We start from the raw sequence: 57671 nt of genomic DNA, 5'->3' as shown, positions 1-57671 counted from the left end.
CAGGCTGCGAAGGGGCCCGAAATAAGGCCATCAGGGAATCTCGCCTCTGCCGCCAGACGCCAAGGTCACCGGCCCCGCGCGGCTCCAGATCCGCGAGTTCCGGCACAACTGCCTGGGGCTGAAAAAACTCCTCCTCGGACTCTTTTTTGACATCACTCTTGTAATCCCGGGACTCAAGTGACTCACCCGCAAGGTGATCTTCCTCACCCTTCTTTCCGCCCTGAACATACACAGTCTCAGCGGGCGGCTGCACGCTGACCGGCGCCGGTTCCTCTTTTCTGCCACGCGTGCCCGAACTTGCCGCCGGCTTCTCCCGGCGATCTGCCGCGTCCGGCAACTCGGTCGGCTTTGCCGGCGTCGGTATGAATTCCTCCTGAATGGCACCAGAGGGCTCCTCAACCTCCGCTTCCTTCACTTCCGGGACCGATTCCTCCCCGGCCGCCGGTTGTTGCGGCGCCCGGACAGCCGGCACCATCGTTTCGTCCCTCACAATGTCCGACTGGCGCAGACCGATGGCCGCCAGAATGGCCACCGACGCCACCGCTGTCGCCCATTTCCAGCCTGGCCCCCGGCCGCGCCCGGCCGGCTGCACATCTGTCACCTCGGTAGCGGCAATGCCGATACGCTCCTCGATCTTGCGAGCCGACTGCTCCCAGTATCCGTTCCCGCCCAGCTGGCTGTGCCGGTCGACCAGCCCGTCCAACTCTTTCAATCTGGCCAGCAATTGCTGGCACTTCTGACATGCCTTGAGATGTTCTTCTACTGCTGCCTGCTCCATCGGCGGCAGGCCGTGGTCCAGGTAGGCTGAAATCCGATCCTCAAAATACTCGTGATTCATAGGTTCTCCGTTCGTGCCGGTATCCCCGACCTGAACGATTCTACAGCCAATCCCGCAGCGCGGCCATCAGGTACCTCCGCGCCCGGTACAGTCGAGAATCCACTGTCCCGGGCGGAATCTTCAGGAAGCTGGCAATCTCGTTGTAATCCATACCCTCGAAGTGCCGCAAAACGAACACCGAGCGGTATTCCACCGGCATCAACTTCAGCGCCCGATAAAACCGCTTCTGTCCCTCCTTGTCCAGCAGCTTCTCCAGCGGGCCCAACTCCGCCGAGCGCGGATCAAACCCTTTGCCGGTCAGCTTGTCCAGCGACTCCTTCTTCTGCTCCCGGTGGATTTGATTGATCGCAAGATTGCGCGCGATAGTGGCCAGCCACGGGTAGAAATCGTGCTCCGTACGAAAGGTCCCGATGGCACCCCAGGCTTTCACAAACGCCTCCTGAACAAGGTCCTCAGTCTGGTCGAATGACCCGGTCAGTCCGTACACGAACCGAAACAGCCGCTTCTGGTAGCGCCGGATGAGGGGGCCAAACGCCTTGTTGTCACCGTTCTGGACGGCCTCGATCAGCTTGCGATCGCTGACCGCGTTATCTACCTCAGCTACTCCCAAAGCGGCCATTTCTTCCCGTCGAGCTTGCCCTTTTTGCCGGCTATCCGGCCGACTCCATCAGCTTCAGAACCAGCGCCTCCAGCGCCATTCGCGGTTTCATGCTCTGGCGGCGCATCATGGCGTCACAGGCCGCAATCTCCGTCAGGAAGTATTCCAGTTGACGGTTGTCGAACCTTGACGCCTGCTGCCGGAACTTCCCCGCCAGGAAGCGGACATTCGGCGGCAGCGGTTTGTCGTTCCTGACAAGATACAGGGACAAAAAATGCTGACCGACGAAAAAAAGAATCCCCGTGGGCGAACTGCCGTCCGCGATCAGAGTCTGCACCTGTCTGAGCACACGCCGTCTGTCCCCGTTGATAATCTCGTCGGCCAGCGTGAAAATCGAATACACTTGAAACCCGGCCGAAACCGCTCGAATATCCTCAGCCGTCACCGTCCGGCCCTGTCCCACGTAGTCGACGAGCTTGCCGGTCTCGGTCTCAACCGCACCGCGATTGCCACCCACGAGTTCGGTCAGCAAGGTCAGAGCATCAGGCTCAATCTCCAGGCCGTGCCCGGCCAGCTTTCGGCTGATCATGCCCGCCGTCTCCCGCGCCGTCATCTTGGTGAATTCCACCGTCACCGCCGCCGAGGCGAGCCTGTTCTTGGCCGCTGAATTCTTCCTTGGCGTCCTGGCTGACGGCGAACTGAACACGACAATCCGGTTCGGGTCGGGCGGATCGAGAATCTTCAGGATACGATCTATTTCGGAGGCGTTGTAACTCTGGATATCGGAGACCGCTATCACCTGACGCTCGCCGAGCATGGGATACGCCGACAGCTCCGCGAGAATATCGACGCACTTTGTTCGCCGTCCGTCCATTCTCCGGTAGTTCGTCGGTATCTGGCGCTCCGGCAGAAACTGATGGGCCACAAACTTCTCCGCCTCCACAATCCGGTAGTCTTCCGTACCATAGAAGTAGTACAGGGGCTCGAATTTTCCCGAGGAAACAGCGTCCGATAGAGCTTTAGGGGTTAAAGATCGCCTTTCGCGAGTCATGGCAGTAGTATACCACGACATTGGAAAACAGGTCAATCGAAAAGCGGATCGACGGCGGGATTCTCGGAACGAGGCACCCAGTCAAGTGAAAACCGATACTTCTCACGGTATCTGAAGGCTCGTTCAATCAGAGGGGCAAACTGATCGGGAGAATGTTTGCGCCCGTTCACCTGGTCGATAACCGACTGATTGTTGCCGAAAATCTGAAAAGTCTGATTGGAGAAGTACTTCTGGTTGGAGTCTATGAACTCCAGCAGGGCCAGCAGGGAGGCCAGACCAGAATGGTTCTTGTCCACCGCCGCAAAGGGGGCTTTGAATCTGATCCCCATGTCCGGTATGTGGAAGGTCACCACCGCGGACTTGCCGTCGGCAGCCGTTTCAGGCAGATCGAAGGTCCCGAAGAAGCACTGCATACCGGTACTCGGAGCAACCCCTGTGCCCCCCGGATCTGCCCGCGTCAGGAAACCTCAGCCCTTGTCTTTCAACAGGTTAACAGAAGGCCACCGCTCCCGGCGACCGGCACCCTGCACTATCATTCACATTTCACTGGTATGGATATGCCTAACGGACCGCCCTCAGGCCGGCAGGAACCGCCTAAGCTGAGGACGCCGGACCTCGTTTTCAGTTGACGTCGCCATACAACCGCTCAGCGTAGCGGTCGGTCATGCCCGCGATATAATCAGCGATAACCGTCTCGGCCTGTTCCGTGAGCAGCATCTCCTGGAACCGGGCCGGCATCAGCGTCGGGTCCGCCTTGAAACTGTTGAACAGCGTTACCACCACCTGCCTGGCGCGCTCGGACTTCGCCATGAGCTGAGGATGACAGTACAGGCGGGACCGTAGAAAGGCCTTGAGTCCGTCCACCGACGCCGCCATGGCCTCGGAATAGGCGCATACTCTGCTCGGAGCCGATCGCAAGGTCTTCATGTCGACGACACCGAGAGCGTCAATCCGCCGTTGCGTCTCGTCAAGCACGTCTCTGGCCTTGCGATCAACCAGCCAGCGCACGAGCCGGTAGCGTGTCTGGTCGTTTTCACCGCCGGACGTGCCTTCCTCGTGACCGAACAACTCGTCCCGTTGCTCTCCCCAGATGGCCAGATCACGGATATCATCCAGCCGTATCAGACCCGACCTCAGCCCATCATCAATGTCGTGGGCGTTGTAGGCAACCTCGTCGGCGATATCGACCAGCGAGGCTTCCAGGGTCGGCCACTCGCCGGAGTCAAAGTCCGGATGGGTGATCGCCCGGGTGGTCTCGTGCTTGACTATTCCCTCCCGCACCTCGTAGGAGAGGTTCAGCCCCGGGTGTTCGGGATAGCGCTGTTCCAGGATATCCACGACCCGAAGCGACTGCCGATTATGGTTGAACCCGTCACGGTCCGTCAGCAACTCGTCAAGCACATCTTCTCCGGAATGCCCGAAAGGGGTGTGCCCGACGTCGTGCACGAGAGCCACCGCTTCGGTGAGGTCTTCGTTGAGGCGCAGGTTTCTGGCCAGCGTTCGGCTGATCTGCGCCACTTCAATCGTATGGGTCAGGCGCGTCCGAAAATGATCGCCTTCGTGGGCGAGAAAAACCTGCGTCTTGTATTCCATGCGCCGGAAAGCGGTCGAATGCACGATGCGGTCGCGATCTCGCTGGTACACCGTCCTGAGCGGATGATCGTGCTGCGGAAAGCCACGCCCCCTCGTCTCGGCCGAAAAGGCCGCGAAGGGCGCCAGCGTCTGCCGCTCACGCTGTTCGATGTCAACGCGGCTGATCAAACCCGTCTCCCCGCAAGCGCGACTGCTTCGAACCGAACGTGAGCGCAACGGTGTGGGAGAACCCCAGCACCGGATGCACCGAAGTTGCGTAAGATATCCATATCCTTTTCACGAACAATTCCAGACCCGCACCGTACGTCAGCGGCGCCGTCGACACCCCCCAGAATATCGTCGACCCGCCCGATAAACGAAGTCGCTGGGCAAGCGCAAACTGCGGTTTCTCTGTATCCTGGAAGGCGGCTCGCCCCGTCACGGAAAACGACGCTTTGCCGACAAACTCGCCATAGAGCGAATAGTTCGGTCTCCGGGCGACCGACCCCTCGTAGAGCTTCGGGCTGGTGAGATTGTCACCGACCGCACAGACAAACCATCTCCCGCCACGGTAGGACGCACCGGCACCGATCGTGGCAGCCCGTAACTGGCCGTATCCCCCGCTGATGTCAACCATCATACCCGAAACCGACAACCCCACCGAGACGGAATCCCTCCGTACCGCCAGCGACCACTTTAACGTACGTTCGGCGTACAGGTCTCTCTGGCCGAACTGCATCAATCCCAGGCTCGTGGTGAGCGCTCGCCACCGGTACGCCGCCGCGATGAAGGCACGGTCAAGATCGCTCAGGTCGAACTTCCGGCTCGCCCCCATCTGAACCTGCCACTCGCCCGGCACCATGCTGCCCGTCGGGACGCTCACCAGTACCGAGGCCGAGGATTCGGAAAGCATAATCGAACTCCCCATCCCCGGGCCGTCGGAGGTCATGAATTCAAACGCCCCGGCCGGCGACAAAAGGCAGAGTGCCGAGAAGAACGTCAGCCCGATGATGCCTGCGGTCTTCATCGCGCTATCACCACCGTCTTCTTACTCGACTCCACGCCGCCGGCGTCAAAATACAGAATGTAGATCCCGATCGGCAGGCGGTTGCCCGAGTCGGCGCGCCCGTCCCACGTGTACTCCACCCGCACCTCCCAGGGACCGGCCTTGTCCATGAACGTTTTTACCACGCGGCCGTCGCTGTCATATACCTTCATCGTATAGTCAGCGGCGGGGGGAGCGATGATCGTGATTACCGTGACGTCCTGCCATCCGTCGCCGTCGGGAGAGAAAATCCGGGGATACACGTCCACCTGCAACCCGGTCGCGCTGGGCGGAACAAAGACGTCGTTACGCTCCCCCGGGCTGCCGCCCGTCACCGATGAACGACCCCACTGGCTTTCGACGACACCGCCTTCACTTAGGCTCCACGTATAGTTGCTGTCAAACGTGGCGACGTACGCAAATCGGTCCGCTTCTATGCCGAACGGGTCGACCAGCCGCACGACATCGCCCTGCTGATCGTTCAACTTCGCCCAGCCCAGCGGCTCACAAAGCAACCCGTCGAGCGGCCCGTAGAACCGTTCGAACGCCGCCGCGTCTTCGGCCAGGACCACGTAATCGCCCGGGCCTGCAACCAGCGGCGGGCCGCACATGGCGTGCAACCCCAGCTCATCACCAAGCATCCATTCGGATATATCCAGAGTGCTGTCACTGCGATTGTACACCTCTACCCATTCGGACGTCAACGGATCCTTCGGGTCGGCCAGAAACTCGTTGAGAACGACCGGCGGATAAGCCGTGCCCGGGGCGAAGAAATCCCGGTGGTTGTTTGCAGGCCGATCGTCGTCGTCCACCGACGCACCCAGGTGCACGTAGTACCCGGGCACCGCCACGCCCGTCTGCAGGATCGTGGTGAACCCCGTATCCACCGGCGGTACCGGCAGCACCACCACGACGCTGTCGCGGTTCTCCGAATCGGCGGGATCAACATAATACACGGTCACGTTGCTGCCGGTCACGGTGTTGAGCCCGACGTTGCTCACGATAAAAGTCAGCAACGCACCATCGTCGGAGGCCTCGACCGCGACACTCCCCAGCGAAAGGTCCAGCGGCAGCGGCGTGACCGAATTCACCTGCCCCGGCGTGGCTCCGCGTGGATCCGTCGATTGCGCCAAGTCGCCGGATTCCGGAAGTATCCGTTCCCAGGACACGCCATCGGCCCCGCTCTCAGTCCAGAGCAGCTCGGATTCCGGGTTGCTCAGACGAAAAAGCCGGATCAGGCCGCCGTCATTGGTCAACCCGAAGGTGCGCTGGATGATCGTGTACGGGACGTCCGCCGGGTTGTCCACCCATTCCTGGACAAAAGCGAGCGAGTCCCGGCAGATCACGGCGTAGGTTTTCGGAAGCATGGCGCCGCCGCCGGCAAAGTTCAGCGTGTCGGCACCGATCTGCGCCTGAAAGAAGTCAAGGTTGACCAGACCGTCCGAGTCGTTAAACAACTCAAACCATTCCAGATTCACGTTGCCGCCCGGCTCGTTGACCATCGCCTCGTTTACTACTACCGACGATTCGACCGTCAGGCCGCTCGCAATCAGCAACAGCAGACTTCCCAGGGCTATGGCGTTTCCCGTCTTCAAAACAGCGCTACCAACTCCACCGAGATGACCGGGCGGTGCGTCTGCGCAGCCGTTCGACTGTAAGTATGGCCGAACTTGGCGGTCAGCCGAACGCGTTCGTGCAACTCCTGCTCATTCTGCAAAAACACGTACCAGTACTGAATTCCGTCCCCGTTCAACCGGGCCAGGTCCGACCAGAGCACAACGCGGCCGCCGGCCTGAGTCTCCAGCCTGACATAGACAAAGAGTGACACGTTACTCGCGCGCCTGTCACTCGCGTTAAGAGCAATATAACTTCTCACCGATACCTGACCAGAAGTAAATCGAGCCTGCGCCCGCAGGCGCTGATCGACCCGCTCTTGCCGATTTATCCCGACCCCCGTCTCCTTTCTGAGAGTAAGGTAAGTAAGCTCAGCAGAGAGAGCGGACGACAGGTGTCTGACCAGTGCCGCCGAGACCTGAGTCGTGGATGCCGCTCCCCGGCTCATCCCGTGCAGCAGAGAACTAGTGAACTGGACGTCTTCGCCCAGCAGGGCCGACGTCCGAATGAGGGCGCCCCGCTGCCCCGACCGCCTCGTCGAGTAAGCAAACGCCAGCTCGTCCATCTCCACCGCTCGACGCACGTTGGCTGCTTTGCTCCCTCCCGTGAGATCAGCGTAGTCACGCCCGTAGACCCAGCCGGCGTAGCGCAACTCGGCCCGGGCAAACCGGTGCCGTCCCTCCATGACAACGGCGGCGGCTTCGCCAAAATCGCCGGACTGCCCCACCACTTCCAGAATGCCGTAACCCTGCGTGTAACGGTACTCCGAATTGACCGCGAGTTTCCGATCCGTCCCGGCGGCGCCGTCCGTCCGACGTTCCAGCCGGCTGATGCCGAAGACGGCACCGGGTCTGAAACGTCCCCGCTGCCGCGCTACCATGCCGCCCCCGGTCGTCAGGCTGTGGGTCGCACCCCGGTTGCTCGAACCGAGGGCGCAGAATTGCACTTCGTTCGTGCCGCCACGGACAATCAGACCGTTGAATCCACCGTAATCCGGAAAAAGAAACGACTCGGTGCCGAGCCGGGGTGAATTGGAAAGCAGTTTGCCGCGGTAACCGTACACTGTTCCCAGGCCGAGACGCTGCGTAAAACTGCCCAGCGTCACGTTGCGAATGAACCCGCGACGAGCCCGGTAGCTGATTGCCCGCCCGACAAACCGCTCTCGCCCGGAGAACTCCCGATGTACCTTGAAACTCACGCTCAGGCGCTCGCCGAATCGCAGCCGACCTGACAGCCGATAGCAATTCGCATCGTCGTTCTGCAGTTGTTGCAGGAAGCGGTAGCGGAGCTCTCCCGCGACCGCCGCCGGCTCCGGGCCGGCCCGAAACGGAGCCTGCTGCTCAGCTTCAAGAGGCGTCACCAGCGATCCCCGTGTCGGGGCGAAGTAAGACAGGTTCGGAACCTGATCGTAGAGGAACCGGGTAGTGGAATCAATGCCCTGCAATGCAATTTCCTGCAGGCGCCCGAACTCCTCGTAATCTATTTCGCCCAGAAAGAGCGCCTCGCGCAATTCGTCCTCAGACGGAAAGACCGTCGTGGACAAACCCTGCGACAGGGACACCTCCGCGCAAAGCACGACACCTATCATGCAGACGGATAAGAATGTGACTCTGATAGCCCCCCAGCCCCCTTCCTTGCTCAGTGCAGGTTATACTTGTTGAGCTTGCGATACAGCGTTCGCTCTCCGATGCCCAGCTTACGGGCCGTCTCCTTGCGATTACCACCGGTTTCCGCGAGGACCTGCTCGATCATCGCCTTTTCCATGTCTTCCATCGTCGAGGAAGGTTGCGCCGCCCGCCCGACTTCCTGCCCGGCCGCCGACGATTCACTCGGAATGTTCGCGGTAATAAGGTCGCGCAGCAGCCTGATTTCGCTGCCCAGCGACAGGATGGCCCGGTAAATCAGCTCCTGACCGGCTTCCTGGACTGTCCGCCCGGTTGACACCGGCAGGTGCGTGGCGGTGGCGTGCTGTTCTGAGATGAAGCGCTCTACGTCTGCTTCCTCAACCAGACCGCCCGGTTTGAGCGCCGTCATCCGGTCGGTGAAGTTGCGCAACTGGCGGACATTGCCCGGCCAGTCGTAGCGCGTCAGGAGATCCAGGGCCGAGTCCGAGTAGTCCGGCCGACCGCTGTCCCGCAGAAAATGCTGCAGCAGCGGCTGAATGTCCTCCTTGCGCTCCAGGAGCGACGGCACCACGATCTTCACGGCCCCGACCCGGAAATACAGATCCTCTCGAAATTGTCTCTCGGCGATGGCCTCGCTCAGGTCGCGGTTCGTCGCCGCCACCACACGAACGTCGGCCCGCTGCGGGGTCGACGAGCCTACCGGGTAGTAGGTGCCGTCCTCGAGCACCCGCAGCAGCTTGACCTGCGTGTCCGGTTTTGTCTCGCCGATTTCATCCAGGAAGATCGTCCCGCCCTCGGCCTTGTGAAACAACCCTTCACGCTTGGCCACCGAACCGGTGAAAGCCCCCCGCTCGTGTCCGAACAGTTCCGACTCGAGCACGCCCTCGGCCAGCGCGCCGCAATTGAAAGTCACAAACGGATGGCCCGTCCGGGATGAATCCTCGTGCAACGCGCGCGCCACCAACTCCTTGCCCGATCCGGACGGCCCCACGATCAGCACCGAGACGTCGGTAGGCGCAATCCTCTCGATGATCTCACCGATCGCCTTCATGGATGCCGATCGCCCGATAATTCCGTACCGGCTGAGCCGCTCCTTGTCGGCAAGGATCTGGCGGATCTTTTTCTCGATTCCGTCCTGCCCGAGTTGAACGGACAGCTCGCCGTCGATGCGGCTGCCCGCCTCCCAGCTCACCGATTCAGCATGCATGACCTCCCATATTTCGGTCAGGCCGTTCTGCCGTCGAATCCGCGTGGCTACCGGCTGCGTAACGGTGATCTCAGACGTGTCAACGAGAATCAGGTCGACGCGGCTCTCTTTTACGACGCGATAAAGCTCCGCCAGCCCCCCGACGACTTGCCCCATCTCCTTCCACGCAACGCCGTGTTCTCCCGCCCGCTTTGAATCCGTCAGAATGACTACCCGCTTGATCATAGCGTCTCTTCTCTTCCGGGCCCCGTGCAACTGCGAAGTCCGGACCCCGCTCACCGCACGCGGCGGCGCTTTCGGACCTTCGCTTTTCTCGTCGCCGTCGCCGGAGGCTTGCTTTCCGGCCGGGCGACCTCCAGGTCGATTTCGCTGCGTTCCGTATCGACTTTGACGACGCGGACACGGACGGCGTCACCGAGGCGAAAACTGCGCCCGGTGCGTCGGCCGATTATGCGGTACTGTTTCTCGTCATACTGGTAATAGTCATCGTCGATCAGCGACATCCGCACCATTCCTTCAGCGCCCATGTCGTCCAGACGAACGAAGAACCCGTACGGCGTGGTGCCCGAAATGACGCCGGCGTACTCTTCTCCGAGGTGCCGCGCCATGTATGCCACCTGCTTCACTCTCACCGCCTGCCGCTCGGCGGCCTCGGCGTTACGCTCCGTCTCGGAACACTGCCGCCCGACGTGATCGATTACCGTGCCCACCCGACGGCCGAAGGCCACCGGATAGCGATCCCGTTTCAGCTTACGAAGGAGGCGGTGCACGAGCAGGTCCGGGTAACGGCGGATCGGGGAAGTGAAATGCGTGTAGTGCGAAAAGGCCAGCCCGAAATGCCCGATATTCTTGCGCTGGTAAACGGCCTTCTTCATGGACCGAAGCATCAACTCGTTAATGAAATCCCCCTCCGGAGCATCCTTGACCTTCTCCAGGAACCTCGCGAACTGGACCGGCCTGATCGTCTTGGACACCGGAAACTGGTGCCCGAGCCGGCGCATCATGTCCGAAAAGGCCTGGACCTTCTCCAGGTCCGGCCGGTCGTGAACACGGTAGAGAAACGGCTGGGCCTTCCGGAACACTTCCAGGGCTACAACCCGGTTGGCGGCCAGCATGAATTCTTCAACAAGTCGATGTGACTCCAGGCGCACGCGATTGCCCAACTCGATGACCTGCCCTTTTTCGTTCAGAATGATCTTCGCCTCCGGAAGGTCGAAATCCAGCGAACCTTCAGCCGACCGATTCCCGGCCAGCAAACGGGCCAGCTTACGCGCCGTTCTGAGGCTGTCAGCCACGCGCTTGATGCGTTTCGTGGCAACGTCGCTGTCGAAAAACTCCTGAACCTCGTCGTACGACAACCTGGCCCTGGACCGGATGACCGTGTCCGCGAGCCGCCACTCGCGCACCTTTCCCTTGTGGTCGAAGTCGATGAAAACCGAATACGCCAGCCTCCGCCGGTTCGGTTTTAACGAACATACGTCGTTGGACAGTACCTCCGGCAGCATCGGAACGACCATCCCCGGCAGGTAAACCGAATTGCCCCGCTCAAAGCCTTCGGTATCCAGCGTTGTGCCTTCTTTCACGTAGAACGACACGTCCGCTATGTGCACGCCCAGCCGATAGCCGGTCGCCGTCCGTTCCACCGATACGGCGTCGTCATGATCCCGGGCGTCGGCCGGGTCGATCGTATAGACACATTCCGCGGTCAAATCAAGCCTTCGCGCTTCTTCCTCGCTCGTGTCGACGGCCGCGGCGCGCTCGGCCTGCCTGAGCACCTCAGGCGAGAATTTCTCCGGCAGGTTGTAACTCCTGATGACCGCAAGCATGTCCACACCGGGTTGGTCCGGGTAACCCAGCCGCTCGGTTACTTTACCTTGTGGGTTCAGGTACGAATCTTCCCACTCCGTCAGGACCGCCACCACCTTCTCCCCGTCCCTGGCGCCCAGGCTGTCGTCCGGGTGAATATAGATGTCGCGATGAATCCGCGGGTTGTCCGGCTTGAGGTAGAGATACCCGCGCCCGTGGTGAAACAGACCCACGATATTGCGCTGCACCCGCTCCATCACTTTGATCACCGTACCGGCCTGGCGGCCGACCGGCCGGCCGGTAAGACGCACCATCACGCTGTCCCCATCCAGGGCCGTCTGCAGTTCCGTCTTCGGGATCAGGATATCTTGTTCGTCCCCTTCTCTTTCGACGAAGCCCGTCCCGGATCGGTTGACCGAGATTCTTCCGACCACGATGTTCATCTGGTCCGCCAACCCGATGCGGCCCCGTTTCAATCTGACCAGATCTCCCGAATCAACGAGCTTTCCCACCGCCTGCCGGAACCGACCATAATCGGACTGCTCGATGGACAGTGCCCGCGCAAGCTCTTTGACCTTCATGGGATGATCAGACTTGGACTGAATGAACCGCAGTATGCTGTCAGGGTCCTGGCGCATGGATTAATGATAGCCAGATCAAGTGCGCACGTCAAGCGAGTCTGCCAGAATCCAGCCACAATGGCAGAGGAATCTGTCTAACTTGCTTTCAAACAAGACATTATCGTGATCACATACTCCCGTGGCACAGTAAAGCTAAGGACCACCGTCCGCCAGCCCATCAGGCAGCGCCCCGCTCCCGGTATCTGGAGCAGGCTTACAAACCGGCCGGCCGCACCGGCAAAAAAAAGCCCGCCTTTCGGCGGGCTCCGGTATTTACGGTACGGCAGAGGCTAACGGCCGCCATGGGGCATTCGGCGCTCCTGGTCCGTTTTCTTGCGCATCTTCTCGCGTCCTTCCATGTGCCGCTTCTGTCGCAGTTCCTTGAGCTTCGCGACCTGCTCTGCGGTGAGCGTGCTTTCCACCTGTTTTCGGTGCGTGTAGCGCATCTTCTGCATATCGGCGCGCAGACGAGCGAGCTCGTCTATGGCGCGCATCACCTGGGACTCGGCGGCGTCACTCTCACGCATCAAGGCGTGCAGCCCAACCTGTGCTTTCTCTACTAGTGCCTTCTTATCGATGCGTTCAAGCTGAAAACGCGTCTGTAATTCCTTCAACCCTGCCCGCTGCTCATCGGTAATACCTATTTCGTCACCAAGCGCGAGCAGGTGACCGATCCCCGCACCCATGCTTCGGGCACCCGGCCCGGCCTTCTGCAGGCAATGCATCGGTCCGTGCCCGCGTCCGGCTGCTTCGGGAGTCGTCCCGCCGGGCTGTGCCAGGGCAAGCGCCGGCACGGCCAGGGCCAGCACAATCACCAACATTCTCTTCATTGTTCACCAACTCCTTTACTTTGTGTTAGTTGTATATCATTGCCTGTGTCTTCTTCGGCTGCTCTCACGGAGTCCCGGTCGTATCCCCCTGCTTGCGTCGTCTCTGAGTGCGCTCCTCGAACTGTTTGACCTTCTCGAGCAACTCGTACTCAAATCTTTCCTGGAAGATCACGAACTTGGCCGCCTGCACGGCCGTCAGATACCCGCGGCTCTCCCTGAGGAATTCCTGACCCAGTTTCTGCTTCTCCTCGTTTATCTGAATCACCTCGCCGATCAGTCTGTCCAGCTCACGTTGATCAGGGCTTTCTTCCCCCAAGGTGCGCGCCAGACGACCGACTACCTCCTGTCGACGATAGTCGACCTCGCTTATCTCGCGCCGGATTCGGGAAAACGCGCGGATGAATTTTTCCTCCTGGTTTTCCTCGAGATCGAGAAGCTCCAGCAGCTTCAGCAGGCGAAACTGCTCGAGGTGCTGGCGACGCTTACCCATCTCACGTTGGCGTCGCGCCAGCTTTTCCTGGAGGCCGGCCTGCACCTCGCGATCACGTTGGGCCTCGACCTCCTGCGCGAACTGCCACAGCCACTCGGCGGGCGGAGGTGACGGCTCTCCTGGCAGCAGCGTATCCGGAGTCTCCAGTTTACCATCACCCGGCGACGACGGATCGCCGGTCCCGAGTGCTGATGTCCCGCCCACCAGCAGCAGGCCTAACACGACTACAAGCACGCGCACCATCACAGCAATTCTCCCACGTCGAAGTTCTCTTCGAGATATCTCAATTCTTCTTCGCTCAGATCATCAAGAAGCAGTCCGCCTGCCTCGAAATGGCGCTCAGCCACGAAGTCAGAGAGAATCAACTCGAAGACGGAGTTATCAAACCGGTCTACTTCATCCTCGAAAAGGGCCGAAAGCGAGGCCTGCGTCGTTGCACCGGTCGCCTCAAAACCTGCCGCCGTCCCCACGCGCCCTGAACGAGCCATCCATAACCCGATTAGCGACGCGCCGACCACGAGCACGACCGCCGCAGCAGCAGCCACGTAGCGCCGCCGCCCGATCCACGTCTGCGAACGCGACGCCGCCTGTTCAAGTCTTCTTTCAACCTCGCTCACGAACTTGTCTTCATCAAGATCGTCCGGCAGCAACGGCCCGGCATCGACCAGGCGAGTTGCGGCCGAGGCGACGTCCTGGCGGAACCTGAGGCACTCCGGGCATGAACCGAGGTGCTGCAGGACTTCAGCCGGCAAAATCCCCCCGCCCGCATGCAACAGGATCTCGTCCTGGCATTCCCGACAGGTCATCATCGCCAGCCTTTTCTCAGCGCGAAGTCGCGCAGCTTTCGGACCGCTTCCCTGTAATTGGTCTTCACCGTGCCGACTGCCGCACCGGTAACCCTGGCTATCTCGTCGAACGGCATCTGTTGATAAAACCGCAGGTTGAACGCCAGCCGCTGCCGGGGCGGCAACAGCTTCACGAAAGCCAGCACTTCCTCGCGAAGGGACTTCGTCTCCAGTTCCGTCTCCGGATTGCCCTCGGCCGTCAATTCGATCTCGTCCTCGTAAAGGTCTTCAGATCGTCGAACGGCCTTCTGTTTAAGGAAATTCAGGGTCTTTTTCGAGGCGATAGCGAACAACCAGCTTTCGAACTTTCCCTCACCCCGGAACGACCTGAGGTTCTCCCAGGCGGCCACAAATGCATCCTGGGCAAGATCGATGGCGCTTTCTCTATCCTGAGTCATTCTGTATGTCAGTGCCACTACCGGTTTCATCATAGACCTCACGATGCGGGAGAAAGCAGCCTTATCGCCCCCGACCGCCCGCTCTACGAGTTCATTCAGTGCCGCATCACGTAACATCGCCATGATTTAAACTTCTACAAGTATGACAGCCCGGACGGCAAGAGGATTAATGGGATTTGTCGTCTTTTGGTGACGCCCGGACACCGGTACGTCAGCCGGGCCGGGACGCGCCGGCAGCTTGGCGGCCTGTACTGCTGCCCGCAGCGTTTGAATCAGCGCGCCGGTCGCAAGGTCAGTTGCGACGGCTCGTTTCCAGAACCTTGGGATACTGGCTGAAGTTTTCCAGGACCTTGCCGGTGCCCCTGGCCACGCAGGTAAGCGGATCCTCGGCCACGTTGACGGGGAGATTTGTCTCCTGCCGTAACCGCTTGTCGAACCCGCGAAGAAGCGCCCCGCCGCCGGTCAGAACAATCCCGCGATCGAGAATATCGGAAGCCAGTTCGGGAGGCGTCATCTCGAGAGTCTGACGAACCGCCTCTACCACGATGTCGAGCGTTTCGGAAAGCGCCTCGCGTACCTGCACTGACGAGATGTTCAGGTTTTTCGGCACCCCGGCCACGAGGTCGCGACCCTTGACCTCCATGGAAAGCTCTTTATCCAGCGGGTAAGCCGAACCGATCTTGATCTTGATATCCTCCGCCGTCAGCTCACCTATAAGCAGGTTATAGTTCTTCTTGAGATAGTTGATGATTGCGTCGTTGAACTCGTCGCCGCCCACCCGAATCGACGTATCGTGGACTATCCCGTTAAGGGCGATGACCGCGACTTCCGAGGTTCCGCCGCCGATGTCAACGATCATGATGCCGGTGGGCTGGTCCACCGCCAGGCCGACGCCGATCGCCGCCGCCATAGGCTCCTGCAGCAGGTACACCTCGCGCGCCCCGGCGTTTTCTGCGGAATCGCGCACGGCCCGCTTCTCTACTTCCGTGATCCCGGACGGTACCGATATCACGACACGCGGCTTCATCAGGTATTTGTGCTTGACCACGCGACGAATGAAGTCTGCGATCAGACGTTCGGACATCTCGAAATCGGCAATCACGCCGTCCCTGAGGGGCCGGATCGCCTCGATCCCGCCCGGCGTGCGACCCGTCATCTCCTTTGCGGCCGAACCGATGGCCAGGATTTTGCCGGAGCTTTTTTCAATAGCCACAACGGATGGCTCATTGAGCACGATTCCCTGTTTCCGGACGTATACAAGTGTGTTGGCAGTACCAAGATCGATGCCAATGTCGTTCGAGAGCATATCAAAGAAGCCCAAGGTAAATCCCTTTACTGTACTGTCCTATTCCTTATCAGGCCGCGTGCGAGGCGCGACCCGTGTCCAATATTCTCTATATCGAATGAAGGACCGTATAAGTTTAGCGGTTACGCGCCTCCGGGGCAACAAAAAAGGTAACACCGCGCTCTCTGGGCGGTCAACCCGGGGTCACGATGGCCGCCCCGGCGGTATTCGGCGGCCCGTGGCGCCAAGCGGCACGTCTATTCCCCCATACGCAGCACGGCAGGACCGGTCGGGTTCTGCCGTGCTGCCATCTCAACGATTCCGCTGCAGCTTCACGCCGCGCGTCGTCACTTCTTCTGCTGGGCGGCCACCACTGCGATTGCCGCCATGTCGACGATCTCGTTGACGTCCAGGGTGCGGTGCAACACGTGCACCGGCTTGGAAAGGCCCATCAGGATCGGGCCGATTGCCTGAAGCCCACCCATGCGAAGCGCCAGCTTGTACGCTATGTTGCCCGAGTTGAGGTCCGGGAAGATAAGGACATTGGCCGCTTCTGTCAGCTTGGAGAACGGGTAGTGCCGCTGCATATACTCCGGCATCAGGGCCGTATCGGCCTGCATCTCACCCTCGACGACCAGGTCCGGCTGCCTCTTTTTCACGATCTCGGTCGCCTTCGCCACCTTGATCGACTCGGGGTACTTGGCCGAACCGAAATTGCTGAACGAGAGCATGGCTATGCGCGGCTCCATGTTGAACCCGCGGGCCACCCGCGCCGAGCAGATCGCGATTTCGGCCAGTTCCTCGGGAGTCGGGTCGATATTCACGGTGGTGTCGGCGAACAGGTAGAGCTTGTCCCTCTGCACCATCGCGAACAGCCCGGAAACCCGGGTCACGCCCTCCTGCAGGTCGATAATCTCCAGCGCCGGGCGAACCGTGGCCGCGTAATCCGAAGTCACGCCCGAAAGCACGGCGTCGCAGTCCCCCATCTCCAGCATCATTATGCCGAAATAGGTGCGGTCGCGCATCTTCCAGGTCGCCTGGTCAAGCGTGACCCCCCTGCGGCAACGCTTCTCGTAGTACTTCTGCGCGTACTCCTGCCGCTTGGGTGACGTGACCGGATCGACAACCTTGATGCCGTCCAGTTCGATCTCGTGCTCCTTCGCCGCCCGCTGCACCTCTTCCAGGTTGCCGAGCACTATCGGCTGGCCGATCCCATGCTCCAGGACGACGTGCGCGGCTCGCAGGATGCGGCTCGAGTTGCCCTCCGGGAAGACGATCGTTCGCGGTTCCTTCTTTGCCTTGTCGGCGATGACGTTCATGAAAACCCGGCCCTTGCCGATCCGTGTCTCCAGCTGCTGCCGGTACTCTTCGATGTCGACAGGACGCTGCGCCACGCCCGTCTCCATGGCTGCCTGCGCCACCGCCGAGGCCTCCCAGATAAGGACACGGTGGTCAAACGGCTTGGGAATGATGTAATCCCGGCCGAACCTGAAGTGCTCTCCGCCGTAAGCCTTGGCGACCTCTTCGGGCACGTCCTGCTTGGCCAGGCTTGACAGAGCCCTGGCCGCAGCAATCTTCATCTCCTCGTTGATCGCGGTGGCGTGCACGTCCAGCGCCCCGCGGAAAATAAACGGGAACCCCAGCACGTTGTTGACCTGATTGGGATAATCCGAACGGCCGGTAGCCATAATAACGTCGGATCGCGCCTCCACGGCGTCGGGATACGTTATCTCCGGGTCGGGATTGGCCATGGCGAAGATAACCGGATCCTTGGCCATGGTCTTGACCATCTGTTTCGAAACCACGTCCTTGGTCGAAACACCGACAAACACGTCGGCGTCCACCAGGGCGTCCGCCAGCGTGCGCAGATCCGTCTTGCGAACGAACTCCGTCTTGTACTTGTTGTACTCATCGCCGCGCCCTTCGTACATCACGCCCTTGGAATCAACCATGACGAGATTCTCATGCTTGACCCCGAGAGCGCAGTACAGCTTGGCGCACGCGATCCCGGCCGCCCCAGCACCCGAGAACACCACCCGCACCTTGCTCATTTCCTTCCCGACCAGCTCCATGGCGTTCATGAGAGCCGCACCCGAAATGATCGCCGTGCCGTGCTGGTCATCATGGAAGACCGGAATCTTCATTGTCCGCTTCAGCGTTTCTTCGATATAGAAACACTCCGGCGCCTTGATGTCCTCCAGGTTGATCCCGCCGAACGTGGGCTCCAAAAGCTGGGAGCACCTGATAACCTCGTCGGGATCCAGGGTGTCCAACTCGATGTCGAACACGTCGATATCGGCAAAGCGCTTGAACAACACCCCCTTGCCCTCCATCACCGGCTTGCCCGCAGCGGCTCCGATATTGCCCAGTCCGAGCACCGCCGTCCCGTTGCTGATCACCGCCACAAGGTTGCCCTTGGCCGTGTACTTGTAGATCTCAGCCGGGTTCTTCTGTATCTCCAGGCAGGGCACGGCTACGCCGGGGGTGTACGCCAGGGAAAGGTCAAGCTGGGTAACACAAGGCTTGGTGGGACATACTTCCACCTTGCCCGGCTTCCCCACCGAGTGATAATCGAGGGCTTGTTGCTTGGTATACATAGCTTCACGCTCCTAATAAACGCGCTCCCAATTGGTTATTTTTTTCACAAAGTCAATATATGCTCTGGCTCCCGCTCGTCAAGCGGTTCGCGCAATACGGCACAGAATATACCTACTTATCTACCGTTTACCTAACCGGGCTCGGCTGCCCCGCCCCCGGCCGGGCCCACCGGGAGCTAACCCGCCAGTACGTTTGTACTTGACAATCTCCCGGAAAGTAGTTTACTGGTATACAGGCCCCGTGCCGGGGCAGCAGTGTTTGATGATGTTTTCCGTAGAGAGGTTAGAATCGTTACCCTGCTTCTACCTCTGACAGAAGCATTGTTGGACGTGGATTAACAGTTTTCGGAGGTAGAAGTGGCAGGTAACAGACTGTACGTAGGTAACCTCAGCTATTCCGTCACCAGTGAGCAGTTGACCGAACTGTTCGCCAATTACGGTCAGGTCCGCGACGTCAACATTATCGAGGGCAAAGGCTTCGGCTTTGTCGAAATGTCCGACGCCGGCGAGGCCACCAAGGCGAAAGAGGAACTCAACGGGTCCGTGTTCACCGGGCGCACCATCAAGGTCGACGAGGCGCGGCCGCCGAAGGACAAGGCGGATCGGGGTTATCAAAGGTACTAGTACCGAGAAGCTTCGATATGAGCTTGCCGGAGGCGGGACCCCCCTGGGGTTCCGCCTCCTCTGTTTTATCTGCCGACCGTTGACATAACCGACCTGGACGTTACAGCCGGAGAAGAGCGTTCACACAAGCTGCACGTGCAGCATCAGCGCACCCGCCGCACGACACAACGAATGTACTAACACATCCCCACACACGGCAGTTGAACGTTCACTGACAGTTTCTGACAGTCGCAAGAAAAATGTGATTCCATATCGATTTCCCGTTTGACGGACAAGTGTCGTCCTGCGTCTTTCTGGGTGGGCACCACGTATTCTCACCGGGGCTGTTTTCGTTATGAGACTGAAGACTTCCAAATTCGTCGCGGTAATCGTGCCGGCCCTGGTGGGTGGCTGGGCCGGCTGTGGCGACGACAGGCCTGCAGCTCCGACCACGCCGCCTAAAGACTACATCGTGTACATGTGGGATCGGGCCTCACACTACTTGGCTTACCACGCGGCCACAGGAAGACTGGACACGTTGCCACCTGAGGCACTACATCCGTCGGACCTCGATGTCGCGGCTGACGGCAAGCGGCTGTACATAAGACGGAGCGATACGGTGACCATTCTGGATGCCTCCGACTACTCCGTCCTTGGCGAACTGCCGTACCCAGGCAGGGGGCCCGTGACGGTTTCACCCGACAATCAGCACCTGGTCATTTCCACAGGCGACCTTTACCTCCTGCGAACCAGCGACTACGCGGTCGTTTATCACGATACCGATGCGGTCACCACGGGATGCTTCAGCGCCGACGGGGGACGCTTTTATGCAACGGGTGCGTACCAGGGCTGTCAGTATGTATACCGGTTGGATCTGACCACGCACGCAGTCACCCGGACATGCCTCCCTGATGGGTATCAGACATTCCAGATACTGGCCTCATTAGATGAGAAGTTTCTCTTTCTTTACCGGCGGATCATGCATGATATGTTCTGGTTTGATGTCTACGATGTCGCCGCTGACTCATTTGTCTTCCGCAAGATTCTCATACCGGGCTTTGGCAAGATGACGCTTGGACTGCAGGGCAGCTATGTCTACTTCTCGAGTCCCGGTCAACTCAATAGTGACAATGCCTGTTTTATGGCATTCTTTACATACGATATCACCAACCGGACCGTAGATTCGACCTATGCCGAGGGACGGTGTTTGGGTTACCGTATCGGTTTTGTCTGCCAGGAGTTGGTCATAACCCCAGACGGACGCTACCTGATTGGATTCAAGCACTTTTCCCCATTCGGTATGCTTTATGATCTCCAGGCCGATGCCGTCACGGCTTCCATTTGCCTGGACCTTGGAACCTGTGGCACGTATCTGACCTGCCAGACGTTTCCATAGTCATTTGCGTGGTCTCCGGGCACCGGTTCACGTGCACCGCCGACGCCGTACATAAAAAAAACGGCGGCCTTGCGGGCCGCCGTTTTAGCAGGCGTTTCTGCTGCTACTCTCTAACGTCTCACCTTCACGCGCCGTTGCTTTCGCCACGTCGGGCCCACTCCGCGCTTCTCCAGACACTCCAGCGCGGCGTCCCGCACAAACTTGTCGCCATCGTCCAGCAGCCGCTCCATGGTCTCGGTCGAACAGCTCCTGTGGTAACATACCAGCCGTCTCAGTTCCGGCATCTCGTGCTGCGATATCCTGTCCAGCGTCACGGCGCTGGAATGCCGGTTAAAGCAGAGCGCCACTTTCGGCGCCCAGTCATCAAGCCGCGCGCACCAGTCGAGAACGATCGGATCGGTGAATTCCGCGACGTCGTCGCAGTCGAAGTACCCGTCGTTGTACTTCGCCTCCAGGTCTTCGAAACTCAGAAAGTGCCACCGTTTGTTATTCGCCATCACGGCCTCCTTACGTCTTGCCGGGGATTTACGCCATTTCTGGTTTTATCGGTCTGTCGGCGCGGTTTCTTAACGCCGACAGCCGTCTCTCACGCCCAGACCCAGCCGGTTGCCGGCCAAGGGGATACGGACAGTCGTGTGGGCCGGGACCCATACCCGGAACGTGGTTCAGGAGTGCAATTGTACGCAGTTGAAGGCGGACAGCCCGGAAGGACCGTATCGGTCCCGGTTTACCACCATTGTACGCGCTGGATGCGCTGTCTCGGACCGCCGCGAATCTTGAAGATGGTCTTTAGAACCAGATAACCGAAAATAAAGCCGCCGACATGCGCCATCCACGCCACGCCGCCCCCGGTGGAGCTGTCCGCCAGCCACATGAGGATCTGGTAGAAAAACCACAGCCCCAGGACTACCCTGGCCGGAAACTGCCGGATAAAGATGAACACAAACAGAATAAGCACCGTAATCCGCGCCCTCGGGTGCAGCACCATGTAGGCACCCATGACCCCGGCGATCGCCCCCGAGGCCCCCACCAGCGGCACCGGTGAATTGGGGTTGAACAGCGTGTACAGCGCCACCGCCGCCAGCCCGGATATAACGTAGAAGAAGACGAATTTTACCGGGCCGAGATAATCCTCGATGTTGTTGCCAAAAATCCACAGGAAGAGCATGTTGCCGATCAGGTGTATCCAGCCCCCGTGAAGAAACATCGACGTCAGCGGCGTCACGTAGTACCACGTGGGCCCGATGTACTCCGTGCCGAAATTCAGGTAGTACAGCGGCGTGAAACCGAAATACGTCACGAAAACGGAATGCCCCTGCGCGCCCAGGGTCTGCGAGTAGAGAAAAATCGCCGTGTTGATGAATATCAGCCCGATGGTGAGATGCGGCGTCCGAGAGGTCGGCTGATCATCCCTGATCGGTATAAACACTGGTCTCCCCTATTCGGACGACTGCGAGCGGTTCTTCGGCACTCTGACGCGAAACATCAGACCTGCTTCCGACCTGTGGCCGGCCCGGTCGACCACGGAGATCGCGAGTCGATGTTCCCCTTCCGCCAGCGGCTTTACGGGCTGCGTTCTGCACAACTCCGCCTCGGGGTCATATTCGGGTATCATCCAGTCGCCGTCGATACGGATGTCGATACTCCGGTCGTCGGCGATGCCCGAGAGGCTGTCAACCAGCAGAAACTCGATCGTCGGATACTGCGATTCCACCGTTCTTCCTTCGATCAGGTTGAGAATTTCGATGCTGGGCGGTTTGACGTCGTACAGGACCGCAAACGTCCCGCCACCGAGTGAGGATGCCAGGACGGCGCTGTCCTCGATCCTGCTGTCTTCCAGCCATACCCAGCGGTTCTCCTCCTCATCCAGCCAGCACAGCCCGCTGAAATCGCCTTCCGGCCCCGTCCGTGAGAGATTGCACCGGACCTCGAAATCTTCCCGCGTGGGGAACGCAGGGGGAAAAACGGCGTAGAGATCGGAATTCGTTCGGTAACGGCTTTTCAACCAGATCGCTTGACTGGTCAGCCCGATGTACTGGGGAGTGAAAACGTTTTTCCGGCCAATATACACGCTGAGCACGGAATCGAACGTCACCGTCTGCTGTTCGTCGAAACCGACCGCGGCCAGCCACACGTCGACCGACAGCACAGGTCGCCACGTCGTGTCGTTTGACCAGACAAGGTCGATCCGGTCTACCATTCGGTACTCCGGCCTCGGGGGCACGAAGAAGCAGTGCTTTCTCATCGTGAAGAACCGTGTCGGGAACTCACGGCCCAGCAGGCTGTCCCGGTAGTAGAAAGCCAGGTGCGCCTCGCTTGACCGGCCGGAATTCGACGTCACCGTAACGATCAGGCCGTCCTCGACAATGGAGTAATCCATCTCAGCCTCCTTGCCCACTTTCTTGATGATGCCGTTGAACGGTTCGTCGGCAATGACGCAGCCGTAACGCGAGACGGCGTTCAGGCGGAGAGTCGCCGGGACAATAAACATGGCCGTCGCCTCCAGAAGCAAGCGGTCGTCCTCAAGCGGCACGATCCTGACGCTCGGCGTGGACGTCCAGCTGTCACCGGCATTCAATAGAACAAAAAGGGAATCGATCTGAAGATCCTTATAACCGTCCACGGGGGTGAAGTAGAAGTCCCACCGGTGCGTGCTGTCCGATCTCATCGTATCGAGCGTGAACAGGTCGGAAGCCGGCCCCCAGACAAACTCGAACGACAATTCGCTCGTGTTGCCGCAACAATCCTCGGCCGTGATTCGTCCGCGATGTCGACCGAACCGGAACGCCGGGTCCAGCCCCACCACCCCGTCATACCCGTTCAGTCCCCGGCTGCGCACAAATTCGTTCCCCGGCCGACGGTATAGCCGCCGTACCGATGCTTCATCCTGAATCGCCAGCGCGTAGTCATACTCGAGACCGACGGAAGTGCCCGTTTCGAAGTCGAGCGTGTCGAACACGGCCTCGAAAACAGGGTTATCGTCGACGTAGGCCGTCAGCCGATAGATCGCCTGGCGCATGCCGCCGTCACGCATCAGGTCAAAACCGTCGACCAGCAGTCCGAAAGGCCGATTGAAGTACAGGACCGAGTCGAGGCGGTACTCTCCCGGGTTGTCAGCCGGCCGCACGTCGACTATGACCCTCCGACTGCCGTCGGAAAACAGCGACTCCTGATCAGCCATGGCAAAGCCGATTCGCGACAGCACCGGGCGCAGCTTGTCCTGAACGTCGTGCCCGTGAACCAGCGGGTTGAGCGGGTAATTGTCGCCGGTCCGCTTCTCGAAATGCAGGTGCGGCGCTCCAACCCCGGTCTGTCCGGTCAAGCCCAGCTCCTGACCTTTCGCCACGCGAATGGAATCCTCCGGGAAATACAGGTCCACGTAGTACCGTTCAGCAGCGACCTGGGCCAGCTTTACCGGGCGGTCGATCGCTTTGGCGAACGTGCTCAGATGGCCGAAGACATAGATATGGCCGTCGTCCCCCATGATGTACAGGCCCTTGCCGTAACCGGTATACGACGTTTTGACGCGCCAGACGTAACCGTCAAGCGGTGAAAAGAATCGTCGCCCGATACGGCCGCTCGTGCGGATGTCAACACCGGCATGGAAACGGCCCTCCCGAAAATCGCCGAAACCCGACGACAGATCGGCCTTCTGCCTGAGCGGCCACGCCGATTGCTGGGCATAACCGGTTGCCATGCAGTACATTACAAACACTAACAATGAGGCGGAAAAGGTCGATATCTTTCTCATAGAAACACCGCCGGTGTCGGCACAAACATTGTACCGAAGTTATGCTGGTTTATGTCCGAAAAACAGGCTTTTTTGCGCAAATTCGGTAGCAACGGGTATTGCCTGGCACGGGCTTTTTGTTATATTTGACAGCTATCTGAAGACCGAAACAACAGTTGAGTCATGATGACACACAGCCTCGAAAGCACATGTCAGGAGCGATGACGAATGTTTGATGCCCTTCGCAAGATGATCCTGCCTATTATCATTATCGTACTCGTGTTCTTTGTCGCCATGATCGTTCTCCAGTGGGGGCTCGACATCACCGGCCAGCGGCAATTCCAGACCGCCAGGTACGCCGGTCTTATCAACGGCGAGAAAGTAACCTGGGACGCCTTCCAGTCCGTCTACAGCAACCTGTACCAGGAAGCCAGCCGGGAAACCGAGGACGAACTGTCCGAAGAAAAGATCATTGAGCTCGAGAAATCAGCCTGGCAGCAGGTACTGCAGGATCGCCTGCTGCTACAGGAAGCAGCTAAATACAACATTGCCGTCACCGAGGACGACGTGTACCTGTTTCTGCGCCTTTCTCCGCCGCCGTATCTGCGTCAGTATCCGCGCTTTCTCACCGAGGACCAGTTCGACTACCAGAAATACGTCAACGCCATGGCCGATCCGCAGTGGGCGCCGTTCTGGTCGTCCATGGAACCGCAGGTGCGCCTTGATCTGAGAAAACTGAAGATGCAGCAACGCATTATCGAGGCTGCCAACATCACCGAAAACGAAATCAGGCAGGCTTTCCTGGACACCGAGGAAAAGATCAAAATCAGGATGATCAACGTCAGCTACGTCCGATTTACACAACCCGCACCCACCCTGACCGACGAAGCCCTGCTGGCCTACTACGAGGAACACAAGCAGGACTATGTCCTGGACGAACGCGCCGTGCTGGACATCGTCATGGCGGAGAAACGGCCGACTGCGGCCGACTGGGAGATCTCACACGGCCGGGCTCAGGAGTTCTACGACTCCGTCATGGCCGGCGCTGACTTCGCCGAGCTGGCGAGAAGGTACTCGGAGGATGCCGGTTCCGCCCCCAACGGCGGCGACCTCGGCTGGTTTGAACCGGGCCGGATGGTAGGCGCCTTCGATTCCGTCGCCTTCAGCCTGCAGGACGGTGACCTGTCCGAACCGTTCGCCACGCGGTTTGGATGGCACGTCGTCCTGCACCACGGGTATCGACAGGACAATAAGATTCTTCCCGGCAAGACTGAGCCGGAGAAGGTCACGTCGGCCCACGTCTCGCATATCCTGATCGAGACCAAACCGTCCCAGTCAACCCTGGATGCCGCTTACCGGCAGGTAGCCGATTTCCAAAGCGTGGCCACGGCCTCCGGATTTGACGAAGCCGCCCGCGATACCAGCGTGAAGGTGCTCACGACCAGCCCCTTCTACCGAAACCGCTCGATTCAGCACATCGGCATGTCCCCCGAGGCAAACGGGTTCGCGTTCGAGAGTGAGGCAGGCGCCGTCTCAGACATCTTTGAGAACGAAGCGGCGTATTTCGTCTTACGAGCCGCGCGCAGGATTCCCAAGGGCCCCGGCGAGTACGATGAAGTCAAGATCCGAGTGCGCCAGGATCTGAGCCGCATGACCATCGCCGGGCTCAGCCACGATTCAGCCGCAGTAATCTACGCCGACCTCCAGCAGGGAACCGATTTTGAACAGGCGGCAAGAAGACACGATGAGGAGGTAGACACACCGGAGCCGTTCGCGCGGAACGACTTCGTCACTGGCCTGGGACGTGATCCCAAGGCCATCGGGGCCGCCTTCTCCCTGACCGCTCCCGGGCAGATTTCCCCTCCCGTTGACCATGGCAGCGGCACGGTGGTTTTCTCTCTGATCGAACGAACCCCGGCCGACCTGAGCGTCTTTAACGAAATACGGGACTCCATTTTCACGGAGCTCCTTCAGTCGAAACAGCAGGCGCTTTACGGCCGCTGGTTTAACGACCTCGTTAACAACGCTGAAATCGAGAACAACGTGGAACGCCAGCGCCAACTGGCCGGGACCGCTGCCCAGTAGCCTCCGAACGTACGAACGCGCTCAGACTCCCGCTCCGGCGGGAGTTTTTCGTAGCGCCGCGCCGGCCCGTGCCGCCCTTCCAACCCCGCGTCCGGCCTGGCCCTCAGCCGTCCGGACCGCTCGGCGGAACCCTCGATGATATGGCCTTTCGCTCCTGCCGCGCCCGGAGCTTGGTACGAAACTCACGCAGCTCGGCGAGATCGAGCGTCACGCTCAGGATACGTCTTTCCGTCTCGGCCGCGAAGTCAGTGCCGGTGATTATTCCCCACGGCGCGGCGATCAGCGAGCGCCCCTGCAACGGCGTCTCGAAGATGGCCCCGACACCGCACACCTTGACAACATAAGCCCCGGCCGACACGGCGCCACAGACAAAGTACTTCCAATCCCGGAACACTTTCCTGGACCGAGAATCGGCCGGACGAAAGGGCGACGTCGTGGGAACAAAAACAAGGTCGACGTTTTCCCGGCCCAGTTCCGAATACAGCGCGGGGTTAAAAACGTCGCCGCAGATCAGCACGCCGATTCTCACCCCCTCGACATCCACCACCAGCTTCTCGGATCCGGCGGCGATTCCCTTCCTTACCTCTCCCGGCACCGGGAACCGCTTGCGGTAACGGCCGATCACCAGACCGCGGTTGAAAACGAAACAACTGTTGTACAGTCGATCATCTTCTGCTTCGACCACCGTACCGCCGACCAGGCAGGTCGACAATTGGTCGGACAGCGTTTCCATATCCTGCAGGAACTCGGTTTTGCGCAGGGCCGCCCGGTGGTAGTCCCTCACGCTCTCGTCAAGCAGATAGTATTCGGGCAGGCACACGAAGTCCGGGCGCTGCTTGAAAATGTAGATCTTCTCTTCAAGTGTGAGAGATTGACCCATACGGGCCTGTGCCGCCACGATCTTTACCAGCATACACCGTCATCCTGATGGATAGAGAGTCCTGTCACTTGATACGTAGCCGGCGCGAAACTGTTCGGAAAAACGGGGCGCCGTCCCGAAGCGCATTCCGGGACCGCCCCCCGGGGCCCGGGCCGGTGACGCCATAGCCGCAGCCACGGCAGAACACTCGGAACCGGATCAGCAGTTGGTGTAGTTGGGTCCCTCGCCTCCCTGCGGCGTAACCCATCGAATAACCTGATACGGATCGGCGATATCGCACGTCTTGCAGTGCACGCAGTTGGAGGGAGTCAGTTGCAGCTTCAGCCTGCCCTCCCGAGCCTCGTCGTCCACCATCTCGTAGACCTGTGAGGGGCAGAAGTGCTGGCACGGGTTGCCGTACTCCTCGCTGCAACGGTCACTGCATATATCCGGATCGGAAATGACCAGGTGCGAGGGCTGGTGCTCCTCGTGCTTGGTGCCCGACTTGTACACGTCGGTTACTTTATCGAACAGGTAGGCGTTGTCAAACTTCACTTGCGTTTTCTGCGGCTCCCGCCCGAACCGTCTCCCGTACATGCCGATTTTGAGCATGTGCTCGTAGTCGTGCCGGTTGACGCGTCGATTGAACAGCCCACGGCCGCCGCTGAACATCTGCATCCCGGTGTGGAACATGCCGGCCCACAGGCCGCCCTTGAACCCGGCATGGAAATTCCTGCTGCGGAACAGTTCCTTCCTTGCCCAGCTCCCTTCGAACCGTTCGGCATACGTCTTGAGAGTCGCCGACGAAAAGTCCTTTGCCCTGACGGCGTCAAGGAGCGTCTCGGCCGCCATGATGCCGGCCTTGATGGCGATATGCACGCCCTTGAGCTTACTTGCGTCGAGCATCCCCGCCGAATCACCGCACAGCAGAAGACCATCGTGGTAAACCCTGGGGATTGAATAGTACCCGGCAACAGGTACCGTCTTGGCCCCGTAGTGCAGCATCCGGCCGCCACCGAGAATTCCGCGCAATAACGGGTGCGTTTTGTAACGCTGGAACTTCATATGCGGATCGTTGGTCGAATCGGGAGAATCCAGGGCCACGGCATATCCGACGGACACCATAGTGTCCGACATCCCGTACACCCATCCGCCGCCGTACTCATGGCCGGGCTGCGGCCAGCCGATGGTGTGGATTACCCGGCCCGCCTTGATACGTCCGGGCGGCACCTCCCAGACTTCCTTGACCCCGGTCAGATACGATTGCGGCAGCGAATCTGCCGTCAACTCCGGGATCTTCTCGCACGCATACCTGGCCAGAGACCCGCGCACTCCCTCACAGAGCACGGTCACTTTCGCCTTGATCAGCGAGCCGGGTTCGAAGTTCGACTTCGGCGTACCGTCCTTGTCAAGGCCCAGGTCCGCCGTCTGCACGCCGGTAACGCGGCCGTCCTCCACCAGGAGATCATAGGCCGAGAGACCGGTGAAAATGTCGATGCCCAGTTCTTCAACCTGCTGGGCCATCCAACCGGTCAGCTTGTTCAAGGATATAACGTACTTGCCCGTGTTCTTCAGGGCTGGAGGCAGGAAGGGTGATTTGAAACCGCGTTTTTCCGTCAGGAGATAGAAGGCATCGCCGCTTACTTCCGCCTCAAGGGGAGCGCCTCTCTCTTTGAAGTCGGGTATGAGCTCCGCCAGCCCGCGGGGATCCATCACGGCCCCGGACAGCGAATGCGCTCCAACGTAGGAGCCTTTCTCCACCACCATGATTTCCGGCGTTTCAATGCTGTCGTCAGCGGCTACCAACTGGGCCAGCCTGTAGGCCGTCGACAGTCCCGCCGGTCCGGCTCCGACGATAAGGATATCGGTCTCGAGAACTTCGCGTTCCACATCCATGCCAGTTACCTCCCGGTTGCTTTAACCGCAAATATAGGTAACCCCGGCGGAATTGCAAAGTCCTCAGGGACGTGTAAGGTGGTTATTTAGCGGTACTGAACTGTTCAACGCGCGCGTTGCGATTGCGGCGCCGCGGCACATCGACATTCCGGTCACCATTCTGGTTAATCCGGAACATTTCGGATATCTTTCTCCGGTCGTACCCCACCGTCATCAGGCGACCGCTCCTGACAATGGGTCTCCGAAGCAACGTATGGTCTTTCGCGATCAGATCGAGAAGCTCATCCCTGCCCGGGAGTTTCTTGTCCAGACCGTACTTGCTGTACGCCTCGGACATACGATTCAGAAAATGCGATATATCCCAGTAACCAAGCAGACCGTCTAACTCGTACACTGACAAAGGATTTTCCGCAATATCACGAACGTCCAACATGACGCCGGCGTCTTCTATGAACTTGCGGGCGTCATGGCACCGCTCGTCATCCCCATAGGTGAGGAACTGCGCTCGCTTAGGAGCCATACAACCTCCTGCTGACAGACCAAGATCCGCGCCGCTGAACGCGAACGCAGAGAATTACCAGGTATTAAGGTGATATCGATGATTATTCCCGCCCACGGGAACATCACGCTTGGAACACGCACTAGATCGAGTCTTCACAGCTAGTATCGTGAGCCAACATATAAACGTCTGAGCACTCAAATTGTCAACATAAAACTGCGCTCAAAGTTCCGGAGATCCGACCGAGTCCAAGTGATTGCCGGACGGGCTCGAACCGAGCCCCGGTCACTATTTAGGGTCTAACCTCCCGGAAGGTGCCGCCATCCTGTACGCTGTCGCCGGAGACCACCTCTTCGAGAGCGACTTTGCCAGGAACGTCCCCCGAATAATATATCGGAAAAAGCCGGCGGCATCTTAACAGTCTCTGCTTCCATAATGCCTACGCGCTCAGTTCGGAAAAGTTCCTGCTGTCTTCAGAGCCGGACCGCCACGCCCAGACCATCCCTGATGGGCAAAACAGTCGTAAAGAACCGGCCGTCCTGATACAGGCTTCGCGTGAACTCGACAATGGCCCGGCTGGCCTTGTCCGGGTTCGCAGCTAACACGCGTCCCGACCAGATCATATTGTCCGTTATGAACAGCCCTCCGCGGCGCAAAAGCCGAGCGGCCAGATCCAGCGTTTTCGGATAGTCCTCTTTGTTAATGTCGTTCAACAAAATATCATACTGCCCGCTGAGACGTCTGGCGATGTTGAGCGCGTTGCCGACCCTGAAATCGAAATGGCTCTGAAGGCCGGCCTGCTTGAAATAGCTGAAAGCCAGCCGCTTGTTTGCCGCGTCCAGATCGGTCAACGTGATCTCTCCCTTGCTCCTGGCGGCCAGCGAGAACCAGCAGGCCGAATACCCAAAACCGGAGCCCAGTTCCAGTATGCGACGCGCCTTGATCACCAATACCATCTGGTACAGGAAACGCCCGACCAGCGGGCCGACAATCGGAAACCCGTCCTCGGCCGCCCGCTGCTCCATCTCGCGCAACACCGGCGGGCGCTCCGGCGTTATCTCGGATAGGTATGCGTGGATTCTATCAAACATGCCTGCCGACTCCCAGCTGCTCACCGAGCAGCGACGCCAAGCGTCGCGACTACTGTCTCATTTGCGGGGCCGTTTTCCACCATCGCACTGTCGCCGGAACTCAACCGCTGTCATCTTCCATGCAACACTTCGGCTGGGCCTCCGGGATCAGACAATGAAGTGGCGGGTCGAAATCCCCTGAAGAACAATGCCCGTCTCCTGAACCGGTTCCTGGAACCGGACAAGACCGACATTGCTAAGATAACACATTCGGCGGGAAACTCAACACAATTCTGGCCTCAGGCCGGACTGCCCGACGGACCTGCAGACTGTCGTTACGGCCCGCCGATATCTCAATCGATCAGTCTTCATCCCCGGTCGGGCGTGCTTCCGCCCGCCCTCTGCGGCGCTCCTGTCGCACCACCTCGGCACTGCCGCCTGAAAGCCAGACCAGCTTATCAATGACCTCCCTGACAAGGAAATCCGGTGTCGATGCCCCCGCCGAAATACCGATCGTTTCCACGCTTTCATCGGCCGTAAACCATTCCCGGTCGATTTCCTCGGCCGACCCGATGAGGATTCCCCGGCCGCACAGGGCGCCGGCGATTGAGGCCAGCCGCTTGGAGTTGGCCGATGTCCTCGAACCTACGACGAAAATCATGTCCACGTTTGGCGCCAGATCGACAATCGCCGACTGCCGCTGGTGGGTGGCATTGCAGATCGTGTCAAAGACTTCAAGCTGCGGCCACTTCCGTCTGGCCAGCCTCTGGAATTCCATGGCCTCATCCATGTTCGAGGTCGATTGAATGGTCAGCGCCAGCTTCCGGTCGGGCCACGCGGGCATCGAGTCCAATTGTCCGGCGTCAGACAGCACCACAATCCGGTCCGGGGCGTGCCCTACTACCCCCTTGGTTTCATCGTGGTTGGGATCCCCGAAGTGGATGATATAGTACCCGTTGGCCACCACTTGCTTGATAATATCGTAGATCCGGGAGACCAGCGGGCAGGTGGCGTCGACGACTGTCAATCCGCTTCCCCGGGCCTGACCGATCACCGCCGGTGCGGCGCCGTGCGCCGATATTATCAGCGTGCCGTCTTCCACGTCGTCTACACAGAACACCTGACCAACGCCCTCATCGCGAAACCGCTCCACGACCGCTTCGTTGTGCACGATCTCGTTCAGGATCGTGACGCGCCCGTCCGCGTCACGCGCCGTATCCTCGGCAACGGTTATGGCCCGCTTCACGCCCATGCAAAACCCGTAACTGCGAGCCAGTATGATCTTTTTTATCATCTTGCCTTCCGGTCTCGATTTGTGATACCCGGAGTATCACGCGGTCGACCCGCATGGTCGACCATGTTACTGCCTAAGCTATACGTCCGGACGGCCGGTATCCGACAGGAACTTCGTGAGAAAATACCGCAGCAGGTTGGCGCTGCCGTCCAGTTCGGCGTGAAATGACGCCGCCAGTATGTTGCTGCTCCGCACCAGCACGGGCGAGTCGCGATACACCGACAGGGTCTGCACCGAGGGCCCGGTGCGCGTAACTTTCGGCGCTCGAATAAACGCCGCCCGGACCGGTTCGGGACCGTCACTCAGGGCCATGCTCAACGTTTCTTCAAAAGAGAACACCTGCCGGCCGTACCCGTTGCGGACTACATCGATATCGATCAGCCCCAGCGGCTTGATTCCGGCCCGGTTGTCTTCGATGCCCCCGGCCAGCAGGATCATGCCCGCGCAGGTACCGTAAATCGGCCGCGTACGCGCGAAAGCCGTAAGCGGTTGCCGCAGGCCGAACCGGTCGATCAGCACCTCCATTGTAGTGGACTCGCCGCCGGGAAGTATCAGCGCGTCAAGCCCCTCGAGGTCAGCCGGGAGCCTGACCAACCGGCCGGGCGCTCCCAACCCCTGGAGCTGCCGCAGGTGAAGGCCGTAATCCCCCTGTAGAGCCAGTACGCCCACCTGTAGTTGATCGAATCTTTCCATCATCTTAGTTAAACACGCCCACGCACGGCCGGTGCCGGAATATAGTTACAGTACGGCATGGATGAAAGTTCTGAGCGGTCAGAATAGTGACCGAGCCAACGGCATCTCGTCGTAGGTCCGGCCGTTAAGCCGACGCCCGGTACGGCGCCGGTTCACACCGCCCCACTGCTTGAAGAAGAAAGCGGCCCCCTGTTCCCGACACTGGTGCTGGATATCGAGAACCCATTCTTTCTCCATGGGTCTGGCTCCCGGGCCGGATTCACCGCCCACAATCACCCAGTCGATGCCGGTAAGATCAAGTCGCACAAGAGGCCCAAGCAGCGGTTCGAGTGAAAGATACTTGATCGCCGCCGGTGTCTTCCGAAGGTCGTCAATACGATACTGATACCGCTCATGCTCGACCGTAACGCCCATCCAGACGTTTGAAGGCCACGGCAGCCGCGCGTGGAGCCGGACAAGCTGTCGGGAACGCTTGGTCAGCACCTGGAATATGTGCTGCGAAGCCCGCGCCATCACGTCGAACGTCCGGGCCTGGAATTCAAAGGGGATTTGTTCGTGGAACAGGTCGCTCATCGAGTTGACGAATATCACCTGCGGCTTCTTCCAGCCCAGCGGCACCTCGAGTACATCGGGGTGGAGCGTCACCTTGAACCCGTCCCGGTATTTATGCACTCCCATGGCTTGCAGCCGCCTGGCCATTCGCGCCGCATAACAGTGCTGGCACCCGGCGCTTACCGCGCTACAGCCGGTGACCGGGTTCCAGGTCGAATGGGTCCACTCAATCGCTGACTTCTTCACTGCGCTGTGATCTCAAGATATTCTGATCCATAGCTCATCTGCGAATGTGCCTTTTCGCCGACGGCGCGCAGGCGGCACGCGAACGTGGAGTCGCCCGTCCTTCTCGAGTTCGCTCAACGCAGACTTGATATTCTGTGACGTATAAAGATACTGCTTCTTATCACAGCTGTCTATCACATCTCTGACCCTCAGCCACCTGCCGCCAAACTCTTTCCGTAGCAAGTCCTTGAGCTCTGCCATGGGGCCGTCTATGCCAAAGCTCAGTTGCTTCGCACAACCCTCGTAACCCTCGATATAGACATAGGAAACCCTGCCACCGTACCAAGGGATGCCCTCGTCAGTTTTGCTAGAGTGCTTTGCCATCACATACTTCATGATGCTGAAACCTAGTGGGTGCTTAGTGAGAAAAACCAAGTGATGACTAATTCGCCTAGTCCTCTTGAAGTTGAATTGCATCGGCAGCACATATCGAGCCCCAGCTTCTCTGGCTGTCTCTGCAAAGGCATCAAGGATGCAGTGTTCGCGATCACGTGCTCTGGCGGCAGATTGACCCAATAGCCGCTTGTACCGCGCCTCCCCGAATAATCTCACAAAGTCTGGCCTGCAATCAGGTCTGTCCATGTTGCGATTTATGCCACTTGTATGGAAAAACACCAAGCATTCGCAAGCAAAGTCCTTAACCACTGACTCTATTAACTGCATCGACACACCTTTGTAACCATATGGATCAATAAAACAGAACGTAGGGGGCTTTTTCTTAGTCCCCAAGACCCGAGCCAGCGGCTCGTCAACCTCACGCTGAAGTACAATGGGCGCATTTCTAAACTTAACATTGAAATTCTCGTCATCAATCAGTTTTCGGAGATGACTGCAATTCAGCGGCTTGACATCGTTGAATATGGCCAACAGCTTATCTCTTAAGAACGGGAGTTCCGCGGCACGGCGAAGAACCATTAGGGGCGTGGAGATTTCGCCGGTCCAGTACTGCCCCCGACCAGCATATAGGTCCAAATAGACAAGCTTTTCGCTACTCTGGTTAAGTACGCCAGCCCATGCAACGAAGTAAGCCGTGACAATCTCGCTTTTTACCCGTGAATGGGGCGGCCGCGGTTTCCGCCAGTATCTTGCCGATTCAGCCAATACGACCCCCTATGCCCGCAATTCTATACTACACTATAATCAACGCTTGTCTGCCTGACAACACATTATAACACGTACCCAATGATGACCCCTACTTCCGTTACGCGTCTGCTCAGGCGAAGTAGCGGAGTTTGCGAGCGAAGCACTCAAACAAAAAAGACAGGCCGTCTCCGGCCTGTCGTCAACTGATCGTTATGCAGACTGTTTGTCACCGCGTCTGCAACTGCTGCCCTTCCGGGATTGAATCAGCGGCGATCCCTTTCATCGGTTCGCCCAGTCCGTGCGAGCTTTGAGCAATGATCTCGTAGTTCTCCCAGTGGGCGGTGGCACTGACAATGGCCCTGGCCCTCTTCTCGGGATTGGATGATTTGAAAATCCCCGACCCGACAAACACCGCCTCGGCTCCCAGGTGCATGCACAGCGCGGCATCGGCCGGAGTCGCGATCCCGCCGGCGGCGAAATTCGGCACCGGCAGCTTGCCGGTCTTGGCCACCACCCGTATCAGATCAAGCGGAACCCGGTGCTCTTTGGCCGCGCCGTAGAGCTCTTCGTTGGACATCACGGTCAGCGCCTTCATGGCGGAGTTGATTTCGCGCAGATGCTTCACTGCGTGCGACACATCCCCCGTGCCGGCCTCGCCCTTGGTGCGGATCATGGCGGCACCTTCGGCTAAACGCCTGAGCGCCTCTCCGAGGTTGCGGCAGCCGCAAACAAACGGTACCCGGAACGGCCATTTGTCGATGTGGTACTTGTTGTCAGCCGGCGTGAGAACTTCGGATTCATCGATAAAGTCTATCTCCAACACTTCGAGCGCGCGCGCTTCGATAAAGTGACCGATCCGGCATTTGGCCATCACCGGGATTGTCACCGCACGCTTGATCTTCTCGATCACTTCCAGGTCGGCCATGCGCGCGACACCGCCCTCGGCCCGGATATCCGCCGGTACGCGTTCGAGCGCCATCACCGCAGCGGCGCCGGCCTGGGCGGCAATCTCCGCCTGCTCGGAAGACGTGACATCCATGATGACACCTCCCTTGAGCATTTCGGCCAGCCCGACCTTCACCCGGTACTTTTCGTCCTGGAAATCTGTCATCTACCTGCTCCTTGTGACCCGTCCCATGTCTCGAGCGCGTTCGCCGCAAGCGGCACTGCCGCCGGAAACCAGTCGGCCACCCCGTGAAAGGGCTTACGGCCTCGCCCGGCTCACAGCCTTGCGCGCACGATGCGCCGTGGGACTTCCATCCAGCCGCAATATAACAGCACGGGAGTAATTATACAACCCCGCGCACGGGCCTGACCCCGACCCGGTCCGGCACATACCCACGACTCGCCGAAACACGACGCCAAGCCGCCGCGCTCCGGACCGTCTGACTGAACTGGTGGAGTCTCTGATCGAATTCCGGCCGGGCCGGCTACCCTCTCCGACCTGATTTCCGGGCGGGTTTCTGTCTGAGTCGGTACCTGCCGAAGTGTTGTTTGCTCAACGCCCGCTTGAACATCTGCTCCTGCGTGACCCAGAACTCCCGCATGTTGCAATCCTCGGCCCGGTCACACCCGCAGTTGGATCCTTCTTCCGTGCAGATGTTGATGTGCAGGGGACCTTCAATGGCTTCGATCACGTCCAGAAACGAAATCTCTTTGGGCATACGGGCCAGCCGGTAACCGCCTGTCACTCCCTGAAATGACAACAGGACGCCACTACGGGTCAGGTCCTTGAGGATTTTGGCAAGAAACTCGCGCGGGACTTTTTCAGCCTGAGCTACCGCGTTAATCGATCCCAACTTCCCCTTGGGTTGGTTGGAAAGATAGCGAATGGCTCTCAGGGCGTAGTCGGCTTTTCGTGACAACTGCATTGTACTTCCCTCGTATCCTCATCTCCTTGTGGTTGATCCATGGGCGAAAATGGAAATATCCACCCGGTCTTCCACTATGACAACGGATAATACCAATAAAGATGCCAATAGTCCACAAAAATCTCTCCCGCCGACCGCTTTTTCTGACATTGCCCCTCCCGATATGCCGGCAGACCAGCAATCCGATAAAATTACTCCTGTTTTCTCTCCACCTGACCGTCAGCCGGAAAAACCGAACCAAACGGCCACAATCTTGTTCCACCGTAACGTACCGTCAGACAGGCAAAATGACTTGATTTCCACGCCGGCGCCGGGTTACCTTACTCCCCGTTTTCGATGATCTGCCGAGGGGCGCGACCGATGCCGAAGATGTTGTTCCTTCCGACCGGGGCCGAAGTTGAGGTCGAGAGCGGCACCACCGTTCTTGACGCGGCGCTGGATAACAACGTACGAATAGACCACAATTGCGGGGGCAACTGCGCTTGCGCCACCTGCCATATCATCGTCGAAAAAGGCTACGAGACGCTTGATCCGCCGTCAGAGGACGAGGAAGACATGCTCGACGAGGCAGAGAATCTGACCGAGACCTCCCGCCTGGCCTGCCAGTGCCGCGTCACTCAGGATCTGGTTGTCAGAATACCCCCCAAACACGACCAGCCGGCCGAAAACGCCCCGTGAACCCGGCTCTCAGGCCCTGCAGGCTGCAAAACGGCGACCTTGGCCGGCGGTAACCACCGGCCCGCCGAAGATACCTCCGGATCTGCCGATACAATGGTAAACGGACCCGTCCGGGTAGAGGCAGAGGTATGCCCGCTCTTCAGAAAGACAACGGCTATTCGCTCATCGAACTTATTGCGGCTCTGATAATCATCGCCGTGATGGTCACGATAGCCCTGAAGTCGCTCGGTACGGTCACCGACACGGCACGCATGGAGCAGACCAGGAAGAGCCTCAGTGGGCTGGCCGACGCCGTCGTCGGCAATCCGGAGTTGTTATCCAACGGGGCACGGACCGATTACGGGTACGTCGGGGACGTGGGCGCGCTCCCCCCTGACCTGGACGCACTGGCGTCCAACCCGGGCAGTTACACCACGTGGAACGGCCCGTACATCCAACGCGATTTCACGTTGGGCGGCTCGGCCGACAACTTCAAAACCGACGCCTGGGGAAAACCATACAGCTACACCGGCCTGGCGATCATCTCGTCCGGCGGCGGCACCACCCTGACCCGGCAGCTCGCCAATTCGGTCGACGACCTGCTGTTTAACCGCGTGCTGTGTTCAATCACCGATCTCGATCACACCCCGCCGGGGAACGCATACCGGGATTCCATCCGATGCGTGCTCGTTTGTCCGGATGGCGCCGGCGCTCTCTCTTCCCGTATCCTGTCTGTGGACCCGGACGGTTCTGTTGCCTTCGACTCCGTGCCGATCGGCATCCACCCGCTGATCGTGGTGTTTACGCCGACCGCAGATACTCTGCGTCGGGACATCAGCCTTGCCCCGGGCCAGGATTATTTCGCGGAACTCGCGTACGGCGACAACTACTGGTAAGGTATGAACAAGCGCAGACACATCCTCTTCGTTTCTCCGGCAGCCAATGACCGGCCCGGCGGCAACGCGGGTTTCAGCCTGATCGAACTGCTGGCCGTAGTCATCATCGTAGGCCTCCTGGCCTCGGTGGCCATGCAGTCGCTCAACGTAGCCATTGAGGACGCCCGTCGGGCCAGGACCGAGCGTGAGATGGACGTGCTCGCGCGATCCATCGTCGGAGATCCCTCCATCATGCAAAGCGGCCGGCGCGCCGATTTCGGCTACGTCGGCGACGTTGGAGCCTTTCCCGCCGACCTGGACGCGCTTTACCGCAATTCCGGCGGCTTATCAACGTGGAAAGGACCCTACCTGCCCCCCGGACTCCTCGAAGACACCAGCGGGTTCCGGATCGACGAGTGGGGGCGACCCTACACCTACGGCGGCGGCATAACGATTGTCTCAACGGGAGGCAGCCGGGTAATCACTCTAAAGATAGCCGATGCCCAAAGTGATTACCTGCTCAACACCGTCAGGGGTGACATTCGTGATGCCAACGATTCGGTCCCCGGCAGCCAGTATGCCGATTCCGTGGACGTCGTCGTGACCGTTCCCGACGGTGCCGGCAGTGTCATCACCAAATTATGCCATCCCGATGCCACCGGAGCATTCATCCTCGATTCCCTTCCGGCCGGCAGGCACCCGCTAAGACTGATTTACCAGCCGGCCGCTGATACCCTGGCACGCCCATTGACCGTTCTGCCGCGACATCGGAACAAGCCGGTGCTGCAGTACCGCTTTGCGTCTGCTCACTTTTCATCAGGCGGCCCCGGAGGGGGCTGCGGCGGAAGCGGAGCCGACACGCTGCGGCCCAATACTTCCGGAAGCAGCACCGAATTGCTCCGGTCCGGCTGCGCCGCCAACTGGCAGTGTGTCGACGACGTGACAACCGACGGTGATGCCACAACCGTGCGCACCATCGGCAATTCATATCTCTCGGATACGTACAACGTCGACGATCCGGCCGACACCACCTGTACCATCACCGGGCTGACCGTGTATGCCCGCATGAGACGAAGCCGCCCTTCGTCCGCCTTTGCCCGGCTGGTCATACACACCGGCGGTGCCGACTACGCCGGTAACCAGACATCCGTGGCCCGGTTCTATACCGATTACAACTGGACATGGGCGAGCAACCCGGCCACCGGCGACACGTGGACGTGGGCTGACGTCCGCCAGGTCCAGTGCGGGATCAGAATGCGGTCGGTAAACTCCTCGGCGTTTGTCGCCTGCACGCAGGTCTGGCTGGTGGTTGAGTATGAATAGGCACAGCAGGTTAATCATGCGGCGACGGCACAATTCAACGATGACGTTCAGGGCCGGCCAACTCGGCTTCACGATGATAGACGTTGTCCTGGCGATCATAATCGTGGGCATTCTGCTCACGGTCGCGATGCGCGGCGGCCGGCGTATCACTGCGACGGCGCGTATGGAGGAAACGCGGCGGGAGATGGACGCCCTGGCGCGAGCCTCGGTAGGCAATCCCGAACTTAGCAACCACGGCGTGCGTTTCGACTTCGGCTACGTCGGCGACGTCGGCGCCCTGCCGCCGAATCTCCAGGCGCTTCTGGGCAACCCCGGGGGGTATACCACCTGGAAGGGACCTTACATCGAAACCCGATTTACCCAGGCAGCCGACGACTACCTGAAAGACGCCTGGGGCGTTCCGTACCAGTACAGCGGCGACGTTACCATTACTTCGGCGGGATCGGGAAGCAGCCTTGTTCGCCACCTGGCCGTGTCCACCGACGATCTTCTGCGCAACTGCATCAGCGGGGCGGTTACCGATCTCGACGGCACGCCGCCGGGACAGACGTACCGCGATTCCGTCACCGTCAGGATCACGCTGCCTGACGGTTCGGGCGGCACCGTGACGCGCTCTCAGACAACCGACGCCGGCGGATACTTTTCGTTCGACTCCGTGCCGATCGGCAACCATGAGGTAAGGATCATATGGGTACCCGGCGATGATACGCTCAGGCGGTTTGTCTCCGTGCCTCCCGGCGCCTCACCAACTGCCGAGTTCCGTCTGGCTGCCGACTTATGGTCCGCCGGCGCCGGCATCCTGCTGGTGCCGGGCTCCGATACCCTGTCCCCGCCGGGCTGTTCCAGGCTTCGATTTTGGGTCACCAATACGTCGACCACAGACATAGCCGTCGGTTACCTTCGGGTCACCTGGACCACGCAGACGGCGTATTACAGGAATGTAATCTGGAACACTCAGACCGTCCGTTCGGGCCCGCCCGCCCTCGGATCGGGAGATACCGCATCTTTCACCGGCGCACAGGTACTCCAGCCGGGAGACAGCATCCCGATTCGCATCGAGACGTTCCAAAGTCTTCCCGGCGGCGGGCCGCGGGTTGACATGAACGGTGAACAGTTTACCGTTGAGTTCTCCAACGGTTCGATTATCACTTTTACAGCGGACTACTGCCAGTGATGAGTACACGGCCTCGCCATAAGGGATTCACGTTGATCGAAATGGTGGTGATGATCGTCGTGCTGGGGATCATCGCCGTGGTCGCCACAAAGACACTGACCCAGTCCGTGCAAACCGCCCGGTACGAACACACGAAACGGGAACTGGACGAGCTGACCCACGCTATAGTCGGAAATCCGGGCGTCTTCACCGGAGGTGTCAGGACCGATTTCGGGTACGTCGGCGACGTCGGAGCCTTACCGCCGAATCTGGACGCGCTCGTGCAGAACCCCGGTCTGTACGCCACCTGGGAAGGCCCCTACATGTCACGCGGCATTGCCGGGGATGATTTCAAGAAGGACGGGTGGGGCAGCGAGTACGTGTTCGCCGGCACCCTGATCAGGTCGACCGGCTCCGGGGCGGACATCGACAGGGTCATTACCGGCTCCACCACTGAACTGCTCGCGAACACGGTCGAGGGCACGCTTGCCGATGCCGACCAGGGCCTGCCCGGCGAAATCTTCAGGGACTCATTGCTGATCAGATTGATTTACCCGGACGGTTCCGGGGGCCTGACAACGGCTGCGATCGTTCCCGACCCCCACGGTTACTTCCGGTTTACCGGCGTTCCCGTGGGGAACCACGGCCTGAGCATCATCTATATCCCCGACAGCGATACCGTCACCCTGGCCATCACCGTCTGTCCGGGCCGCGACGTGAAACTCGACGTCGTCTTCCCCGCCGACCTTTGGTGAACGAGAGGCCGAAGGTCGGCTACTCTCTGATGACCAGCTTGATACTGCGTTTCTTCAACTGGGGGAAAAAGAGAGACGGTTTTACGACGAGTTCCTGTGGTTTGACTCCGCGAGCGGTGATCTGACCGGCCGCCGCCATCCAGGCTATGATCGCCGCCGGAAAAGCCGTCGTGCGCATCATGGCCGTCAGACCCGTTTTCATATCCTGACGATCGACAATCTCATAGACGATGGTCGCAGCCGCATCGTCTCTTTCCCCTTCGACGACCACCCGCACCAGGACCATATCGAGGTCGCCGGATGAGAGGGTACGCTCCAGCACGGCTTTGAAGACCGCTCTTGGTTCCGCCGTCTGTCCGTCAACCTCGACCTTCCTCCGCGAACCCAGGCCGATTTCAAGCATCGGTCTGAACAACTGGCAGTGACCGGGGTAGCGGATAGTCTTGTAGTCCAGAGATCTGACCTTCCCCTCGTACGTGTCCGGGAGAGTGGACGTGCCTCCCGAAGTGAAGAACGCCTCCAGTTTGCCTATACCGTCGAACTCGAGCAGCTCCAGGCCGGTCATCGGATTCACTGTCTTCTTCTTTCCGTCCTCCAGGATCACGCACGGCTCCCAGTACTCGTTGATCAACCCTTCCGCAGAAAACACGATCTGGTAGTTCAGCGGAGGTCGGGGCGACTGCGGCAGACCCCCCACCCTGATTCTGATGGATTCGGTCCGGTCCAGTCTCGCGATTCCGTCCGCCACCATCACCGAAACCATTCCGGGCGCGAGACCGCAATCGGGGATCACAATGACACCTGCCTGCTCCGCCTCGCCGTCCATCTCCAACTGGCTGTGAACGACGTCGTTGTTGCCGCCGAGATCGACGAGATGGCAACCGGCCCGCACCGCTGCACGCGTCAAATCGACGTTGTGTTTGTAGGTCACGCAGGATACGGCCGCCGCGTAATCCCTCAGGACCTCCACTGCCCCTTCAATGTCACCGGCGTCGAGCCGGGCGGCCGTCGCCTTGCCGTCTCCGTATTGCTCCGCTACCTCGCGAGCCAAATCCGCATTGACGTCAAACACACCGACGCTCTGTACACCGTCGGCCCTGGCCAGGTCATACACCACCGCCCTGCCCATCAGCCCCGCTCCAATGACCGCTATTCTCATCGTCTTCTCCAAGTCCGTTCAAAACAATGAACGCTAATATAAGCGCCAATTCAAAACGAACAAGGCCATTCTCACTGATCCGGTGCCGAGCGCCGGGGCCACCGGCCGATAATGTCCGGGCCGTTTCTGCCGATATCAGGTGAAGGCAACGTGCGGCGACGTGACGTCACAGAAAGCAGGTTCTCTATGCCCGAAATGTCCCTGTCAAAGGCAAACCTCGGCGACGAACTCAAGGAAGAAATCGCGCTCTATCGGGTGCTGAAGCCGTACATCGCCCGCTGCCTGACCCTCAATCATGACATCAATAATCCCCTGGCCGGCATCATCGGGTACGTGGAATACATACTCATGGACGAGGACAAGATCAGCCCGGGGCATCAGCAGAGCTTACAGCAGATCATGAAATGCGCAGAGCGCATAAAGGCTCTGGTGGATGAGCTTCACGATGAGAAAATCGCCTTGAATGAGAAAGTCGATTTGAGTTCCGTACTTGACACCTACGGAAACGCGGCCGGGAAGTCAGATTAGCTGGTTAACCTTCCGCAGGACCCATTCGACGGCCAGCGCGCCGACGAAAACCGCAAGCAACCAGAGCTTTCCCCAGACCGTCACCTCCCCCTCTTCCCTCTCAATGATCGGCCCCGGATCTATGGCCGCCACAGCCCGGTTGAACTGCCCGTACGTATAGTAGTTACCCCCCGAGAGTCTCGCTACGGTCATCAGGCTGTTGGGATCTCCCCGCTGGTCGAATTCCTCGAGTGAGAAGGCTTCCACGAGAATCTCGCCGTTCTTGCGTTTGAGCAACTGTCCCCCCTTGTCGAATTCAGCCTCGTACTGATACTTGCCGGGCGGCACGCGGGTAAACTCGGCCACATGCCTGCCTTCTCCGATCTGGACCAAGTCGGCGCTGTACCGATCCGCCGGGCCGGGACCGACCAGACTTACGGTGCCGGTCACACCGGGAATGGGACGAAACCCCTGGTCAAAGGCAAAGCCCGCGAAACGGATTACCTCGCCCCGGTTGAAAACTTCCTTTTCCGGCGCGATCCGTATCGGATCGAAGTCCTCCGGCACCGTCAGCCAGCTTATCACGCCGTCCAGGAACCGTCGGTAGTAACTGTCATCCTCACCGAACCCGAGAGTGACAAACCCCCAGTGCCAGACTGGAAGGGCCGCCGATGCAATCAACTTACCGGGACCGAACCGCCGGTAACCGAGAATGGGCAGGTTCTCGGCGTCAAGTCCCGCCCCGGCCGCCCGCGCCAGCACCACGCTGTTCGGGTCGACGCGATCACAGCGGACGAGTGATTTGAAAGGTGGCACGCCCGCCCAGGCCTCACGGATGCCGCTGCGATCGTCCGCGAGGCGAATCGCCGGGTGAAACAGGTGACCCTCGGCCGGTTCTCCGTGAAAGTCCAGCCGCTGCAGTCTCTGCCGCGAACTCTGGGCAAACGGCAGCAGTTCGTTGAACCAATCGACGGGGCTTTTCGCCGCGTACTGTTCACCCATGATCACCCAGACGGCACCCCCCTTTTCCGCCAGGTACGATCTGATCACCCCCTGATGAGCGTCGAACGCCGATGGATCAGGGTCGTGCAGCACCACCAGGTCATAGCGGTTCAATTCCGTCTGGCGGGATGGGAAACGCCGCGACAGGTTGCCGGCCGACGGGTCGGTGACGGCCAGGTCGGCGTCGTACCTGTCCGATTGCAGCAGGTGACGGTGCAAAAACCCCACCTCGTAGTCGGGCCTGCCGGTCACCAGAAGGATCTTTAAACGACTTTTCAGGATTTTCACCGCGATCGTGCGTTCGTTGTTGCCCGTGCTTTCCTCGGTCTCCAGGGCCGGTATGCGCACACGCAGCAACTTCTGTCCGGGCTGTTCGGGAACGTATCCCAGTGTTACCAGGCCCAGTCCATCCTCCTGGGACAGGGCATACTGCGCCTCGTCAAGGACTTTCGTATCGTCCAGCACCTGTACCTGCAAAGCCTCGTTGTCGGCCCCGCGCCAGTCGAGGCCGACGCCGATCTCCGTTTTCCGGCCGACAAACATGACCGGGTTATAATCGACCGCAGTAAGGCCCACGTCAAAACTGCCGACGTCACCGGCCATGTTTACGGCGTACACGGGTACCGTAAGCCCGCGAGCCGCGTCCATCGGGCGGCGGCCGCTGTTGGACCTGCCGTCAGACAGGAGCAGCCACAGGTCAGACGGATCAACCAGTTCACGGCTGGCCAGTTCGTGAATGGCTTCACCCAGCGCCGTCTTGTCGCGGTTGATCCGGTCGGCCGAGGCCTCGACCGTCTCCCCGAAATACCACGTCCGCACGTCGGTGCGGTCCTGTAACTGTCGGAAACCCGGCGTGGATCGCAGCGAGTCCAGACGAAGCATTCGCGTCTTGCCGAGTTCTTCATGGTCCATGCTGCCGGATCGGTCCGTCAGGACGGCTACTCGCGGTTTCCGCTCGTATTCGCGCCGAAAGTGAATCACCGGTTCCAGAAGGGCCCCCATGAGCGCCAGCACGGCGACAGCGCGCACAATACCGAGAATAACCCGCAGGTACACGGGCAATGGCGGATTCGTTCGGAAATACAGAAGGAAGGACAAGGCCAGAAGAGTAACGAGGGCCAGGCCGACGGCCAGCGGACTGGCCGACAGAAAATCTACCGAGATATCCGTAAGGCCGAACATGTTGCTTCTTTATACCTCTAATGCATCGTCAGGGTCGGAACCGGGGGAAAGATTGAAGAACTTGATCCCGGAGGCGATCATCCGCTGACAGTCCGCTATGAGGTCCGCGCCACCGTGTACCGAACGAGATCGAGCAGCGAATCAGCGTATCTCGACTGCTCCAGCGGGGAGATGGACTCCAGCCCCTCCCGGCAGAGCTGGTCGGCCCGTTGATAAGCATAGTCAATGCCGCCGTTTTCGGTCACAAAATCATAAACGCGGTGAAACGAGTCTCCGTCCGCATCTTCGCGCAGATACCGGACAATCTCCCGCCGGCCGGCCTCGCCGACCTGCTTAAGCGAGTGGATCAACGGCATAGTCACCTTGCCGTTCAGCACGTCGTTGCCCGGCTCCTTGCCCGTCACCTGGGGGTCCCCAACGTAATCGAGGAGATCGTCAATGACCTGGAAGGCGGTACCGACTTTTTCCCCGAACCTTGCGAACCGCGCGCGATCGCGACCGCTTCGCTCGGTCAGAATGGGGCCTGTCTCACACGAAACCGCAAACAACGAGGCGGTTTTGTCGGCGATGATTTCGAGATACTCCTCCTCCGACAAAGAGTAATTGCCGGTTTCCTCAATCTGCCGAAGTTCCCCCAGCGAGACGCGCTCGGTGGCTACCGATATCGCCTTGACCAACTCACTGCAGTCCGTGCTCAGGATTATCCGGAAGGCCTTGGCGAACAGGTAATCGCCCAGAAGCACCGATATGAGATTGGCCCACTTGTGATTGATCGTCTCCTGGCCGCGTCTCATGTCTGACTCGTCGACGACGTCATCGTGCAGCAAAGTGGCCGTATGAATCAGCTCGATGGCCAGTGAGGCGTCAACTGAATAATCCGAATACGTATCTGCGGCCCGCGACGAGAGAAACAGGAACACCGGGCGGATCCGCTTGCCTTTTGTCTTCAGCAGGTGGCGGGCCAGGGAGGTTATCAGGGGGGAATCACCGCGAAGGTAGTCGTTTAGTTTGCGGTCAAACGTATCCAGGTCCGACTTAACGGGCTCGATATACGTGGCCAGATTGTCTTTGTGGAGCATTGTCATAACAGAACGCTCGCTCCCCACCCTGTAGGCCGTGAAATAAACAGATCAGAACCCCCTTGTCAACCGCTTTGATGCAAACGCCACTGTTCCAACTGAGAGGTGAGACCGGGCTACAGACTCCCGATGAATTCACTCAAGCCGTTTATATACAAGTAATTAGACATGTAGTCGTGCTCGTTATGCCCGCCCTGCAACTCTACGAAGCGCTTTGGTGCCGGGGCCGCAGCGTACAGCTGCCGCCCCATCTCAAACGGGATCAACTCATCCTGGGGGGAATGCGTGACCAGAATTGGACAGCGTACCCGGCCGATCTTGGCCAGGGAGTCGAATCGAAAGCGCAGCAACAGGTTAATGGGCATGTACGGATACATGCGGCGGCCCAACTCGGCCATCGACGTGAATGACGATTCGACTATGAGGCCCCCGCATTCAACGCCGGAGGCCAGGTCAACGGCCACAGCCCCGCCGAGTGAACGGCCGAAAACGATAACGTCAGCCGGGGATACGGCCCCGTCACGGCACAGCCAGCGATACGCCGCCGTGGCATCGGCGTACATGCGCTCTTCGCTCGGCGTACCGTCGGATCGCCCGTACCCGCGGTAATCGAAAAGCAGGACGCCGACGTCCAGGCCGACGAGCATCTGCACCGTTTCGAGCCGATCCGATATGTTCCCGGCGTTGCCGTGACAAAACAGCACCGTCTTTCTTCCCTCGGCGGCGGGAAAATGCCAGGCGTGGATACTGTGACCCGCACCGACGTCAAGGTAGACGTCCTCGTAGGCAAGGTTCACATTTTCCGGCGTGACCGATATCGTTCTTGAGGGAAAGAATACCATCCGCCCCTGATTCAGATACAGGTAGAGGGCAAAAGCCGCAAAAGCGACGCAGAGAGCGATAACAAACCAGAGGATCATCTTAAGAATCTTCGGTACCATGCGATATCAGCGCCAGGCCGGAGGAGGCGCGGCGGTGTGCTTACACGGTCAGGCAGCCGCGCGGTCGCTCACTCCCACTCAATCGTCGCCGGGGGTTTGGAGGACACGTCGTACGTCACGCGATTCACCCCGGCCACCGAGCGGATTATCCGGTTGGATACATGGGCCATGATGTCGTGGTCGATCCGGGCCCAATCGGCGGTCATGCCGTCAACGGACGTCACCGCCCTGAGTGCCACGACGTTCTCGTACGTCCGCTCGTCGCCCATTACTCCAACCGCCTTTACCGGCAGCAATACGGCAAACGCCTGCCAGATGTCGTCGTAAATGTCGTGGCGGTGCAGCTCCTCGATAAAGATGGCATCGACCTCCCGCAGAAGATCCAGCCGCTCGCGGGTGACGTCGCCGAGTATCCGCACGGCCAGGCCGGGGCCGGGAAACGGATGACGGCCGATTACCTGCGGCGACAACTCGAGGCTCCGGCCGAGCACCCGCACTTCGTCCTTGAACAGTTCCCTCAGCGGTTCGATCAACTCGAGGTCCATGCGGTCCTTCAATCCGCCTACGTTGTGGTGCGACTTGATGGTCGCCGACGGTCCCCGGAACGACGTCGATTCGATGACGTCGGGATACAGCGTACCCTGGGCGAGAAACCTGATGTCGCCGATCCGCTCGGCCTCACGCTCGAAAACATCGATGAACGTATTGCCGATTATCTTGCGCTTGCGCTCCGGGTCTTCAATTCCTGCCAGGCGCTCAAGGAACAAATCGGCCGCGTCGACCGGATACAGGTTGACACCGAGCGTGCGCAGCATGGCAACTACGTCGGCGAATTCGTTCTTTCGAAGCAGGCCGTTGTCCACGAATATCCCGAAGAGCCGCTGCCCGATCGCCCTGGAAAGCAACATTGCGGCCACCGATGAATCCACGCCGCCCGACACCCCGAGCACCACCCGCCCGTCGCCGACCCGATCACGGATGCCCCTGACGGTCTCGTCGATGAACGACTCGGTCGTCCAGTCGCAGCGCGCTCCGCAAATCCCCACCAGGAAATTACGGATGATCCGGCCGCCCTCGTCCGTGTGGTGCACCTCGGGGTGAAACTGAAGGCCGTACAGGCCCTTGTCCTCGTCAGCTATGGCGGCCGTCGGCAGTGAATCGGTCGACCCGATAACGCTGAAACCGGCGGGCAGTTCGACTATCGAGTCGCCGTGCGACATCCAGACCTGGCTCCGCGACGAAACGCCCTCGAGCAACCTGCCGTCCGAGCGCACCGTGAAGAAGGACCGGCCATACTCGCGATTCTCGCTCTTGACCAGCTTGCCCCCGAATATTTCCACCACCAGTTGCATACCGTAACAAATGCCGAGAACCGGACGGTTCACGTCAAAGAAAGAACGTTCAAGACGGGGCGCGTCGGCGTCGGCCAGCGAAGACGGGCCGCCCGAGAGAACGTAGCCGATCACGTTGCGGTCGGAATAGGCGCTCAGATCGGCGTTGAACGGAAGGATTTCGCAGTAGACGTGGGACTCACGGATGCGCCGCGCAATCAGCTGCGTGTACTGTGAACCGAAATCGAGAATTAGAATCATCTCATGCGACGGCGACATCAGGAGACCTCCTTGTGCGCCAGGCCCGGAATGACTGTGTCTTTCTCGAACTCCGGGGAAGTCTCCGGGTATTCCCCGAGGTAATGGAGGCCGCGCGACTCCTTGCGCAAGATGGCCGACCGGATTATAAGTTCGGCGACGGTGGCAATAGCCCGAAGCTCGACGATATTGTAAGTGGCCGGGGTCGCCATATAGTACTGGTCTACCGCCTCCTTAGTCTGCCTGACTTTCTCGAGGGCCAGCGACAGCCGCTCCTGGGTGCGAACGATGCCGACGAAGTCGGACATGACCCGGTTCAGTTGGCGGCGATCATGGGTGATAAGTATCTTCTCGCGCGGGTACTGCAAAGAGGAGTACAGCGCGTTGTCGACGGGAACCGAGGCGGGGAAATCACTGTGGCGATAGTAGTCGTAGGACTTCCTGGCGGCGAAGTCGGCCTGGACCACGGCCTCCAGCAGTGAATTCGAGGCCAGCCGGTTGGCCCCGTGCATCCCCGTCATCGCCACTTCGCCGGCCACGTAGAGACCGGCCAGCGCCGTGTCGCCATGAATCGTCGAGACCACCCCGCCGCAGGCGTAGTGAGCCGCGGGCACAACGGGGATGGCGCGCTCGGTGATGTCATATCCGTAACGAAGACATCGCTTGTAGATGTTCGGAAAACGCTTCCTGATAAACTTTGCGTCCAGGTGATTCACCTCCAGCAGGACGTACTCTTCGCCGCTCGCTTTGAGTTCGGCGTCGATGGCGCGGGCCACGACGTCACGGGGTGCCAGGTCCTTGAGTTCGTGCGCTCCGTCCATGAAATACCGGTTGTCCACGGACTTGAGCCGGCCTCCTTCGCCGCGCACGGCCTCGGAGATCAGGAACGGCGCCCGGCCGGGAGCGTACACCGTGGTGGGGTGAAACTGTATGAACTCGAGATTGGCCACGGGCACGCCCGCCCGGTGGGCCATCGCAATCCCATCACCGGTCGCAATTCTGGGATTTGACGTATGAAAGTAAACCTGGCCGAGACCGCCGGTGGCAAGCAGGGTCACCGGCGCGTAGAACACGTCGAACTGCCGCCCCTCCTCACAAAAGACGAACACGCCGGCGCACCGGTGCTCCCCGCCGACGCTGTACGTTACCAAGTCAAGAACCATGTGGTCCGGAAAAGTGGTGATATTCGCCTGCGCCCGGCAGGCCAACAGGAGCGCGCGCTCGATCTCTCGTCCCGTCAGGTCCAGCGCATGTACCACCCGGCTCTTGGAATGGCCGCCCTCGCGGCCAAGATCAAACTCCCCGTCGATCCGGGTGAACTGAACCCCGTAGGCCACCAGATCATGAATCGCCGCCGGACCGGCCTCGACAATCCGTTCCACCACCTCTTGATGGCACAGCCCGGCGCCCGCCTGCAACGTGTCCCTGATGTGGGCCTCAAAAGAGTCGGTCCTGGCCAGCACCGCCGCGATTCCCCCCTGGGCTCGGTTAGTGCTCGTGACGGCTTCACCCTTCTTGGTGACAACTGCAATCCTGGCCTTCGGGTCCTGAGCCGCCACTTTGAGCGCATAGAAGAGACCGGCGATACCGCTGCCGATGACTATGAAATCAAATCGCCTGTCCATTACTACCCGGCCGTTCAAGCTGAATTTTCTGCATGATCTGCTGGATCAGTTTTTCCTCGCCCGGATCCAGGTCAACCGAAACCCCAAGATAATAAATCTCGCGGCCAAAATCAAAATCGCCCAGTTTCACCCAGTCCTTGCCGGTAGTCAAGATGACGTCGGAACCGTGATCCCCGGCCATCGCCTTTATGCGCCTGAGCAGGCCCTCGTCATAGACCTGGTGATCCGTCAACTCCAGTGCATAATCCAGGTCGCCGGCAAGTGCCGCCACCTGCTTGCGCAGCGGTGAAAAGTTGCCCACCCCGGCAAACAGAAACACCGACTTGTCTTCGATGTACTTCACCGGCAGGCTCTTATCGCCGCTGACGAGCACCTCCGGCACGAACCCGGCATGGTATACTTCCGCGCCCGGATTGACGCGGCCGAGCCGCCGGCGAAGCTTGGCTATGTCCTTGGCGAACTTGGCACGCGTCATGATTATCATATCCGCCCGGCGCAGCGCCCTGACGGACTCACGAAGTACGCCGCTGGGAAACAAACGCAGATGCCCGGGTTTGAACGACGCGTCATACGCGACAACATCGATATCGCGGAACAGCGTGAAATGCTGAAAACCGTCGTCGACGACGATAACGTCGACGTTCCCGCTCCCGGCCAGCGCGCGCGCCGCGTCCGTCTTTGACCGGGCTATGGAAAAAATCGCTTCCGGGAGCTTGCCGGATAATTCACGCATTTCATCGCCGGCCATGTCGGCCGGGATGCGCTGCAGCTTGTACCCGGGCAGAAGCAGCGGTTCCCGTGACGAACGGCCATAGCCGGAAGAGACAACGCCCACGCGTACGCCCTCGCCCTGCAGTCCGCGCGCTATGACCTCCACCAGCGGCGTCTTGCCGGCGCCGCCGATCATGATACTGCCGACCGAGACGACCGGCACGTTCAGCCGCGTAGCCCTGGTTCGTGTCAGGCGGTACACGTGAAAAAACAGCCGGTAGATCACGGAAACAAACCAGAAGACAGCCGCCGGGATCACCAACCAGGAATACGGCTTACGTCGCAGGACTTTCTTCCAAAAGGTCTCAAACATCTCGCAACTTTTCCAGGATATAGTCACCGGCGACCGCTGCCGCGGAATGCACCAGGTCAGCCGTGGTCTTGGTACGAAACGTGCGATCACCCTGCACGACCGCCGTCAACGTCCGCAGCAGGTCGTCACCTGAACTTACCCGCGCACCGTAACCGTGCTCCAGGATGTACTCGGCAGCCTCCCGTACATTGCTTACGAACGGCCCAAAAAGCACCGGCCGGCCGGCCCAGACGGGTTCGAGCAGATTGTGACCGCCCCGATCCACCAGCGTCCCGCCCACAAAGGCGATGTCGCCGGCCAGGTACAGTTCGTTGAGCAGACCCATCCTGTCCAGCACGATTACGCCCTCAGGTACCCCGCTGGTACCATATCTATAATACGGCTGGTCGTGCTCTTTTAGCAACGCCGTAATCTCATCCGTTCGCTCCACGTGGCGCGGCGCCAACAGCAGGCGCAGCTTGGGGCAGGTCGCCTTCAGGGTCCGGTACGCGCCCAGCAGGTGTGCTTCCTCGCCCGACCTCGTGGACCCGGCCACGACCAGGAACTCATCGTCGGCCACTCCGACACGGTACCGTATCTCTTTGATCCGTCCTTCCGAACGCTCCTGCAAAGGCGCGTCAAACTTCATGTCGCCGGCGACCATCGACTTGTCCGCGGATACACTGAAGTACGCGAAGCGGCGTTGAGCCACGTCGGTCTTCAGGAAGAAGCGATCATAGGTGACCAGCAGCCTGGCCAGGCTCTTTCTGACAAGACGGTACCGGCGATAAGCCCGGGCCGACATACGGCCGTTAACAAGAATGAGCGGAACCCGGCGTTCCGCCGCTTCCAGCACCAGGTTCGGCCAGATCTCGGTTTCGGCCACCGCGAGCAGTTTCGGCCGTATCATGTCAAAGGTGCGAGCCATCGCCCGGCGTGCATCCAGCGGAAAATAGGATACCGTCACCTCGGGCGGAAACAGCTTGACGGCGGTATTAAAGCCCGCCTCGGTGACAACGGTGACGTGAATCCTGATCCCGGCCCGGCGTCCTCTCAGATAGTTGACAAGGTAGCCGACCACCCGGGTTTCCCCGACTGAAGCTGCGTGGATCCAGACGTCTTTGTCTCCCACGTCCGGAATCAGTCCCAGCCGGCCGCGCCATAGTTCCCTGCCGGCCAGCGCCGAGTGCCTTCGCAGGACGTATATGACGGCATAAGCCGCGCGCGTCAGCAACCTGTAGATGCCGATCATATGTATGAACCAACTATTTCGGCCACCCGCTGCGAGGCACCCTCTCCGCCGAGCAGCGCCGGGAGGCGGTTAAGGTTCGCGCACACGCCGGAACGGCAGGCATCGTCGGTCAGCAACCTCTCCAGTTCAACCGCCATTCGCTCAGGCGTGGCTGCGCCCTGGACAAGCTCCGGGACAACTTTCTCACCCAGCACCAGATTGACCAGCCCGATCATGTCCAGTTTGACGAGCCGCCGTGCGATGTGGTACGTGATGAACCCGGTCCGGTACACTATTACCATCGGCCGCCCGATAATACCCGCCTCGAGCGTGGCGGTCCCGGAGGCCGTCAGCACCAGCCCTGATTCGTACAGGACCGTTCGTGGATCGTCGTAGCAGACCGTCACGCCGCCGTCACCGTCACGTTGCAGCAGACGCTCATAATCACAGGCGCCGCGGATGCCGGCAACAACCGCACTCGTGCCGTGCCGTCGGTGCAGGTGCCCGGCTGCTTTCAGCATGCCCGGCAGCATGCGCTCGATTTCCTGCGGTCGTGACCCCGGAAGCAGGGCAATCTGGCGTTCGTGCACGGGCCGGGACTGGATATACTCGCGTGGAATATCCTCGAGCAGGTAGTGGCCCACGAAACGCGTGGGTACCCCGGATTTTACGTAAAATGACTCCTCGAACGGCAGAATGAGCAGCATGAAGTCAACGTACTTGCGAATTGCCGCCATCCGTCTTTTGCCCCAGGCCCACACCTGCGGTGAGATATAATAGACCACCGGAATACCCAGCGCCTTGACCTTTCTTGCCAGTCGCAGGTTGAACCCGGGATAATCGACAAGCAACACGCACGACGGTCTTCGGGCTTTTATCTCGTCAACGCAACGGTAAAACAAACGGCGGAAAAACGGATATCGTTTGGCCACCTCCCAGAAACCGAGCACCGTCAGGCGGCCCGGCTCGGCCAGTTGCTCCTGGCCGAGAGACTTCAGGCGGCTACCGCCGAGACCGAAAACCTCAAGATCGGGTCGCTGCCGTATGAGCGCAGCCACTACACGGCCGGCGGCGTTGTCGCCGGAAACGTCACCGGCAGCAAGGAACAGCAGGGGTTTGCCCATCTACTCCGGCTGGGACTCCATTACAGGGCTGATCGAAGCAAGCCCGATCCGCTCGACTTCCAGCGCCACCCTCAAGGCCTCGGCGGCTTCACTCAAGGGCACGGCCACCGGCCGGTCTTCGATGACGGCATGCAGGAACGATTCAATCTCGGCGGACAGCATATCTTCCCCGGTATCGGGCCGTTTGCGATAGACAATCTCCCGCCCCGAGTTGCCGAGCGGAACGCGCATGCCGTCGATCTTGTCTCCCTGGCCGGCCAGGCTGTACAGGTCGGCCTGTCTGGCCGCAAGGTCAAGCGAGTAGTAGCCGGATCTCTGGAAGATGCGGAGTTTTCGCATCGGCCGAAGCGATATCCGGGAGGCCGTCAGATTGGCCACGGCCCCGTTGTCAAACGTCAACCGGGCGTTGGCGATGTCCGCCTGGTCCGATATCACCGCCACCGCCGATGCCCGGATGTCGACCACCTTGGAGCGCACGAACATCAGCGCGAGATCGATGTCGTGAATCATGAGATCCAGCACCACCGCCACGTCGGTTCCGCGCGGGTCAAACGACGCCAGGCGATGCGCTTCGATGAACGACGGCCTCACGTCGTCGTCCGCCAGCGCACGTACGGCGGGGTTGAAACGCTCTATCTGCCCGACCGTCACTTTCACCCCGCTGTCCTCGGCCAGCGCCTGAAGCTCCGTCGCCTCAGCCATCGTCGCCGCGAGCGGCTTTTCGATCAGGCAGCTAACGCCGCGCTCTATCAGGCGCGAGGCCACCTGAAAGTGCGCCGAGGTGGGCACCACTACGGAGGCTGCCTGTACGCTGTCAGCCAGCTCATCGAGCGATTCAAAAACCCTGACGCCGTGCTCCTCGGCCAGCCGGCCGGCTTTCTCGCGGTCGATGTCGTACAGGCCGACCAACTCGGAGCCGGCCGCGCGCCCGAGCCACTTCACGTGGTGGCGGCCGAGCGACCCGACACCCACTACGCCGGTCTTTACTTTTCTCATACGGTTATTATCTCTCTTCACGCCGCACCGACGGCGTCGGTTCCCAAGGTAACACCATGCGCGGAGCTCTGGAAGAACGAATCGACAGGCGAACGATCAGCCGGCATTATCCAGGCAATCCGAGCCGTGGTCACCTACTTCACGATTCCTCGCGTCGAGCGATCAAGGAAATCCAGAATCGTCCGGACTTCCGGAATCAGCTCAACCTCGCTCTTGATGCGCTCAACCGCCTGTGACGTGTTCAGTTTCGAGAAAAAGAGAATCTTGAAGACGCGTTCGAGCCGGTGAATGGTCTCGACCGTGAAACCGCGCCGCCTCAGACCGATTGAGTTGATGCCGATTACTCGAAGCGGATAACCGGCCGCGAGGCTGTAAGGGACCACGTCCTGCTGCACCCTGAAACCGCCGCCGATCATCACGTGAGCGCCGATCTTGACGAACTGGTGGATCGGCAGGACCCCGCCCAGAATGGCGTAATCGTCAATCTCGATGTGCCCTCCCAGGTTCACCGAGTTGGCCATGATGACGTGATTGCCGATCACGCAGTCGTGAGCCACGTGAGCGTACGCCATAATCAGGCAGTCGTGACCAAGCGTCGTCTCACCCCGTGCCTCCGTACCACGGTTGATCGTAGCGTATTCCCGGATGACCGTGTTGTCACCGATGACGACCGTGCTCTTCTCCCCGGCAAACTTCAGGTCCTGAGGATTCGTGCCGATCACGGCGCCGTGGGAGACGCTGACGTTCTTCTTGAGAGTCGCGCCCTCGGCCAGCAGCACGTTCGAAGCTATGCGACAGCCGTCACCGATTACAACACCGGCCTCGACTATGCTGTGAGGGCCGATGGACACGTCCTCGCCGATTTGAGCCGAAGGAGATACGATGGCGCTGTCGTGAATGTCCGTCATCGGTCCATCACCCTGGCCATGAAGTCCGCGCTGGCCACCACCTTGCCGTCCACGAACGCCTGCCCCGACATCTTGCACGTGCCGCGACGAAAGGCGTGCATTTCGAGAACGAAACGCAACTGATCCCCCGGCGTGACCGGCTGCCGAAATTTGGCGTTGTCTATCGACATAAAGTACACCAGCTTTGTCTGGGGCTCCTCGATGGCGCTCAGTAGCAGCACGCCGCCGGCCTGGGCCATGGCCTCGAGAATGAGCACCCCCGGCATGATCGGATGATTTGGAAAGTGCCCCTCGAAGAACGGCTCGTTGATGGTCACGTTCTTCAGCGCCACCAGGCGCTTTTCCGGCTCCATGTCGATGATGCGGTCGATCAGCAGAAACGGGTAGCGGTGGGGCATGATGTTCTGAATGGCCGTGGTGTCAAGGAGAGCCTTGCTGCCGGCCGTGCTGTATTGCCGGGCTATCTTCTTTCTCTTGTACAGGTCCCGCATCTTGCGCGCCAGGGCCACGTTCGCCTTATGGCCCGACCGCGCCGCCAGCACGTGCCCCTTGAACGGCACCCCGATCAGGAACAGGTCGCCCAGCAGATCGAGCGTCTTGTGCCGCACCGGTTCGTTGTAAAAGCGAAGCGGAACGTCGTTGATGATGCCGGTCTCACCGACGAACGCCCGCTCCTTCAGATCAAGCGCCTTGCGGATGCGTTCGACCTCCACCTGGCCGAGATCGGAGTCGTAAATGATTATCGCGTTGTGCAGGCCGCCCCCCTTGATCAATCCCTGCGCCTTGAGCATCTCCACCTCGGACAGGAAGCAAAACGTCCTGGCCGGGGCGAACTCCTCGACGAATTCCTTCTCCAGGTCCACCAGCGACGTGTACTGGGTGCCCAGCGCCGGGTTCTTGTAGTCGATCATGAAAGTGATCCGCAGGTCATCCGACGGGGCCACGATCAGGTCCACTCCCCGCTCACGCTCGCTGTACGCCATCGGTTGGTCGATCTCCAGGTAGAGCTTGTCCTTGTCCTGATCCTGAATGCCCGCCTCGAGGATTGTGTCCACGTACGGCCTGGCCGAACCGTCACCCACGGGCGGCTCGTTGGCGTCCAACTCCACTATCATGTTGTCGATCTGCAGCCCGGCAAAGGCCGCCAGCACGTGCTCCACCGTATATACCTTTGCCTCTCCGTCCTGAAGCGTCGTGCCCCGCGAAATGTCGACCACGTGGTCAAGGTCGGCGATCACCCCCGGCGAGCCGGGAAGGTCCGTCCTGACAAACCTGATGCCGTGGTCCGGGGGGGCCGGCTTGAAAACCATCGTGCAGGCGTTGCCGGTGTGAAGGCCGATTCCGGGAAACGATATCTCCCGAGCGATTGTGCGTTGTTTCTCGTACATAAGCGGCGTAGTTTAAACAGGTTGCACGAAGTATACAAAACCACCGCGCCCGGTTCAAGCGCTTTTTTCCTGCCCCTGATATCCGATTCACCCTTGCCATAGTCGAGCGCCGGCACTATATTTGTCCTAAGGGGTTCCCGATGCCACGCAACTCGCGCGCACGAGGGTCCCGGGCCGGTTTTCCGCCGCGCTTTACATGACCTTTGCTCCTGTGTTCTGCATCAGTATCCGCAACGAAACCGACCTTTAGAAGCAGCGCCGTGCCGGTCCCGTCTCCCGTGCCCAGAGCCGGGAAGCGAGCCGCCGGGACGGCCCGGCGTCCCGATCTTGGAGGATATTTCGTAATTCGCGCGGCCCCTTGCGCAGCGCACGCGGGCCGACAACCATGGGGAGGGAATGATGACTTTCCGGAGCACACGACTTTCGGCAGTCGTTTTTTCAGTGGCCGTCCTGACCGTCGGGCTGACCTGTCCGGCGTCAGCCAGGGCCGTCTTTGACCAGGCCTCGGGGGACCGGGTGCTTGACAAGCGGACCAACAACATCACACAGTACGGCTTCCCGCGCATCGATCGCGAACCTGTAAGGGCGGTCGGGCTCAAGGATTATGATCCGCTTGCCACCGCACGCAACTGGATTTCGACGCGGTCTTCTCTGGGCACCGCCGGTCTCGCGGAGACTGATCCGTCACCGGGCCTCACGATCAAGCAGACCTGGGATGACTGGCAGTGGAGCTACAACGGCGGGAGAGTGGAGTTCACCAGCGATGTCCCGTCGATT

51 protein-coding genes (1 of these 51 running past the window's edge) are annotated in these 57671 nt (G+C 59.9%); 10 read left to right on the top strand and 41 right to left on the bottom strand.

The window, feature by feature from the left end:
• The 16 genes from VMY05_11235 to pta form a co-directional block, all read right to left on the bottom strand.
• Positions 1-838: the 5' portion of a zf-HC2 domain-containing protein gene (locus VMY05_11235; protein ID HUV31647.1), read on the bottom strand. Its footprint begins 245 nt before the window's first position; the window shows 838 of its 1083 coding nt (coding positions 1-838); the start codon lies at positions 836-838; its stop codon lies off the left edge, out of view.
• A 40-nt stretch (positions 839-878) separates the two neighbouring features.
• Positions 879-1448, bottom strand: coding sequence for a sigma-70 family RNA polymerase sigma factor (locus tag VMY05_11230; protein ID HUV31646.1), 570 nt, complete (start codon positions 1446-1448; stop codon positions 879-881).
• Positions 1449-1488: 40 nt separating this feature from the next.
• The gene (gene holA / locus VMY05_11225; GenBank protein ID HUV31645.1) at positions 1489-2487 is read right to left on the bottom strand and encodes a DNA polymerase III subunit delta; all 999 of its coding nucleotides are present in this window, start codon (positions 2485-2487) and stop codon (positions 1489-1491) included.
• A 32-nt stretch (positions 2488-2519) separates the two neighbouring features.
• Positions 2520-2900, bottom strand: coding sequence for a hypothetical protein (locus VMY05_11220; protein ID HUV31644.1), 381 nt, complete (start codon positions 2898-2900; stop codon positions 2520-2522).
• A gap of 208 nt (positions 2901-3108) precedes the next feature.
• Entirely contained in the window at positions 3109-4248 is a 1140-nt protein-coding gene (locus VMY05_11215) for a deoxyguanosinetriphosphate triphosphohydrolase (protein ID HUV31643.1), read from the bottom strand.
• Positions 4232-5086, bottom strand: coding sequence for a hypothetical protein (locus tag VMY05_11210; protein ID HUV31642.1), 855 nt, complete (start codon positions 5084-5086; stop codon positions 4232-4234). The genes VMY05_11215 and VMY05_11210 overlap by 17 nt, the downstream gene beginning before the upstream one ends.
• On the bottom strand, positions 5083-6699 hold the full coding sequence (locus tag VMY05_11205; GenBank protein HUV31641.1) for a lamin tail domain-containing protein: 1617 nt from the start codon (positions 6697-6699) through the stop codon (positions 5083-5085). The genes VMY05_11210 and VMY05_11205 overlap by 4 nt, the downstream gene beginning before the upstream one ends.
• Entirely contained in the window at positions 6696-8294 is a 1599-nt protein-coding gene (locus VMY05_11200) for a hypothetical protein (protein ID HUV31640.1), read from the bottom strand. Before VMY05_11200 ends, VMY05_11205 begins: the two co-directional genes overlap by 4 nt.
• 62 nt (positions 8295-8356) lie before the next feature.
• On the bottom strand, positions 8357-9775 hold the full coding sequence (locus VMY05_11195; protein ID HUV31639.1) for a sigma-54 dependent transcriptional regulator: 1419 nt from the start codon (positions 9773-9775) through the stop codon (positions 8357-8359).
• Between the two features lie 50 nt (positions 9776-9825).
• Positions 9826-11994: a ribonuclease R gene (gene rnr, locus VMY05_11190; protein ID HUV31638.1), complete on the bottom strand. Its 2169-nt coding sequence runs from the start codon at positions 11992-11994 to the stop codon at positions 9826-9828.
• A gap of 272 nt (positions 11995-12266) precedes the next feature.
• Complete coding sequence (locus VMY05_11185; protein HUV31637.1) at positions 12267-12806, bottom strand: Spy/CpxP family protein refolding chaperone; 540 nt, start codon at positions 12804-12806, stop codon at positions 12267-12269.
• A 64-nt stretch (positions 12807-12870) separates the two neighbouring features.
• A complete protein-coding gene (locus VMY05_11180; protein ID HUV31636.1) occupies positions 12871-13539 on the bottom strand; it encodes a hypothetical protein in 669 nt (222 codons plus the stop codon).
• A complete protein-coding gene (locus tag VMY05_11175) occupies positions 13539-14105 on the bottom strand; it encodes a hypothetical protein (protein HUV31635.1) in 567 nt (188 codons plus the stop codon). Before VMY05_11175 ends, VMY05_11180 begins: the two co-directional genes overlap by 1 nt.
• Positions 14102-14662, bottom strand: coding sequence for a sigma-70 family RNA polymerase sigma factor (locus tag VMY05_11170; GenBank protein HUV31634.1), 561 nt, complete (start codon positions 14660-14662; stop codon positions 14102-14104). Before VMY05_11170 ends, VMY05_11175 begins: the two co-directional genes overlap by 4 nt.
• A gap of 169 nt (positions 14663-14831) precedes the next feature.
• Complete coding sequence (locus VMY05_11165) at positions 14832-15860, bottom strand: rod shape-determining protein (GenBank protein ID HUV31633.1); 1029 nt, start codon at positions 15858-15860, stop codon at positions 14832-14834.
• A 311-nt stretch (positions 15861-16171) separates the two neighbouring features.
• Positions 16172-18421, bottom strand: coding sequence for a phosphate acetyltransferase (gene pta, locus VMY05_11160; protein HUV31632.1), 2250 nt, complete (start codon positions 18419-18421; stop codon positions 16172-16174).
• A gap of 357 nt (positions 18422-18778) precedes the next feature.
• Here pta and VMY05_11155 point away from each other — a divergent pair, with 357 nt between their 5' ends.
• Together VMY05_11155 and VMY05_11150 are read left to right on the top strand one after the other, a co-directional pair.
• Entirely contained in the window at positions 18779-19045 is a 267-nt protein-coding gene (locus VMY05_11155) for an RNA-binding protein (GenBank protein HUV31631.1), read from the top strand.
• A 334-nt stretch (positions 19046-19379) separates the two neighbouring features.
• The gene (locus VMY05_11150; protein HUV31630.1) at positions 19380-20420 is read left to right on the top strand and encodes a hypothetical protein; all 1041 of its coding nucleotides are present in this window, start codon (positions 19380-19382) and stop codon (positions 20418-20420) included.
• A gap of 110 nt (positions 20421-20530) precedes the next feature.
• Here the strand turns inward: VMY05_11150 and VMY05_11145 are convergent, their stop codons facing one another.
• From VMY05_11145 to VMY05_11135, 3 genes are all read right to left on the bottom strand, one after another.
• Positions 20531-20917: a hypothetical protein gene (locus tag VMY05_11145; protein HUV31629.1), complete on the bottom strand. Its 387-nt coding sequence runs from the start codon at positions 20915-20917 to the stop codon at positions 20531-20533.
• 230 nt (positions 20918-21147) lie between these two features.
• Positions 21148-21849 carry a rhomboid family intramembrane serine protease gene (locus tag VMY05_11140; GenBank protein HUV31628.1) on the bottom strand — a complete coding sequence of 234 codons (702 nt, stop codon included), beginning with the start codon at positions 21847-21849 and terminating at the stop codon, positions 21148-21150.
• A 9-nt stretch (positions 21850-21858) separates the two neighbouring features.
• Complete coding sequence (locus VMY05_11135; protein HUV31627.1) at positions 21859-24171, bottom strand: M23 family metallopeptidase; 2313 nt, start codon at positions 24169-24171, stop codon at positions 21859-21861.
• Positions 24172-24378: 207 nt separating this feature from the next.
• Here VMY05_11135 and VMY05_11130 point away from each other — a divergent pair, with 207 nt between their 5' ends.
• Positions 24379-26235, top strand: coding sequence for a peptidylprolyl isomerase (locus VMY05_11130; protein HUV31626.1), 1857 nt, complete (start codon positions 24379-24381; stop codon positions 26233-26235).
• Positions 26236-26338: 103 nt separating this feature from the next.
• On the opposite strand, the gene VMY05_11125 is transcribed toward VMY05_11130, so the two are convergent.
• The 10 genes from VMY05_11125 to VMY05_11080 all read right to left on the bottom strand — a co-directional run bounded on the left by VMY05_11125 (position 26339) and on the right by VMY05_11080 (position 36337).
• Positions 26339-27148, bottom strand: coding sequence for a carbon-nitrogen hydrolase family protein (locus tag VMY05_11125; protein HUV31625.1), 810 nt, complete (start codon positions 27146-27148; stop codon positions 26339-26341).
• A 165-nt stretch (positions 27149-27313) separates the two neighbouring features.
• A complete protein-coding gene (locus tag VMY05_11120; GenBank protein HUV31624.1) occupies positions 27314-28990 on the bottom strand; it encodes an electron transfer flavoprotein-ubiquinone oxidoreductase in 1677 nt (558 codons plus the stop codon).
• A gap of 82 nt (positions 28991-29072) precedes the next feature.
• Complete coding sequence (locus VMY05_11115; GenBank protein ID HUV31623.1) at positions 29073-29510, bottom strand: ArsC/Spx/MgsR family protein; 438 nt, start codon at positions 29508-29510, stop codon at positions 29073-29075.
• Positions 29511-29962: 452 nt separating this feature from the next.
• Positions 29963-30580, bottom strand: coding sequence for an O-methyltransferase (locus tag VMY05_11110; protein HUV31622.1), 618 nt, complete (start codon positions 30578-30580; stop codon positions 29963-29965).
• Between the two features lie 340 nt (positions 30581-30920).
• The gene (ispH, locus tag VMY05_11105) at positions 30921-31853 is read right to left on the bottom strand and encodes a 4-hydroxy-3-methylbut-2-enyl diphosphate reductase (GenBank protein ID HUV31621.1); all 933 of its coding nucleotides are present in this window, start codon (positions 31851-31853) and stop codon (positions 30921-30923) included.
• A 78-nt stretch (positions 31854-31931) separates the two neighbouring features.
• Positions 31932-32549 carry a pyridoxal 5'-phosphate synthase glutaminase subunit PdxT gene (gene pdxT, locus VMY05_11100; protein HUV31620.1) on the bottom strand — a complete coding sequence of 206 codons (618 nt, stop codon included), beginning with the start codon at positions 32547-32549 and terminating at the stop codon, positions 31932-31934.
• Positions 32550-32624: 75 nt separating this feature from the next.
• On the bottom strand, positions 32625-33344 hold the full coding sequence (locus VMY05_11095) for a phage Gp37/Gp68 family protein (GenBank protein ID HUV31619.1): 720 nt from the start codon (positions 33342-33344) through the stop codon (positions 32625-32627).
• A gap of 12 nt (positions 33345-33356) precedes the next feature.
• Positions 33357-34484: a three-Cys-motif partner protein TcmP gene (locus VMY05_11090; protein HUV31618.1), complete on the bottom strand. Its 1128-nt coding sequence runs from the start codon at positions 34482-34484 to the stop codon at positions 33357-33359.
• Positions 34485-34692: 208 nt separating this feature from the next.
• Positions 34693-35577, bottom strand: coding sequence for a pyridoxal 5'-phosphate synthase lyase subunit PdxS (pdxS, locus tag VMY05_11085; GenBank protein HUV31617.1), 885 nt, complete (start codon positions 35575-35577; stop codon positions 34693-34695).
• Positions 35578-35896: 319 nt separating this feature from the next.
• On the bottom strand, positions 35897-36337 hold the full coding sequence (locus tag VMY05_11080) for an Rrf2 family transcriptional regulator (GenBank protein ID HUV31616.1): 441 nt from the start codon (positions 36335-36337) through the stop codon (positions 35897-35899).
• 360 nt (positions 36338-36697) lie between these two features.
• Between VMY05_11080 and VMY05_11075 the strand changes: the two genes are divergently transcribed.
• From VMY05_11075 to VMY05_11055, 5 genes are all read left to right on the top strand, one after another.
• Positions 36698-37015: a 2Fe-2S iron-sulfur cluster-binding protein gene (locus VMY05_11075; protein ID HUV31615.1), complete on the top strand. Its 318-nt coding sequence runs from the start codon at positions 36698-36700 to the stop codon at positions 37013-37015.
• Positions 37016-37143: 128 nt separating this feature from the next.
• Positions 37144-37890, top strand: a complete 747-nt coding sequence (locus tag VMY05_11070) for a prepilin-type N-terminal cleavage/methylation domain-containing protein (GenBank protein ID HUV31614.1) — start codon at positions 37144-37146, stop codon at positions 37888-37890.
• 3 nt (positions 37891-37893) lie between these two features.
• A complete protein-coding gene (locus tag VMY05_11065; protein ID HUV31613.1) occupies positions 37894-39192 on the top strand; it encodes a prepilin-type N-terminal cleavage/methylation domain-containing protein in 1299 nt (432 codons plus the stop codon).
• Positions 39185-40366 carry a hypothetical protein gene (locus tag VMY05_11060; protein ID HUV31612.1) on the top strand — a complete coding sequence of 394 codons (1182 nt, stop codon included), beginning with the start codon at positions 39185-39187 and terminating at the stop codon, positions 40364-40366. Before VMY05_11065 ends, VMY05_11060 begins: the two co-directional genes overlap by 8 nt.
• Positions 40366-41100, top strand: coding sequence for a prepilin-type N-terminal cleavage/methylation domain-containing protein (locus tag VMY05_11055; GenBank protein HUV31611.1), 735 nt, complete (start codon positions 40366-40368; stop codon positions 41098-41100). Before VMY05_11060 ends, VMY05_11055 begins: the two co-directional genes overlap by 1 nt.
• A 19-nt stretch (positions 41101-41119) precedes the next feature.
• On the opposite strand, the gene VMY05_11050 is transcribed toward VMY05_11055, so the two are convergent.
• Positions 41120-42259: a saccharopine dehydrogenase C-terminal domain-containing protein gene (locus VMY05_11050; GenBank protein HUV31610.1), complete on the bottom strand. Its 1140-nt coding sequence runs from the start codon at positions 42257-42259 to the stop codon at positions 41120-41122.
• A gap of 186 nt (positions 42260-42445) precedes the next feature.
• Here VMY05_11050 and VMY05_11045 point away from each other — a divergent pair, with 186 nt between their 5' ends.
• Positions 42446-42787, top strand: coding sequence for a histidine kinase dimerization/phospho-acceptor domain-containing protein (locus VMY05_11045; GenBank protein ID HUV31609.1), 342 nt, complete (start codon positions 42446-42448; stop codon positions 42785-42787).
• Here the strand turns inward: VMY05_11045 and VMY05_11040 are convergent.
• The 11 genes from VMY05_11040 to VMY05_10990 all read right to left on the bottom strand — a co-directional run bounded on the left by VMY05_11040 (position 42779) and on the right by VMY05_10990 (position 56894).
• Entirely contained in the window at positions 42779-44950 is a 2172-nt protein-coding gene (locus VMY05_11040) for a hypothetical protein (protein HUV31608.1), read from the bottom strand. The genes VMY05_11045 and VMY05_11040 overlap by 9 nt on opposite strands.
• A gap of 95 nt (positions 44951-45045) precedes the next feature.
• Complete coding sequence (locus VMY05_11035; protein HUV31607.1) at positions 45046-46035, bottom strand: polyprenyl synthetase family protein; 990 nt, start codon at positions 46033-46035, stop codon at positions 45046-45048.
• A 110-nt stretch (positions 46036-46145) separates the two neighbouring features.
• Positions 46146-46970 (bottom strand): alpha/beta hydrolase, encoded by an 825-nt coding sequence (locus tag VMY05_11030; protein HUV31606.1) that lies wholly within the window; start codon positions 46968-46970, stop codon positions 46146-46148.
• 68 nt (positions 46971-47038) lie between these two features.
• Positions 47039-48580 (bottom strand): glutamine-hydrolyzing GMP synthase, encoded by a 1542-nt coding sequence (guaA, locus tag VMY05_11025; GenBank protein ID HUV31605.1) that lies wholly within the window; start codon positions 48578-48580, stop codon positions 47039-47041.
• Positions 48580-50184, bottom strand: coding sequence for an L-aspartate oxidase (nadB, locus tag VMY05_11020; GenBank protein HUV31604.1), 1605 nt, complete (start codon positions 50182-50184; stop codon positions 48580-48582). The genes guaA and nadB overlap by 1 nt, the downstream gene beginning before the upstream one ends.
• Entirely contained in the window at positions 50168-51268 is a 1101-nt protein-coding gene (gene lpxK / locus VMY05_11015) for a tetraacyldisaccharide 4'-kinase (protein ID HUV31603.1), read from the bottom strand. The genes nadB and lpxK overlap by 17 nt, the downstream gene beginning before the upstream one ends.
• The gene (locus VMY05_11010) at positions 51261-52499 is read right to left on the bottom strand and encodes a glycosyltransferase N-terminal domain-containing protein (GenBank protein ID HUV31602.1); all 1239 of its coding nucleotides are present in this window, start codon (positions 52497-52499) and stop codon (positions 51261-51263) included. Before VMY05_11010 ends, lpxK begins: the two co-directional genes overlap by 8 nt.
• Complete coding sequence (gene lpxB / locus VMY05_11005; protein ID HUV31601.1) at positions 52496-53602, bottom strand: lipid-A-disaccharide synthase; 1107 nt, start codon at positions 53600-53602, stop codon at positions 52496-52498. Before lpxB ends, VMY05_11010 begins: the two co-directional genes overlap by 4 nt.
• The gene (locus VMY05_11000; protein ID HUV31600.1) at positions 53603-54598 is read right to left on the bottom strand and encodes a Gfo/Idh/MocA family oxidoreductase; all 996 of its coding nucleotides are present in this window, start codon (positions 54596-54598) and stop codon (positions 53603-53605) included.
• Between the two features lie 134 nt (positions 54599-54732).
• Positions 54733-55506 carry an acyl-ACP--UDP-N-acetylglucosamine O-acyltransferase gene (gene lpxA / locus VMY05_10995; GenBank protein ID HUV31599.1) on the bottom strand — a complete coding sequence of 258 codons (774 nt, stop codon included), beginning with the start codon at positions 55504-55506 and terminating at the stop codon, positions 54733-54735.
• Positions 55503-56894 carry a bifunctional UDP-3-O-[3-hydroxymyristoyl] N-acetylglucosamine deacetylase/3-hydroxyacyl-ACP dehydratase gene (locus tag VMY05_10990; protein HUV31598.1) on the bottom strand — a complete coding sequence of 464 codons (1392 nt, stop codon included), beginning with the start codon at positions 56892-56894 and terminating at the stop codon, positions 55503-55505. Before VMY05_10990 ends, lpxA begins: the two co-directional genes overlap by 4 nt.
• A 399-nt stretch (positions 56895-57293) precedes the next feature.
• On the opposite strand from VMY05_10990, the gene VMY05_10985 reads away from it, so the two are divergent.
• Positions 57294-57671: hypothetical protein (locus VMY05_10985; GenBank protein ID HUV31597.1), on the top strand; the 378-nt coding region annotated here is incomplete at its 3' end.

The organism is Acidobacteriota bacterium (genome assembly GCA_035529075.1).
Classification (GTDB): domain Bacteria; phylum Zixibacteria; class MSB-5A5; order GN15; family FEB-12; genus DATKXK01.
This window is presented reverse-complemented; position numbering and strand designations above follow the sequence as displayed.

Excerpts from the sequence above, each read along its gene's own strand:
- holA (HUV31645.1), bottom strand. The coding sequence starts at position 2,487 with ATGACTCGCGAAAGGCGATCTTTAACCCCTAAAGCTCTATCGGACGCT.
- VMY05_11220 (HUV31644.1), bottom strand. The coding sequence starts at position 2,900 with ATGCAGTGCTTCTTCGGGACCTTCGATCTGCCTGAAACGGCTGCCGAC.
- VMY05_11210 (HUV31642.1), bottom strand. The coding sequence starts at position 5,086 with ATGAAGACCGCAGGCATCATCGGGCTGACGTTCTTCTCGGCACTCTGC.
- VMY05_11195 (HUV31639.1), bottom strand. The coding sequence starts at position 9,775 with ATGATCAAGCGGGTAGTCATTCTGACGGATTCAAAGCGGGCGGGAGAA.
- rnr (HUV31638.1), bottom strand. The coding sequence starts at position 11,994 with ATGCGCCAGGACCCTGACAGCATACTGCGGTTCATTCAGTCCAAGTCT.
- VMY05_11185 (HUV31637.1), bottom strand. The coding sequence starts at position 12,806 with ATGAAGAGAATGTTGGTGATTGTGCTGGCCCTGGCCGTGCCGGCGCTT.
- VMY05_11180 (HUV31636.1), bottom strand. The coding sequence starts at position 13,539 with ATGGTGCGCGTGCTTGTAGTCGTGTTAGGCCTGCTGCTGGTGGGCGGG.
- VMY05_11175 (HUV31635.1), bottom strand. The coding sequence starts at position 14,105 with ATGATGACCTGTCGGGAATGCCAGGACGAGATCCTGTTGCATGCGGGC.
- VMY05_11170 (HUV31634.1), bottom strand. The coding sequence starts at position 14,662 with ATGGCGATGTTACGTGATGCGGCACTGAATGAACTCGTAGAGCGGGCG.
- pta (HUV31632.1), bottom strand. The coding sequence starts at position 18,421 with ATGTATACCAAGCAACAAGCCCTCGATTATCACTCGGTGGGGAAGCCG.
- VMY05_11150 (HUV31630.1), top strand. The coding sequence starts at position 19,380 with ATGAGACTGAAGACTTCCAAATTCGTCGCGGTAATCGTGCCGGCCCTG.
- VMY05_11145 (HUV31629.1), bottom strand. The coding sequence starts at position 20,917 with ATGGCGAATAACAAACGGTGGCACTTTCTGAGTTTCGAAGACCTGGAG.
- VMY05_11135 (HUV31627.1), bottom strand. The coding sequence starts at position 24,171 with ATGAGAAAGATATCGACCTTTTCCGCCTCATTGTTAGTGTTTGTAATG.
- VMY05_11130 (HUV31626.1), top strand. The coding sequence starts at position 24,379 with ATGTTTGATGCCCTTCGCAAGATGATCCTGCCTATTATCATTATCGTA.
- VMY05_11125 (HUV31625.1), bottom strand. The coding sequence starts at position 27,148 with ATGCTGGTAAAGATCGTGGCGGCACAGGCCCGTATGGGTCAATCTCTC.
- VMY05_11120 (HUV31624.1), bottom strand. The coding sequence starts at position 28,990 with ATGGATGTGGAACGCGAAGTTCTCGAGACCGATATCCTTATCGTCGGA.
- VMY05_11115 (HUV31623.1), bottom strand. The coding sequence starts at position 29,510 with ATGGCTCCTAAGCGAGCGCAGTTCCTCACCTATGGGGATGACGAGCGG.
- VMY05_11110 (HUV31622.1), bottom strand. The coding sequence starts at position 30,580 with ATGTTTGATAGAATCCACGCATACCTATCCGAGATAACGCCGGAGCGC.
- ispH (HUV31621.1), bottom strand. The coding sequence starts at position 31,853 with ATGATAAAAAAGATCATACTGGCTCGCAGTTACGGGTTTTGCATGGGC.
- pdxT (HUV31620.1), bottom strand. The coding sequence starts at position 32,549 with ATGATGGAAAGATTCGATCAACTACAGGTGGGCGTACTGGCTCTACAG.
- pdxS (HUV31617.1), bottom strand. The coding sequence starts at position 35,577 with ATGACAGATTTCCAGGACGAAAAGTACCGGGTGAAGGTCGGGCTGGCC.
- VMY05_11080 (HUV31616.1), bottom strand. The coding sequence starts at position 36,337 with ATGCAGTTGTCACGAAAAGCCGACTACGCCCTGAGAGCCATTCGCTAT.
- VMY05_11075 (HUV31615.1), top strand. The coding sequence starts at position 36,698 with ATGCCGAAGATGTTGTTCCTTCCGACCGGGGCCGAAGTTGAGGTCGAG.
- VMY05_11070 (HUV31614.1), top strand. The coding sequence starts at position 37,144 with ATGCCCGCTCTTCAGAAAGACAACGGCTATTCGCTCATCGAACTTATT.
- VMY05_11065 (HUV31613.1), top strand. The coding sequence starts at position 37,894 with ATGAACAAGCGCAGACACATCCTCTTCGTTTCTCCGGCAGCCAATGAC.
- VMY05_11060 (HUV31612.1), top strand. The coding sequence starts at position 39,185 with ATGAATAGGCACAGCAGGTTAATCATGCGGCGACGGCACAATTCAACG.
- VMY05_11055 (HUV31611.1), top strand. The coding sequence starts at position 40,366 with ATGAGTACACGGCCTCGCCATAAGGGATTCACGTTGATCGAAATGGTG.
- VMY05_11050 (HUV31610.1), bottom strand. The coding sequence starts at position 42,259 with ATGAGAATAGCGGTCATTGGAGCGGGGCTGATGGGCAGGGCGGTGGTG.
- VMY05_11045 (HUV31609.1), top strand. The coding sequence starts at position 42,446 with ATGCCCGAAATGTCCCTGTCAAAGGCAAACCTCGGCGACGAACTCAAG.
- VMY05_11040 (HUV31608.1), bottom strand. The coding sequence starts at position 44,950 with ATGTTCGGCCTTACGGATATCTCGGTAGATTTTCTGTCGGCCAGTCCG.
- VMY05_11035 (HUV31607.1), bottom strand. The coding sequence starts at position 46,035 with ATGACAATGCTCCACAAAGACAATCTGGCCACGTATATCGAGCCCGTT.
- VMY05_11030 (HUV31606.1), bottom strand. The coding sequence starts at position 46,970 with ATGGTACCGAAGATTCTTAAGATGATCCTCTGGTTTGTTATCGCTCTC.
- guaA (HUV31605.1), bottom strand. The coding sequence starts at position 48,580 with ATGTCGCCGTCGCATGAGATGATTCTAATTCTCGATTTCGGTTCACAG.
- nadB (HUV31604.1), bottom strand. The coding sequence starts at position 50,184 with ATGGACAGGCGATTTGATTTCATAGTCATCGGCAGCGGTATCGCCGGT.
- lpxK (HUV31603.1), bottom strand. The coding sequence starts at position 51,268 with ATGTTTGAGACCTTTTGGAAGAAAGTCCTGCGACGTAAGCCGTATTCC.
- VMY05_11010 (HUV31602.1), bottom strand. The coding sequence starts at position 52,499 with ATGATCGGCATCTACAGGTTGCTGACGCGCGCGGCTTATGCCGTCATA.
- lpxB (HUV31601.1), bottom strand. The coding sequence starts at position 53,602 with ATGGGCAAACCCCTGCTGTTCCTTGCTGCCGGTGACGTTTCCGGCGAC.
- VMY05_11000 (HUV31600.1), bottom strand. The coding sequence starts at position 54,598 with ATGAGAAAAGTAAAGACCGGCGTAGTGGGTGTCGGGTCGCTCGGCCGC.
- lpxA (HUV31599.1), bottom strand. The coding sequence starts at position 55,506 with ATGACGGACATTCACGACAGCGCCATCGTATCTCCTTCGGCTCAAATC.
- VMY05_10990 (HUV31598.1), bottom strand. The coding sequence starts at position 56,894 with ATGTACGAGAAACAACGCACAATCGCTCGGGAGATATCGTTTCCCGGA.